The 54,836-nt window shown below is 30.3% G+C and carries 74 protein-coding genes, 1 tRNA gene and 2 pseudogenes (1 of these 77 running past the window's edge); 33 read left to right on the forward strand and 44 right to left on the reverse strand.

Features of this window, described 5'->3' with window-relative positions; all coding sequences use genetic code 11:
• The 3 genes from JJ844_00005 to JJ844_00015 form a co-directional block, all read right to left on the reverse strand.
• A partial coding sequence (locus JJ844_00005; GenBank protein ID MBO6974062.1) for a carbohydrate porin occupies positions 1 to 690 on the reverse strand: 690 nt, incomplete at its 3' end.
• A 216-nt stretch (positions 691 to 906) separates the two neighbouring features.
• Positions 907 to 1,071: a hypothetical protein gene (locus JJ844_00010; GenBank protein MBO6974063.1), complete on the reverse strand. Its 165-nt coding sequence runs from the start codon at positions 1,069 to 1,071 to the stop codon at positions 907 to 909.
• A 387-nt stretch (positions 1,072 to 1,458) separates the two neighbouring features.
• Positions 1,459 to 2,142, reverse strand: a complete 684-nt coding sequence (locus JJ844_00015) for a pectate lyase (protein ID MBO6974064.1) — start codon at positions 2,140 to 2,142, stop codon at positions 1,459 to 1,461.
• A 287-nt stretch (positions 2,143 to 2,429) separates the two neighbouring features.
• Here JJ844_00015 and JJ844_00020 point away from each other — a divergent pair.
• From JJ844_00020 to JJ844_00030, 3 genes are all read left to right on the forward strand, one after another.
• Positions 2,430 to 2,503, forward strand: a tRNA-Pro gene (locus JJ844_00020).
• A 172-nt stretch (positions 2,504 to 2,675) separates the two neighbouring features.
• Complete coding sequence (locus JJ844_00025; protein MBO6974065.1) at positions 2,676 to 2,942, forward strand: hypothetical protein; 267 nt, start codon at positions 2,676 to 2,678, stop codon at positions 2,940 to 2,942.
• Between the two features lie 515 nt (positions 2,943 to 3,457).
• Positions 3,458 to 3,607 carry a hypothetical protein gene (locus JJ844_00030; GenBank protein ID MBO6974066.1) on the forward strand — a complete coding sequence of 50 codons (150 nt, stop codon included), beginning with the start codon at positions 3,458 to 3,460 and terminating at the stop codon, positions 3,605 to 3,607.
• A gap of 120 nt (positions 3,608 to 3,727) precedes the next feature.
• Here the strand turns inward: JJ844_00030 and JJ844_00035 are convergent, their stop codons facing one another.
• Positions 3,728 to 3,910: a hypothetical protein gene (locus tag JJ844_00035; GenBank protein MBO6974067.1), complete on the reverse strand. Its 183-nt coding sequence runs from the start codon at positions 3,908 to 3,910 to the stop codon at positions 3,728 to 3,730.
• Between the two features lie 170 nt (positions 3,911 to 4,080).
• Here JJ844_00035 and JJ844_00040 point away from each other — a divergent pair, with 170 nt between their 5' ends.
• The 3 genes from JJ844_00040 (at position 4,081) to JJ844_00050 (ending at position 6,177) form a co-directional block, all read left to right on the forward strand.
• The gene (locus tag JJ844_00040) at positions 4,081 to 4,458 is read left to right on the forward strand and encodes a DsrE family protein (protein ID MBO6974068.1); all 378 of its coding nucleotides are present in this window, start codon (positions 4,081 to 4,083) and stop codon (positions 4,456 to 4,458) included.
• Positions 4,459 to 4,994: 536 nt separating this feature from the next.
• Positions 4,995 to 5,186, forward strand: coding sequence for a hypothetical protein (locus tag JJ844_00045; GenBank protein ID MBO6974069.1), 192 nt, complete (start codon positions 4,995 to 4,997; stop codon positions 5,184 to 5,186).
• Positions 5,187 to 5,793: 607 nt separating this feature from the next.
• Complete coding sequence (locus JJ844_00050) at positions 5,794 to 6,177, forward strand: hypothetical protein (protein MBO6974070.1); 384 nt, start codon at positions 5,794 to 5,796, stop codon at positions 6,175 to 6,177.
• A 39-nt stretch (positions 6,178 to 6,216) separates the two neighbouring features.
• Here the strand turns inward: JJ844_00050 and JJ844_00055 are convergent, their stop codons facing one another.
• Positions 6,217 to 6,612, reverse strand: a complete 396-nt coding sequence (locus tag JJ844_00055; protein MBO6974071.1) for a hypothetical protein — start codon at positions 6,610 to 6,612, stop codon at positions 6,217 to 6,219.
• Positions 6,613 to 6,935: 323 nt separating this feature from the next.
• Positions 6,936 to 7,340, reverse strand: coding sequence for a hypothetical protein (locus JJ844_00060; protein MBO6974072.1), 405 nt, complete (start codon positions 7,338 to 7,340; stop codon positions 6,936 to 6,938).
• A gap of 301 nt (positions 7,341 to 7,641) precedes the next feature.
• On the opposite strand from JJ844_00060, the gene JJ844_00065 reads away from it, so the two are divergent.
• Positions 7,642 to 8,268 carry a hypothetical protein gene (locus JJ844_00065; GenBank protein MBO6974073.1) on the forward strand — a complete coding sequence of 209 codons (627 nt, stop codon included), beginning with the start codon at positions 7,642 to 7,644 and terminating at the stop codon, positions 8,266 to 8,268.
• 651 nt (positions 8,269 to 8,919) lie between these two features.
• Here JJ844_00065 and JJ844_00070 read toward each other — a convergent pair.
• The 8 genes and pseudogenes from JJ844_00070 to JJ844_00105 all read right to left on the reverse strand — a co-directional run bounded on the left by JJ844_00070 (position 8,920) and on the right by JJ844_00105 (position 14,050).
• Positions 8,920 to 9,573, reverse strand: a complete 654-nt coding sequence (locus JJ844_00070; GenBank protein ID MBO6974074.1) for a hypothetical protein — start codon at positions 9,571 to 9,573, stop codon at positions 8,920 to 8,922.
• A gap of 269 nt (positions 9,574 to 9,842) precedes the next feature.
• Positions 9,843 to 10,166, reverse strand: coding sequence for a thermonuclease family protein (locus JJ844_00075; protein ID MBO6974075.1), 324 nt, complete (start codon positions 10,164 to 10,166; stop codon positions 9,843 to 9,845).
• A 24-nt stretch (positions 10,167 to 10,190) separates the two neighbouring features.
• Positions 10,191 to 10,673: pseudogene (locus tag JJ844_00080) on the reverse strand (excalibur calcium-binding domain-containing protein).
• Positions 10,674 to 10,937: 264 nt separating this feature from the next.
• Positions 10,938 to 11,747 carry an HTTM domain-containing protein gene (locus tag JJ844_00085; protein MBO6974076.1) on the reverse strand — a complete coding sequence of 270 codons (810 nt, stop codon included), beginning with the start codon at positions 11,745 to 11,747 and terminating at the stop codon, positions 10,938 to 10,940.
• Positions 11,748 to 11,755: 8 nt separating this feature from the next.
• Positions 11,756 to 12,139, reverse strand: coding sequence for a hypothetical protein (locus JJ844_00090; protein MBO6974077.1), 384 nt, complete (start codon positions 12,137 to 12,139; stop codon positions 11,756 to 11,758).
• Positions 12,140 to 12,542: 403 nt separating this feature from the next.
• Positions 12,543 to 12,956, reverse strand: a complete 414-nt coding sequence (locus tag JJ844_00095; protein MBO6974078.1) for a hypothetical protein — start codon at positions 12,954 to 12,956, stop codon at positions 12,543 to 12,545.
• Between the two features lie 599 nt (positions 12,957 to 13,555).
• Entirely contained in the window at positions 13,556 to 13,741 is a 186-nt protein-coding gene (locus JJ844_00100) for a hypothetical protein (protein ID MBO6974079.1), read from the reverse strand.
• 12 nt (positions 13,742 to 13,753) lie between these two features.
• Positions 13,754 to 14,050 (reverse strand): cytochrome b559 subunit beta, encoded by a 297-nt coding sequence (locus tag JJ844_00105; GenBank protein ID MBO6974080.1) that lies wholly within the window; start codon positions 14,048 to 14,050, stop codon positions 13,754 to 13,756.
• 222 nt (positions 14,051 to 14,272) lie between these two features.
• On the opposite strand from JJ844_00105, the gene JJ844_00110 reads away from it, so the two are divergent.
• From JJ844_00110 to JJ844_00120, 3 genes are all read left to right on the forward strand, one after another.
• Positions 14,273 to 14,641: a hypothetical protein gene (locus JJ844_00110; GenBank protein ID MBO6974081.1), complete on the forward strand. Its 369-nt coding sequence runs from the start codon at positions 14,273 to 14,275 to the stop codon at positions 14,639 to 14,641.
• 675 nt (positions 14,642 to 15,316) lie between these two features.
• Complete coding sequence (locus JJ844_00115) at positions 15,317 to 15,565, forward strand: DUF1651 domain-containing protein (protein ID MBO6974082.1); 249 nt, start codon at positions 15,317 to 15,319, stop codon at positions 15,563 to 15,565.
• A 78-nt stretch (positions 15,566 to 15,643) separates the two neighbouring features.
• Entirely contained in the window at positions 15,644 to 15,859 is a 216-nt protein-coding gene (locus tag JJ844_00120; GenBank protein ID MBO6974083.1) for a hypothetical protein, read from the forward strand.
• Between the two features lie 339 nt (positions 15,860 to 16,198).
• Here the strand turns inward: JJ844_00120 and JJ844_00125 are convergent, their stop codons facing one another.
• The gene (locus JJ844_00125) at positions 16,199 to 16,804 is read right to left on the reverse strand and encodes a lipid-binding SYLF domain-containing protein (protein MBO6974084.1); all 606 of its coding nucleotides are present in this window, start codon (positions 16,802 to 16,804) and stop codon (positions 16,199 to 16,201) included.
• Between the two features lie 220 nt (positions 16,805 to 17,024).
• Between JJ844_00125 and JJ844_00130 the strand changes: the two genes are divergently transcribed.
• Positions 17,025 to 17,426: a hypothetical protein gene (locus JJ844_00130; GenBank protein MBO6974085.1), complete on the forward strand. Its 402-nt coding sequence runs from the start codon at positions 17,025 to 17,027 to the stop codon at positions 17,424 to 17,426.
• A gap of 17 nt (positions 17,427 to 17,443) precedes the next feature.
• On the opposite strand, the gene JJ844_00135 is transcribed toward JJ844_00130, so the two are convergent.
• Entirely contained in the window at positions 17,444 to 18,106 is a 663-nt protein-coding gene (locus JJ844_00135; GenBank protein MBO6974086.1) for a porin family protein, read from the reverse strand.
• A gap of 111 nt (positions 18,107 to 18,217) precedes the next feature.
• Between JJ844_00135 and JJ844_00140 the strand changes: the two genes are divergently transcribed.
• From JJ844_00140 to JJ844_00160, 5 genes are all read left to right on the forward strand, one after another.
• The gene (locus JJ844_00140) at positions 18,218 to 18,481 is read left to right on the forward strand and encodes a hypothetical protein (GenBank protein ID MBO6974087.1); all 264 of its coding nucleotides are present in this window, start codon (positions 18,218 to 18,220) and stop codon (positions 18,479 to 18,481) included.
• On the forward strand, positions 18,478 to 18,660 hold the full coding sequence (locus JJ844_00145) for a hypothetical protein (protein MBO6974088.1): 183 nt from the start codon (positions 18,478 to 18,480) through the stop codon (positions 18,658 to 18,660). Before JJ844_00140 ends, JJ844_00145 begins: the two co-directional genes overlap by 4 nt.
• A 108-nt stretch (positions 18,661 to 18,768) precedes the next feature.
• Positions 18,769 to 19,023: a high light inducible protein gene (locus JJ844_00150; protein ID MBO6974089.1), complete on the forward strand. Its 255-nt coding sequence runs from the start codon at positions 18,769 to 18,771 to the stop codon at positions 19,021 to 19,023.
• Positions 19,024 to 19,251 carry a hypothetical protein gene (locus JJ844_00155; protein ID MBO6974090.1) on the forward strand — a complete coding sequence of 76 codons (228 nt, stop codon included), beginning with the start codon at positions 19,024 to 19,026 and terminating at the stop codon, positions 19,249 to 19,251.
• A 214-nt stretch (positions 19,252 to 19,465) separates the two neighbouring features.
• Positions 19,466 to 20,053: a porin family protein gene (locus JJ844_00160; protein ID MBO6974091.1), complete on the forward strand. Its 588-nt coding sequence runs from the start codon at positions 19,466 to 19,468 to the stop codon at positions 20,051 to 20,053.
• Between the two features lie 311 nt (positions 20,054 to 20,364).
• Here JJ844_00160 and JJ844_00165 read toward each other — a convergent pair whose 3' ends face one another.
• The 3 genes from JJ844_00165 to rluF form a co-directional block, all read right to left on the reverse strand.
• Positions 20,365 to 20,625, reverse strand: coding sequence for a hypothetical protein (locus JJ844_00165; protein ID MBO6974092.1), 261 nt, complete (start codon positions 20,623 to 20,625; stop codon positions 20,365 to 20,367).
• A gap of 238 nt (positions 20,626 to 20,863) precedes the next feature.
• Positions 20,864 to 21,004, reverse strand: coding sequence for a hypothetical protein (locus tag JJ844_00170; protein ID MBO6974093.1), 141 nt, complete (start codon positions 21,002 to 21,004; stop codon positions 20,864 to 20,866).
• Complete coding sequence (gene rluF / locus JJ844_00175) at positions 20,997 to 21,719, reverse strand: 23S rRNA pseudouridine(2604) synthase RluF (protein MBO6974094.1); 723 nt, start codon at positions 21,717 to 21,719, stop codon at positions 20,997 to 20,999. The genes JJ844_00170 and rluF overlap by 8 nt, the downstream gene beginning before the upstream one ends.
• A gap of 289 nt (positions 21,720 to 22,008) precedes the next feature.
• On the opposite strand from rluF, the gene JJ844_00180 reads away from it, so the two are divergent.
• Entirely contained in the window at positions 22,009 to 22,776 is a 768-nt protein-coding gene (locus JJ844_00180; GenBank protein ID MBO6974095.1) for a prepilin peptidase, read from the forward strand.
• A gap of 7 nt (positions 22,777 to 22,783) precedes the next feature.
• On the opposite strand, the gene JJ844_00185 is transcribed toward JJ844_00180, so the two are convergent.
• The 3 genes from JJ844_00185 to JJ844_00195 are packed head-to-tail and all read right to left on the reverse strand — an operon-like array spanning position 22,784 to position 26,955.
• Positions 22,784 to 24,145 (reverse strand): type II secretion system F family protein, encoded by a 1,362-nt coding sequence (locus tag JJ844_00185; GenBank protein MBO6974096.1) that lies wholly within the window; start codon positions 24,143 to 24,145, stop codon positions 22,784 to 22,786.
• 36 nt (positions 24,146 to 24,181) lie between these two features.
• Entirely contained in the window at positions 24,182 to 25,255 is a 1,074-nt protein-coding gene (locus JJ844_00190) for a type IV pilus twitching motility protein PilT (GenBank protein ID MBO6974097.1), read from the reverse strand.
• Positions 25,255 to 26,955: a type II/IV secretion system protein gene (locus JJ844_00195; protein ID MBO6974098.1), complete on the reverse strand. Its 1,701-nt coding sequence runs from the start codon at positions 26,953 to 26,955 to the stop codon at positions 25,255 to 25,257. Before JJ844_00195 ends, JJ844_00190 begins: the two co-directional genes overlap by 1 nt.
• A gap of 165 nt (positions 26,956 to 27,120) precedes the next feature.
• Here JJ844_00195 and JJ844_00200 point away from each other — a divergent pair, with 165 nt between their 5' ends.
• From JJ844_00200 to JJ844_00220, 5 genes are all read left to right on the forward strand, one after another.
• Positions 27,121 to 27,603, forward strand: a complete 483-nt coding sequence (locus JJ844_00200) for a hypothetical protein (GenBank protein MBO6974099.1) — start codon at positions 27,121 to 27,123, stop codon at positions 27,601 to 27,603.
• Entirely contained in the window at positions 27,593 to 29,095 is a 1,503-nt protein-coding gene (locus tag JJ844_00205; protein MBO6974100.1) for a hypothetical protein, read from the forward strand. The genes JJ844_00200 and JJ844_00205 overlap by 11 nt, the downstream gene beginning before the upstream one ends.
• A complete protein-coding gene (locus JJ844_00210) occupies positions 29,086 to 29,811 on the forward strand; it encodes a hypothetical protein (protein MBO6974101.1) in 726 nt (241 codons plus the stop codon). The genes JJ844_00205 and JJ844_00210 overlap by 10 nt, the downstream gene beginning before the upstream one ends.
• A 5-nt stretch (positions 29,812 to 29,816) precedes the next feature.
• A complete protein-coding gene (locus tag JJ844_00215) occupies positions 29,817 to 30,674 on the forward strand; it encodes a hypothetical protein (protein ID MBO6974102.1) in 858 nt (285 codons plus the stop codon).
• 112 nt (positions 30,675 to 30,786) lie between these two features.
• The gene (locus JJ844_00220; protein MBO6974103.1) at positions 30,787 to 32,490 is read left to right on the forward strand and encodes a type II secretory pathway protein; all 1,704 of its coding nucleotides are present in this window, start codon (positions 30,787 to 30,789) and stop codon (positions 32,488 to 32,490) included.
• A 19-nt stretch (positions 32,491 to 32,509) separates the two neighbouring features.
• Here the strand turns inward: JJ844_00220 and JJ844_00225 are convergent, their stop codons facing one another.
• From JJ844_00225 to JJ844_00245, 5 genes are read right to left on the reverse strand one after another with little or no spacing between them, the layout of a single operon-like run.
• A complete protein-coding gene (locus JJ844_00225; GenBank protein MBO6974104.1) occupies positions 32,510 to 34,000 on the reverse strand; it encodes a hypothetical protein in 1,491 nt (496 codons plus the stop codon).
• A 5-nt stretch (positions 34,001 to 34,005) separates the two neighbouring features.
• Positions 34,006 to 34,614 carry a prepilin-type N-terminal cleavage/methylation domain-containing protein gene (locus JJ844_00230; GenBank protein MBO6974105.1) on the reverse strand — a complete coding sequence of 203 codons (609 nt, stop codon included), beginning with the start codon at positions 34,612 to 34,614 and terminating at the stop codon, positions 34,006 to 34,008.
• Position 34,615: 1 nt separating this feature from the next.
• The gene (locus JJ844_00235) at positions 34,616 to 35,191 is read right to left on the reverse strand and encodes a hypothetical protein (GenBank protein MBO6974106.1); all 576 of its coding nucleotides are present in this window, start codon (positions 35,189 to 35,191) and stop codon (positions 34,616 to 34,618) included.
• Positions 35,188 to 37,323 carry a hypothetical protein gene (locus tag JJ844_00240; GenBank protein ID MBO6974107.1) on the reverse strand — a complete coding sequence of 712 codons (2,136 nt, stop codon included), beginning with the start codon at positions 37,321 to 37,323 and terminating at the stop codon, positions 35,188 to 35,190. Before JJ844_00240 ends, JJ844_00235 begins: the two co-directional genes overlap by 4 nt.
• A gap of 55 nt (positions 37,324 to 37,378) precedes the next feature.
• Positions 37,379 to 38,023 carry a prepilin-type N-terminal cleavage/methylation domain-containing protein gene (locus JJ844_00245; protein ID MBO6974108.1) on the reverse strand — a complete coding sequence of 215 codons (645 nt, stop codon included), beginning with the start codon at positions 38,021 to 38,023 and terminating at the stop codon, positions 37,379 to 37,381.
• A 160-nt stretch (positions 38,024 to 38,183) separates the two neighbouring features.
• Between JJ844_00245 and JJ844_00250 the strand changes: the two genes are divergently transcribed.
• Positions 38,184 to 38,714, forward strand: coding sequence for a type II secretion system protein (locus tag JJ844_00250; protein ID MBO6974109.1), 531 nt, complete (start codon positions 38,184 to 38,186; stop codon positions 38,712 to 38,714).
• Between the two features lie 10 nt (positions 38,715 to 38,724).
• On the opposite strand, the gene JJ844_00255 is transcribed toward JJ844_00250, so the two are convergent.
• The 5 genes from JJ844_00255 to JJ844_00275 all read right to left on the reverse strand — a co-directional run bounded on the left by JJ844_00255 (position 38,725) and on the right by JJ844_00275 (position 42,952).
• Positions 38,725 to 39,972: a hypothetical protein gene (locus JJ844_00255; GenBank protein ID MBO6974110.1), complete on the reverse strand. Its 1,248-nt coding sequence runs from the start codon at positions 39,970 to 39,972 to the stop codon at positions 38,725 to 38,727.
• Positions 39,973 to 39,991: 19 nt separating this feature from the next.
• Positions 39,992 to 41,236, reverse strand: a complete 1,245-nt coding sequence (locus tag JJ844_00260; protein MBO6974111.1) for a hypothetical protein — start codon at positions 41,234 to 41,236, stop codon at positions 39,992 to 39,994.
• Between the two features lie 127 nt (positions 41,237 to 41,363).
• Positions 41,364 to 42,179: a hypothetical protein gene (locus tag JJ844_00265; GenBank protein MBO6974112.1), complete on the reverse strand. Its 816-nt coding sequence runs from the start codon at positions 42,177 to 42,179 to the stop codon at positions 41,364 to 41,366.
• 44 nt (positions 42,180 to 42,223) lie between these two features.
• Complete coding sequence (locus JJ844_00270; GenBank protein MBO6974113.1) at positions 42,224 to 42,673, reverse strand: hypothetical protein; 450 nt, start codon at positions 42,671 to 42,673, stop codon at positions 42,224 to 42,226.
• 45 nt (positions 42,674 to 42,718) lie between these two features.
• The gene (locus tag JJ844_00275) at positions 42,719 to 42,952 is read right to left on the reverse strand and encodes a hypothetical protein (protein ID MBO6974114.1); all 234 of its coding nucleotides are present in this window, start codon (positions 42,950 to 42,952) and stop codon (positions 42,719 to 42,721) included.
• 314 nt (positions 42,953 to 43,266) lie between these two features.
• On the opposite strand from JJ844_00275, the gene JJ844_00280 reads away from it, so the two are divergent.
• On the forward strand, positions 43,267 to 43,452 hold the full coding sequence (locus JJ844_00280) for a hypothetical protein (protein ID MBO6974115.1): 186 nt from the start codon (positions 43,267 to 43,269) through the stop codon (positions 43,450 to 43,452).
• Positions 43,453 to 43,463: 11 nt separating this feature from the next.
• Positions 43,464 to 43,628: a hypothetical protein gene (locus tag JJ844_00285; GenBank protein ID MBO6974116.1), complete on the forward strand. Its 165-nt coding sequence runs from the start codon at positions 43,464 to 43,466 to the stop codon at positions 43,626 to 43,628.
• Positions 43,629 to 43,931: 303 nt separating this feature from the next.
• Here JJ844_00285 and JJ844_00290 read toward each other — a convergent pair whose 3' ends face one another.
• Positions 43,932 to 44,243 (reverse strand): DUF3303 domain-containing protein, encoded by a 312-nt coding sequence (locus JJ844_00290; GenBank protein ID MBO6974117.1) that lies wholly within the window; start codon positions 44,241 to 44,243, stop codon positions 43,932 to 43,934.
• A gap of 302 nt (positions 44,244 to 44,545) precedes the next feature.
• Here JJ844_00290 and JJ844_00295 point away from each other — a divergent pair.
• From JJ844_00295 to JJ844_00315, 5 genes and pseudogenes are all read left to right on the forward strand, one after another.
• A pseudogene (locus JJ844_00295) lies at positions 44,546 to 44,809 on the forward strand (DUF1651 domain-containing protein).
• A gap of 932 nt (positions 44,810 to 45,741) precedes the next feature.
• Complete coding sequence (locus tag JJ844_00300) at positions 45,742 to 45,885, forward strand: hypothetical protein (protein ID MBO6974118.1); 144 nt, start codon at positions 45,742 to 45,744, stop codon at positions 45,883 to 45,885.
• 112 nt (positions 45,886 to 45,997) lie between these two features.
• The gene (locus JJ844_00305; protein ID MBO6974119.1) at positions 45,998 to 46,228 is read left to right on the forward strand and encodes a hypothetical protein; all 231 of its coding nucleotides are present in this window, start codon (positions 45,998 to 46,000) and stop codon (positions 46,226 to 46,228) included.
• Between the two features lie 86 nt (positions 46,229 to 46,314).
• A complete protein-coding gene (locus JJ844_00310; GenBank protein MBO6974120.1) occupies positions 46,315 to 46,452 on the forward strand; it encodes a DUF3721 domain-containing protein in 138 nt (45 codons plus the stop codon).
• Positions 46,453 to 46,713: a hypothetical protein gene (locus JJ844_00315; GenBank protein ID MBO6974121.1), complete on the forward strand. Its 261-nt coding sequence runs from the start codon at positions 46,453 to 46,455 to the stop codon at positions 46,711 to 46,713.
• A 27-nt stretch (positions 46,714 to 46,740) separates the two neighbouring features.
• Here the strand turns inward: JJ844_00315 and JJ844_00320 are convergent, their stop codons facing one another.
• From JJ844_00320 to JJ844_00350, 7 genes are all read right to left on the reverse strand, one after another.
• The gene (locus JJ844_00320) at positions 46,741 to 46,938 is read right to left on the reverse strand and encodes a DUF2839 family protein (GenBank protein MBO6974122.1); all 198 of its coding nucleotides are present in this window, start codon (positions 46,936 to 46,938) and stop codon (positions 46,741 to 46,743) included.
• Positions 46,939 to 47,044: 106 nt separating this feature from the next.
• A complete protein-coding gene (locus JJ844_00325) occupies positions 47,045 to 47,191 on the reverse strand; it encodes a hypothetical protein (GenBank protein ID MBO6974123.1) in 147 nt (48 codons plus the stop codon).
• Positions 47,192 to 47,346: 155 nt separating this feature from the next.
• Complete coding sequence (locus JJ844_00330; GenBank protein MBO6974124.1) at positions 47,347 to 47,637, reverse strand: hypothetical protein; 291 nt, start codon at positions 47,635 to 47,637, stop codon at positions 47,347 to 47,349.
• A gap of 192 nt (positions 47,638 to 47,829) precedes the next feature.
• A complete protein-coding gene (locus JJ844_00335) occupies positions 47,830 to 48,000 on the reverse strand; it encodes a hypothetical protein (GenBank protein MBO6974125.1) in 171 nt (56 codons plus the stop codon).
• 189 nt (positions 48,001 to 48,189) lie between these two features.
• Complete coding sequence (locus tag JJ844_00340; protein ID MBO6974126.1) at positions 48,190 to 48,465, reverse strand: hypothetical protein; 276 nt, start codon at positions 48,463 to 48,465, stop codon at positions 48,190 to 48,192.
• 681 nt (positions 48,466 to 49,146) lie between these two features.
• A complete protein-coding gene (locus JJ844_00345; GenBank protein ID MBO6974127.1) occupies positions 49,147 to 49,362 on the reverse strand; it encodes a DUF2839 family protein in 216 nt (71 codons plus the stop codon).
• A gap of 2 nt (positions 49,363 to 49,364) precedes the next feature.
• Complete coding sequence (locus tag JJ844_00350) at positions 49,365 to 49,595, reverse strand: hypothetical protein (protein MBO6974128.1); 231 nt, start codon at positions 49,593 to 49,595, stop codon at positions 49,365 to 49,367.
• A gap of 82 nt (positions 49,596 to 49,677) precedes the next feature.
• Here JJ844_00350 and JJ844_00355 point away from each other — a divergent pair, with 82 nt between their 5' ends.
• Positions 49,678 to 49,875, forward strand: a complete 198-nt coding sequence (locus JJ844_00355; protein MBO6974129.1) for a hypothetical protein — start codon at positions 49,678 to 49,680, stop codon at positions 49,873 to 49,875.
• A gap of 272 nt (positions 49,876 to 50,147) precedes the next feature.
• Here JJ844_00355 and JJ844_00360 read toward each other — a convergent pair whose 3' ends face one another.
• The 3 genes from JJ844_00360 to JJ844_00370 all read right to left on the reverse strand — a co-directional run bounded on the left by JJ844_00360 (position 50,148) and on the right by JJ844_00370 (position 51,176).
• Positions 50,148 to 50,504, reverse strand: a complete 357-nt coding sequence (locus JJ844_00360; GenBank protein MBO6974130.1) for a hypothetical protein — start codon at positions 50,502 to 50,504, stop codon at positions 50,148 to 50,150.
• Positions 50,505 to 50,580: 76 nt separating this feature from the next.
• Entirely contained in the window at positions 50,581 to 50,880 is a 300-nt protein-coding gene (locus tag JJ844_00365) for a hypothetical protein (GenBank protein ID MBO6974131.1), read from the reverse strand.
• 14 nt (positions 50,881 to 50,894) lie between these two features.
• Complete coding sequence (locus JJ844_00370; protein ID MBO6974132.1) at positions 50,895 to 51,176, reverse strand: DUF3764 family protein; 282 nt, start codon at positions 51,174 to 51,176, stop codon at positions 50,895 to 50,897.
• Positions 51,177 to 51,314: 138 nt separating this feature from the next.
• Between JJ844_00370 and JJ844_00375 the strand changes: the two genes are divergently transcribed.
• Both JJ844_00375 and JJ844_00380 read left to right on the forward strand, forming a co-directional pair.
• Positions 51,315 to 52,658, forward strand: a complete 1,344-nt coding sequence (locus tag JJ844_00375) for a sodium-dependent transporter (GenBank protein ID MBO6974133.1) — start codon at positions 51,315 to 51,317, stop codon at positions 52,656 to 52,658.
• 403 nt (positions 52,659 to 53,061) lie between these two features.
• Positions 53,062 to 54,765 (forward strand): YdiU family protein, encoded by a 1,704-nt coding sequence (locus JJ844_00380; GenBank protein ID MBO6974134.1) that lies wholly within the window; start codon positions 53,062 to 53,064, stop codon positions 54,763 to 54,765.
• 42 nt (positions 54,766 to 54,807) lie between these two features.
• Here JJ844_00380 and JJ844_00385 read toward each other — a convergent pair whose 3' ends face one another.
• A protein-coding gene (locus JJ844_00385; protein MBO6974135.1) for a cupin domain-containing protein crosses the window boundary here: on the reverse strand, positions 54,808 to 54,836 show its final stretch. It continues 394 nt past the right edge of the window; the window shows 29 of its 423 coding nt (coding positions 395-423); the start codon falls outside the window, past its right edge; its stop codon occupies positions 54,808 to 54,810.

Raw genomic sequence — 54,836 nt, forward strand, 5'->3', positions numbered from 1 at the left:
ATAACCAACAGCAAAAGTTGTACCATTGCCGAAGTCATAAGCAGCTCCAGCCATTACACCACCGTTAGTGATATTAGCGTTTACGTTACCGCAATCATCCAAAGTGTTGGAAGGACCGCCATATACACAAGCTGTTGTGAATAGAGCACTACCATCAGTGTTGTCACCAACCATAAAGGTTAAACTATCACCAAGTGGGAAAGTGTATGAAACTCCATCAACTGTTAGTTGATCTCCGCCTGAGTTACCGTCGAATTCAGCTACACCAGCAGAATTAGCATTACCAGCATCTAAAGAAACGTCGAGTGAATCTTCACCTGTAAAACTTGTGTTTAGGTCGATTTGGAAGCTGTAACCCGCAGTAACGATGTCATCAGCATCGTTAAGATCATCAGGTGTTGGAGATGTCTCATCATCAACTGCACCGATGTACATGTCAGCACTGAATGAAGCAGTTGTTGTTTCAGAAAAACTACCAGCTTCAATTTCATTAATTCTTACTTCTAATCCATCAACACGGCTGTTTGTAACAGCTAGTTCTTTTGGATAGAACTCACTAATGTTCTGTACTTCTTCAGAAGAAGAGTAACCAGAAACTTCAGCAAGATTAAGCTCATTTGCTGTTGCAGACATAGGAGCTAAAAGGCCTAATGTCGCAGGAGCAATAAGCAAGCTTTTGAAAAGCTTCATAAATTCCTCACACAAAAATTTAAAAGGACACTTTAAGATAGTGTATTTTTGCCCACAAAATCAAGTAACAACAGCTACATTTTCGAAAATAATGTGACAGTTTTTTGATTGTTACATTAAAAATTTGCTACAAAAAATTTATTAACTATTGAATTGATTAGCGAAAATAAAAATTTAAATATTGATTAAGAGTTTAATTTAAGAATTTTAAGTTGATTAAACTTTTTTTGAAATTTTGAATTTAACCTCTGTGGTTTTATATTTTTTCTTTTTAGTGCTTCCAACTGAATCGACGTACCATCCAGAAGCTAACCTAGTATCGATTTCTTCGTAACTTTCGTTGCGATTCATTTTATTCATAGATTTTTTTTTATAGTCCATTAAATTCTTCAAAGAAAACTTTATAGAAATATAGCACTAAAAAAATTTATTACATTTAATACTCTCTGAATATATTTATTACATCATCTTATTTCGTAGTTTTTATAAGTAACAAGACTTTTGAATTCTATAGAAAAACGAAAAATTTCAAATTTTAAACCTCAACAAAAAAATTTCTTAGTTATATTTTCTAAAACCAAAATACCTGAGGAGCACAAGGTTAAATGACTCAAATTAATTTAATTGTTAATTCTCTACCAAGAGATCTCTTAGAATTTGCATTTTTCTTAGCAGTAGGATTTACTGCTGGTTCAATAGGATTAATATAATTAATCAACTTAATTAATTAATTAAGCCCCTAACACCATCAAATTAATCATTCAGTGTTTACAATTTTTTTAAATTGTATTTTTGAAGAAAATTACCTAAGCAATGTAAAAAAATTCCCGAGGATAATAAAAATTCGAATATTTCTTGATCATTCCTTATTTGCTCTGTTGTAGAAGCCCAAGAAATATCAAAATAAAAATAAAAAAGTGCCACAAATAAAAAATAAAGAGACAATTTTTTATTCGGTAAGGCATTAATATTTTTAAACTTTCTCCAACCAAACCAACCAAGGAAAATACAACTCACTTCGAAAACCGGGTCTAATAAATAATTATGAAAAAAAGGTAAATTATGAAAATTAGTTTCTCCTTGAACATTTAACTCAGAAATAGTAGCGATTCCGATTCCAGTTAATCTCTCCCCCCAGCTTATTTCTTCTCCTGCAATTACAAAAGACAAAAAAGCTATTAAAAGCCAAATAATTGAGTTAACCTCTTTTTTTTTCTTTTGCCTTATAAAAATAAGAAAAGCGAAAAATGAAGCTAATAGGTATTCAAAAAACTGAATCCATTCAAGAGGGCCGTCTTCACTTCTAAGCCAGTCAAACCAACTTATTCCTATCAAATTTTTCCCATAAGGGAATATATAAACGAAGCCGTATATAAATATCAAATAATAAATGGGGAACAAACTTACCTCTGTATTAATTGATCCGAAGGGAGTTTTAATTTCTTTAGACATTTGAAATTAGTAATTATCGATCTTATTCGATATTTAATTTTAGATTAAGCATATTATCTCAACAAGTTTATTAAAAATTGGAAATCTTTTTAATAAAAAAAATTTGAAAAAATAAAATATAAATTTAAAATTTTTAATAAGCGAACGCTTTCAAATAATGATAAAAAAAAACTTTAGTGAAAAATTTTGCGAAAATTAGTAAAGTTTCAATAAAAAATCGTTTTTTATCAAACAATTTTAGAAATTACTCTTTTATAGATGCTTGCAATGAACTAAGATCTTATAAGCGGGGCGTGGCGCAGCTTGGTAGCGCGGGTGCTTTGGGAGCACTAGGTCGCAGGTTCGAATCCTGTCGCCCCGACTCTTAAAAACCAAGTCATACTAGCGAGTTACCCAGACTCGCTTTTTTATTGAAAAATCTGACGGCAGCAAGAGCCGTCAAATTGCCGTCAAATTTAGATTTGCATAAAATATATTTCGTTGATTTTTAAAAAGGAAATTTCTAATATTAGGTAGTCTTTAAAAAATAAAAAATGAATATAAAAAGATCTTTTAAGTTAATTTTATTTATCGTATTTTCGCCCATATATATAGAAACTCCAGTTTTTGCTATGACATGCTTTAACTCTGGACGTCAACAAGTTTGCTACGACAACTATACATATGATTATGATATCCTCGACCCAAACTGGTACATTGCGGGAAGTTGTTCTAGAAATCAGCTTTATAAAGTACTTGATATTTCCCTAAAAGAGGCTCAGAGTTGGCACAAATCACTTTGCAGTGGATGGGGCTTTTAGTAAATTTGATATTTAAACTCTATTCTATTTAAAATCCAAAACTACTTAATCTCTAATTTGCCGTCAAATCGCCGTCAGATTAACAATAGTTTGAAAAGAAAATAAAGAATAATTTAATAGGAACTTGTCATAAGCTGTAGACATAGTGCCCTACTGGAGTTGTTAAGTGCTTTGGGAGCACTAGGTCGCAGGTTCGAATCCTGTCGCCCCGACTCTAATAATCCAAGTCACAGAAAGGTTTCCCAGCCTGTCTTTTTTATTGGTTGAAATATGACATATTAGTATTTATGTCATATTTATGTCATATGCCCGTCTTTGCTTAGTTATTCGTAGATATTCTTAGTTCTTCAATATATTTTTTCAAGGATAAACCTCTTAAAAGATAGGTTGATTATATTCACGGTGCAGTTGGCGAGGGTTTTTGGTGCAGCTTTACCCCTTTTTTTGTTCCTAAAACCGCACTATTAATTTAATAAAAGTAGGAGGACAATAAAGGTGTAGATATAGGGGGTCTTATGAAACTCATTACTCCTTTCACAATCCTCAATCAAAACTTCCACGAAATGGATTTGATTAGAGAAGCAATGAACCAGAGAAGATTAGCAACCGAAAGATTGCATGAAGACTATAGAAAAATGTATATAAACCACCAATTTGCTTATTAACCTTTAATGGAATCTTTTACAGAGCTTTGGAATAATCAACCAAATACAGTTGTTGGGGTAGGTTTAGCAGTATTAGTATTGTTTGGAATATATATAAAATTACTCGATATATATAAATAGTCATTTTATTTGTAGCGCCTCCGCTTCCCTCAATATTTGATTCTTTAAAAAAACAAGCGCATCTAGTTTTTCTTCTTTTTCTTCAAAATTTTTAAATTTCATTTGTGCAATTTCAACAATTGCTTTATCAACATTTTTAAGTCGTTTCTTAATAACTCTTTTTGGGCTTTTGGTTGATTCCATTGGAATTGCCTTTTTTCTTTATATTCTCCTTATATTCTTTAAAAGCAAGTCCCTTACTTTAAAATAAGGTTAAATTTTCAACTTTTTGCAAGTAGTAAGCGTTTCACAAAAAAACAGCTAATGATAATAGATTTTATTTAAGATATAGAAACAAATTTTGGGAGGATTAAATGTCTATCATTACCGATAATACAGTGTTAGTACATATTTACAGCGGTTTAGAATCCAAAAATAAAGTAACTTTAGGTTTATTGGTTGCCCTCACTGCAGAAAAAAACGACCATAAAGTAACTCTTTTTCTAGCAGGAGACGGGGTACAAATATTAAATTGCAAAAAAGCTGGTGAAATAGTTGGTCAAGGTACTGGAGATTTATATGATCATCTTCAAAATTTAAAGAAATCAAAAGTTACCATATATGTTTCAGGTATGTCTGCTAAATCTAGGGGTTACGATGAGAAGCTATTAGATGGATATACAGCAGAGTTTGTGATGCCGGATGTTCTAGTTGAAGAATCAATTAAAGCAGATAGCGTACTTTGCTATTAAAAAGGGAGTTAACTTCTCCCTAATTAGATCGACTGTCAATCAAAAAAATTATGTCATATTTATGTCATATGAGGGTATATTTGTCAGGATAAACTACGCAAGATTACGCAAGAAAATAGATATAGCGTGAAAACGCAGTGCTCGCTTTGGGGCGTCGAGTGCTTTGGGAGCACTAGGTCGCAGGTTCGAATCCTGTCGCCCCGACTCTTAAAAACCAAGTCATACTAGCGAGTTACCCAGACTCGCTTTTTTATTGGATAATTTTGACGGAAAGCGATTCCGTCAAAAATCCGTCAAAGAATTTTTAAATCCAAAAGTAATATAATTTAAATGGAAGTTTCGTTACTTAATATGCGTAAGTTTTCTTCAGTATTATTTTTTCCAATAAGCCTTTTTTAGCTTCTTCTTACTTTATTCCTGAGGCAAAAGCATCATGTGAATACTGGACAGATAAATTTGGCACTAGTCATGAAAAATGTGTTATTGGAATTTTTACTGAATACAAAAGAAGGTTTAGAAACGGCACGAGAACCAAAATGGTTTGCGATAAAATAGGTTACTCTACTAATTGCAAAAATTATACAAATGGAAGATTAATTGGGAGTCAGTCCTGCGATAACTTTGGAGTAACCGCTTCATGTCGTTATAAAGATTCACTAGGGAGGGCTTATAAAGCTTGTGATTATTACCAATTTACTGGCTGGCAATGCAGAGATTCTTTTTATTAATCCTTTTTTTTTAATAAGTTAATTTCATAGTTACTAAAGTTTATTCTATTAAATTCTGTAAAAATTCCGTCATATATATCATTGTTTATCCTGACAAAAAATGCTGAAAGAATGATGAAAGAAACAATAGAATTCCAACTTGAACACTGTAAGTCTAAACTTGATTTTTACCCAACTAGGTAAATATGATTTTTGTATAAATCCATGTTTTAAAAGGAATTCAAAATTAATTTTTTACCAAATGATATTAAAAGGTTTTTTAAAAATAATAAGATTAATTATTACCTTTTTTATTTCAATAATCTCGGTATACATATTAGGGGTAAGTATAAGTTATTTAATAGATTTTATTGATCCTCTTTACTCATTCATATACTCTATTCCGAGATTCATCCTTTATCCCACATGGCTTTGTTTATTAATTTATATATTTTATAGACTTATCAGATTTTATAAACCAATATCTTTTTCCTTCAAAAAGTTTGCTTTTACAATATTAATATGGATAGCATTAATTGCTCCAAAAATTATATATGAATCTTTGTATCCTATTCACTCTCAATATGTGGGATATAGGTTTCATCGAGATGGGTTTTTCCCTGGCAAAGTGATTTTCAAAAAAGACAAAGTAACAATAAATGATTTCAGAGATTTCTATATGCAAGATCATATTCGCAGCTCTTTGGATATTACCTATTCCGATAAAAAATTATTTGATGAAGAGGTGATTCGACTAAAAAAGATATCTAAAGTTCCACCTCTTAATTCTTGTCAATATAAGGTATTAGATCTTTATGAGAAAGATCCGCTTGAAATTAATAAATTTTCTAAGGTTGATATATTAGAAGTGGATAAAAATGAAGTTTTTTTCTTGATGATCCCATTTGGGGAACCAAAATATGGGGTATGTTTCTGGGAAAATCAATATCAAATAGTTGCAATAAATCCAAAAAATAAAAATATTCTATACATAAGGGAACGTTATTCTTAACTTAAACGCTGTAAGTATTAATTAATCCTTTTGTGGTTATCACCATTCTCCATTTCTTTTGGCACTGCAATAATTCAAATCCTCATTGGGCCCGTCATGTGTGCATTTCTTCTCGCGTGTCTCGATGTTGAAAGAGTAAGTGGGATATTTTTTTGTATTTTCCGATTTTGCCTTTATTAAATTATTTTCATCTCCTTTGCAGTTACCATCTAGAGGGAAAAGCCGATAACCAGGAAGCTCAACTTCTGAGAATGTATAAGCCAGGTCATTCTTCGATAATGCCTCTAAGCATTCCTTCGCAATATTCCTAACTGTATTTCGGGCTGCCGATGATTTAGCTTTATTTTGCACATTTATAAACTGAGGAATTGCAATAAAAGGAAGAATTAAAATAATTATTATTGGTAAAAAAAGTTCTACAAAAAATATTGGCATAAAATCAAAGATTCAAAGTCTAATTTCAAACTTAAGTTTAGATCGACTTTCTTGAAAAAAATATCAGATCACCGACCTAGTTAAAACAAGGTACTACGTCGCATGTTCGATTCCTGTCGCCCCTATCAGTTATAGCGGTATGTCTCGAGTAATAGGATATTCACGAAAATTATTGTTTCATGCAAATTTCACGCAAAAGTTATTTCGTTAAGGATAATCCGCATAACTTTAGAAGATAGTCAGGTATTTGGTTCTTCCAGACTTATGACGTAACTTTCAAACGGTTTTATGTCGCCCGTTTTTTAATTCAAGGAGTAAGCGTTTCACCTTGGAAGTATTCTATTTAATTCGGGATATTCAATTTTTAATTCTTCTATAAATGCATCAACAGTCTTTGATATCTCGTCAGTAGTATCCAAAATAGAATTTTTATATTTTAGATATTCGGAAACTTGAAATAATTTCATAGTTGATTTTGTTAAAAGTAATGTTGCAAGAGGAGATTTATCTGCCAATTTAGTTGAAGGAAAATATTTTATTGTTTCAGGATATGTTTCTTCCATATCCTCAATATAGTTTTCTATCTTTTCGATTAATTCATTATATTTTGTTGATAAAAACTTTTTGGTATTTAAATATTCAAACCCTGCGAATAAAAAACCAATAGGAAAACTTAAAAATAATATTGAAAGAGAAAGCCTAAGAAGATTCTGGGAAAATTTTTCCATAAAAAAGTAACTAATTTCCCTTATTTTAGATCGACTGTCAAATTGAATCTCACGCAAAACTCATGCAAATTAATCTAAATTAGTCCGAATTAGACCACAATTATTTTTATAAAAGTATTGATAGCAAAATAAGTCTCAGTTATGGATTCAATCTTGCGGGTGCTTTGGGAGCACTAGGTCGCAGGTTCGAATCCTGTCGCCCCGATCAGTTATAGCAGTAAGTCTCAGCTAATAATATATTTAACCTAAAAAGCAGAGTGCCCAAAAAGTGCCCAAATAATAATGAGTTATAATTTTGATTATGAAAATATTCCTCAAAAAATTTCAATTTAAATGGTGGAGCTGGGAAATTGATGCAATAAAGATTTTAAATTATTTTATTATTATTTTGGCTTTCTTGCCCATTCTTCCTTATGAGAAGAAAGATGGGAAATTAATTTCTGTAATTGGTTTTGAAGCTAGAGAGAATAATTTCTATATTCTTGGTGATTTTTCATTAATAGATACAAATTCTGAGGAAAGGTTAAAATATGAGGTTCAAAAAACAAATAAAGTTCAAGAAAATAATTTAAGTATTTTGGCCGAGATTGGAGAATATCTAGAAAAAAATGGAATTGTAAATAATGAAAAATATAAGAACTATCTGGATTCAAAAAATTACAGCGAAGAATTAAAAACCTGTCTTATTTTAAGAAATATGCTTATGAGTAATACGGTTGTTGATTCTAAGGTAAGAAGAGTACTCCATGATTATGTGCCATCTCCAGTACCTGCTATCTGGGTATTAAGAATATTTATTCATTATATTTTGGATTATTTAAGTACTCCTTACTTCACCTCAGAGATGCTTGAGAGAGGTGCCAAAAAATGTAGTGAATTTGAACATCTTTGGCCATCAGAAAAATATCTTGATTTGACTTTTGAATAAATAAAGATATTGAAATTAATTAAAATTTTTTATTCATGAATAAGTTTTCTAGAAAAATTAAAGAGTTTTTAGCTTTTCTAATTGGTGGTTTCTCTACTTACTACGTTTTAACTTCATTAGGAGATTTAACCTATAAATTTTTCCCGGTAATCCCAGCGATAATATTATCATTTTCATATATCTTTTATCTTTTTCCTTATTCTCTTTTTCAAAAGAAAGCTTTTGATACGAAAGGGTATTTATTAAAAAAATTATTTCCTGCTTATATAATCCTTTTCATATTTATGATTATTGAAAAAGTTAGATAAATTTTTAATGTGCCCAAAATGTGCCCATAAATTATTTTTGAGTCCTATCTAGACACTATTCAAAACACTGAATTAGCTGATGGCAACGTAAGTCTAAGTTGTAGCCTTATTATTGCGGGTGCTTTGGGAGCACTAGGTCGCAGGTTCGAATCCTGTCGCCCCGATCAGTTATAGCAGTAAGTCTCAGCTAATACCTAATTCACGCAAATAATCACTTCACGCAAAACTCACGCAAAGTAGATTTTTATATCCTGAGGACATAAAAGAAAAGGCCGTATGAACGACCCACAGGCAACCTCTCAGGAAGAACCCATTTAGCTCTTCATTATTACTAATTATTCATTTAATATTCGTCATTTGGATTATCTACAAAAAAGGAGCATTTAGAATTAGATGTTTGATCATCACAATAAAAATTCCCCCTTAACTCACGAATCTTTTTAGGTGGGTAATTTCTTTTTCTATTAGGGTTACACAAAATGCAGATTTCAAAAGGGTAATATTGAAGGTCTTTTGTTTCTGCAACATATCCAAATAACTTATATCTGCGATTTTTATTATTTTTAGGTATTGCTTCTACTGCAAAACAGCTATTACTTACATAAGTGTATGTCTCTTTTTTATTGCCAAATCTTTCCCATCGAGTTTTTATTTTGGCAGATGGAATTGGTTTGATTTCGTAGCCATCATATTTTACAGAAAAAAATGGAATATCTTTGAAATGCGTAGATTTATTGTATCTCCATCTGTTATTACAAACCTCAAACCCTCTCTTTAATCCTTTCTGTACAGAAACCTTCTCAGAATATATCCTTCGATAATCAGCCCAATACAGAGTTATTCCAGTTATGAGAATGAAAAAAATATACCAATAAATTGAAATTCCTTTTTTAAAAAAGTTTTTTGAATCTACATTTTTAATCTCATCTTTCTTTTTCGAATTTCGATCTCTATAAACAGGCTTTCTATAATACTTACCATCCTTATCGTATGGCATAAAAAAGGATCTAATTGCTCTTTATTGTAGATCCAATGTCAAATGAAGACTCACGCAAAACTCACGCAAAAATAATAAAATTCTACTTAATCAATAAAATATAAGCATTCGAAACAACTGCTAATACTTAAGTCTCAGTTATAGCCATGTTTCTGCGGGTGCTTTGGGAGCACTAAGTCGCAGGTTCGAATCCTGTCGCCCCGATTCAGTTATTGCAGTAAGTCTCAGCTTATAATAATTTTCCCTCAAATGGATAATATGCAGTTAATTTAAGATGCCCATTTGCAAGGTTTTGAGTATTTTTTATAAATTTCAGCATGACCTTCTTTGACTAATAATTCTTGAAGGTTTTCTCCATTAAAACTTAATTCACCCACAGTTCTTCCATACTTATCTTCAGTTACCCTTCGAATTGAAACTTTCTTACCCTTAATCTTTTCATTTAAAAAATTTTTAGCAGCTATTGCTTGATTTGGCTTTGCTCTTTTTCCTCTTATTTCAGGCGTATCAATACAAGCTAATCTTATTTTCTCTCCTTCAGTGGAAGTACAGGTATCTCCGTCATAACAACCTTTAATTGTAATTTCACCAATCTCAGGTTTATTTGATTTTCTCCCTAGAGCCTCACAAGCTTCCCCATCGTTATCCCTATCAAGATATGAATGTCCTGCTTGAAGAAATTTTTGAGCTTTTGACCAATCGCCAATATCCGCACATCTCTGCTTCTCTCTCTCTAATAAGGGAATTTTTTTACAGTCTGGGAATGCAGTAGCTTCAGACTCTTCATAGATACAAGATATTTCGCCACTATCGAAGTCATAGAGGAATGAGGGTTGATTTTTTAAATCTTTAGGGATTATTGAAACAATCGAAAATTTCTCATTACCAGAACATTTATTACTGCCTTCATTATCTAATTCATAACCTATTAAGTTTGAAGGAGTGAATATTAAATCTCCCCTAAGATAACTTTGACTCTCGCATTCGATTTTTATATTCGAAATAGCATTTGCAGCTATTACTTTTTCTGCTTTTCGAACGACTTCGAGAAATCTCGGGAAAGCGACAATTCCAAGGATAGATAAAACCCCAAAAACCATTATTAACTCAATTAAACTAAAGCCTTTATTTGATCTTTTTAATTTTTTAAATGAATACAATTTAAAAATGTTTTTAGAAATTTTAACTTAATCCAAAACAATTTTTAAACTTGTTTTATTTTAAATTCCCTCATATTTCCCTCAAATAAATATTATAAAGTTTATTTATGTTGTCTAAACGCAAGATTTAGGGTTATTTTTTAAATTTCAGTAATTATTTAAGAGGGGGATTTGAAAGTTTTATTTGCTTTATTAAATAATTAATTAAATTCTTTTTAAAAAATAATGAACGTCATCAGGATCAAGAAATGCAATGTATAAAAGAATCATCGTCAAACTAAATGTCCTAACGGGTATCAACAAATATATAAAGATATGAAAAACAATTCCTATTGGCATTAACCAACTGTGCCAACTTTTTATAAAAAGACCAAATGCTAATAAATATAAAAGTAAAACAGTTAAAAGAGATATTAATAAAATAATAAATCGTAAACCTTCCCAAGGTAAGTAAGATCCGAAATAAGCACTCTGGAATATTTGTTCAAGTCTTTCATTAAAGTCTAAATAACTTTTATCTATGGCTGCAAAAAAATATACTACTGCGACTTGTAATCTTATTAAATTAAGAGCCCATACTTGACCGATCTCTTTAGGGATAATATTTTTTTGATCTTTTATTTTAGATATTGCTATATATCTATCTAAAGAAAAAGAATTACCACTAGGCAAAAAACATAACCATGTCAATGACATAGCAATCAGGGTTGCAGGATAAGTTCTGAAAGTAAAATAATTATCTTTTACTCCGAGATAAAAAACCATAACATTCAAAACTAACGCAAGCCCAACATTGGAAAACTTGGTTCTCCATCCAATACAAAGCATTCCAGAAAATATAAAAAACATTAACCCAAGCAAAAACCAATCAGGAGATTGAAAAGTACGATAAATTATTAGACGATTAGCAAAGCAAGACCACGCCAAAAATACTAAGCCAATTCTTAAAACAGCCGAAGAACGAGTTGAAGCATTTATATTTAAATTTCTTTTAACCAATGATAAAAAAGGCATTCCTATAGTTAAATATTCTCTTTAAAATAAATCTTTTTTTTTGTACAAAAAGGTTTATCATTGTCTATTATTATTTTCCAGCCTTTTCTTCTCTGCCCACATTTGGATTTAACATATAATATTTGACCTTCTGGTATTAATTTGCACATCTGTTTGGCTTTTAGCTTTACCTGTTTGGGGTTTCTAAGATTTCTAATTTTTCTTGGTGCATCCAGCCAATTATCTGATTTTATAAATTCATATGGATCTAAACTTACAAAATCTATATTATTTTCTGTTATGTAATATTTAACGTCACAAATATTTCTGCCCCATCCTGTATACATTCGCCAAGGTCTTAGATATTGATTAGAACTTCCCAGAAATTGGCGTGAAACAGGGCCAATTAACATTCCTGAAAAAGCAGTTATAAAAATAAATAACCTAATTATGAAAATAGAATTAATTTTTTTTATTTTAAAATCTCAACTAATTTAAATTATATGAATTCTTGATGCCTTAGATAATTAAAAATTAATAATTAATATTTTTTATCATCTTATTTTAAGAATTTCCCTCAAATGTCCCTCAAATGACTCAATACTAGTCCGAATTAGTCCACACTTTTTTCTCTAAATGTCCTGATATAGCTATAAGTCTCAATTATAGCCTTGTTTTAGCGGGTTCTTTGGGAGCACTAGGTAACAGGTTCGAATCCTGTCGCCCCAACTCAAATAATCCAAGTCGTAGAAGGGTTTCCATACTTTCTTTTTTATAATTTAAATTATGTCCTCAATGATTGCGGACAAAAGATAATTAATTGAAAGGTGAAGTGTTATTAGTAGGAGCTATTAGTAGGATTTCAAAAACTATCCCCGTCAATGCAATTGGCAAGACCCAAATACCAATAAATCTATGATCAAAGAACCTTAAATGATCTTCACCCCTGAAAACACTTCGTAAAGAAGTAAATAGGGTTTCAGGTTGCTTATAAGATGGCCCATTTTCAGAAGGAGAATATGGCTTAACAAAAGCGGAAGAAGCAGAAAACTTTGCAATTTTTCTTAAAAAATAAATAGGTAAAACCCATATAGCAACGAATCTTCCTCCAAGCCACTGTCTCGCATTAGGCAGAGCATACTCTTTGATAGATTTATTCTCTGGCATTCCAGATTCCAAATTCTTATAAATTTTTTCTAATGTAGATGAATTACTTGATTTATTGATCATTTGATTTTCAAAAAAATTTACTTTAAAAGGTGTAATAAATAAAAATATTCCTAACTACTAAAATAACTAAAACGTAGTTAGGAATATTTTCTTTGGCTAGGTTCATAAATACGGAATTTATACCGTTGCAGATTCGCCAAATATCTACATATTATTTATAAATAAAAAACTCTTTTTTAAAAAGTAAATAATATACATAAGAAGGAATAATATTTAATAATTTAGAGTTTTAATTAAGGATTTAATTTAGTATTCATGAATATTAAAAAATATTTAAACCTCATTTTCTAAGATTGCGAAAAAGAAAATGAGGTCAAAGGGTGGTTCTCATTACGAACCGCTTTATCAAAGCTAGCGGTTAGTAGATTGCCCTAATATCTACTTATATATTTATATAATGAGTTTTAAAATACAGGAAGATTAATTTTATACAACTATATGTTTAATATTTTATGTGATTATTGCTTAGGGAAAGCTAATTAATGAACTGACTATAGTTATTGAAAGATAAAAAAATGCATAAAGAGAAAGTGCAAAAAATAGATACTGTTCTATTGGAATCATGAGAAGGTATTAATTTAAGGGTAAGAAAAATTTGATTAATTTTTTGTTAAAAAGATATTTTCTAAAATATAACTTTGTTCTATTGATTCATTTTTAAGAGAAATATTTTTTGGCAAATTTTTATTCGTAGAATTAAAAGCACCCCATTTTTTTAGCCAAAATAAGGTATAAAAAAATGCGATTAAAAATGGTGCTCCGACAATTAAAAATCTAATATCCATCAGAATTTCCCATTAATAAGATTTAAACTGCATTGCCAATATTGCTCCAAGGAAGAAAACGGTTGGAATCCCTAGAGCATTAACTGCTGCGGTTCTTACAGTAAATACTGGATAACCTTCTTTTGGTCTGCCAGTATCAGGAATTAATGCTGAATCTTCCCATACTTGATAATTTTTAAAAGGAGCTACTCCCTTCTTGGGTAAACCTATTGGCGTTAATCTAAATACATCCCACCTACCTAACCAAAAGACTGTAAAAATCCATGAGAATATTATTGGTGCAATAACAAGTAAAATCCTGAAATCCATTTTTATTAAAGTTATAATAAATTCGATTATTATTTTGTCTTTTTTAGTTAAATAAATTAGTTAATCATTAACTTATATTTAGAAAAAAACCGCTAATAACATTGTTTCTAATCATTAGTAACATCATGAAATGATTAATTGATTTATTTAAAGTATATTTTTTTGGATTACGATATTTAGATATTTTTTTTGATGTAGATTTTAGTTAATTAAAAAACAAATATGGAAACCTTTAGATTCTTACTTTTTGGTTTTGCAGGAGTTAGTGTAGTTTTTTGGGTGGCGATAATAGCTTTATGGCATACATACATGTTTCCAAGATTCTTCAATGAAGATAAAGTTTTAAATTCTGTTATCAATCAAGAAATAAAAGTCCCAACAGATCCAATTTTAGGCAGTTTGGTTAACAGCAATAATTTCAAAAATAGAGATAAATATTCAATGAAAAATTTAGTTATTGCTGACTTTTCATCTGCAAGTAATAATTTCAAACTAAATAAACTCTACACGACAGTAATGATTGGAGTTGCATTTGCAAGTTTTATTTTTCTCACTTATGGATTAAGCAGTTCAATAACAGCTTTAAATTAAATGGAATCTATTTATGTAATTGTTTTTATTACTTGCTTTATTTATTTAATTTTTGACTCATTCAAAAATATAAATATTAAATAGATTACTAATGTTTTTTGCCAGCTAATAAAATTTTTCTTCTTAAATAAAAAAATACTAATGTAGTTATTATCATTACAGGTGGGTGAAATGATATTGAATTTAGATATTCGAAGTAATCAAATGATTCCAAAATTTTTACTGGTAATTTCCTAAAACTATATTTCATCTCTCAAATTCTTATTGATTTAAATAGATCACTATCTTGTATAAAATGCTAGTTAAATTTTTCTTAACTAATATTTTGCGGACAAATTGCGGACAAATATTACTTTATTTGTAATAACAAACCTCGCACAACCAAGCAAAAAATTAGATATAGATTGAAACCTAGTGCCGCACTAGAACTATTTAGTGCTTTGGGATAACTAGGTCGCAGGTTTGAATAATGTAGTCCCGAACAGTTATAGCAGTAAGTCTCAGATAATACCTAATTCACGCAAATAATTGCTTCACGTAAAACTCACGCAAAAGTTATTTTCTTCAGATTAAATGGCACAACTTTAGAAGATAGTCAGTTATTTGGTTCTGCCCAGCTTATGGCGTAATTATCAAAAGTTTTTCTGTCGCCCATTTTTTGTTTATAATTTTTTTATGGAGAAGTTCATTTTAATAAATAAAGATAAGTCAAGAATTAAAGTTTTTGAACCATTTGAAGATATTTCCAAGCCTTCGCCAACCATTGATGCAATGATGATTAGTTATGGCTGTGTATATAAAAGAAGTAGTAAACCAGTCATGACAGGTAGCAAGGTAGAAACTATTCAAGCTGCAAGAAAAGAATATGCAAAATTATTGAAAGAAGGTTGGAAGAAAACCAGTATTTTTAGAAGTTATTTTTAATCTAATTTAAAACGTTTGAAAAAAAAATTTGCATAATTTCTTACAACTGGTAATTTTAGTGGACTTGGATTAGTTAAAATGAAAGATCAAAAAATTGAAAGAATAGCATCTTTTGCAGTAAACATAATTAAAGTGCTAGTAATAATTTATCTAGGCTTCGTAGAAGTACTTAAAATTGGCAAATTACTTAGAGAGAAGTTAGATTCTGAATTTGATATTTCTCGAAAATGGGCTTCACAAGCTTATTCAATTCTAAAAAAACAACAAGCGGAACGAAAAGTAGCGAGGATTTAAAAATTTTTGCTATAAACTAATTGAGGCCAAACCTCGTCAGTACATTCTACGTTTGCTGCAAGACATAGATTGATTCAATATAGTTGCGAGTCGATTTAATAACCCTTCCAGTAGTTGGAATTTCTGGAGGGGTTTCTTGTTACTGATATTTAGTTAGTAAGCGATTATAAATTACCAAAAAAATTATTACTCCAACTATTCCATAAATTGCATGGGCTGGGTCATGATGATTCTGCCAAAGCTCCTGTAAAAATTCTTTTATTTATTTTTATCGTGTATGTTCTTAAGTCTATTTTATTAGGATTGTTTTAATAATTAAATTAAAATGTTTATTAAACTTTAGTATTCTTCATAGCTAAACTTTTGCCCTCCTATGCTTGCTTCATACATAAGGCCTCCTTTTGAATATGTAAGAACTGCAACTCCATCACTGTAATCAGCAGATGCATTAGCTCCCTCTGTAATTAATACTGCACTTGCTGATGCCCCAAATTCAAAATTACCTTCAGTAAATCTCTCCAGGGATTTTTTATCTTTGAAAAAGATAATTTGGCTAAATGCTTGTCCACCCAGTTGAAAGCCGATTGATACTTGAGTTAAGGTTGTTTTTCCTATAACATTCCCTTTCTCAAATACCTCACCACCACCTCTAGCCCCTCCAATTCCAATTCCTCCTTTTCCTACATTTGGGAAAACAGCGTAACCTCTAGCTTTTTTAAAGTAGGGTTTCAAAGAGGATATTTTTTTAAACTTATTTAATGCCTTTATTGTTTTATCATTAGCTTTTTTATCCCTAATTTTTTTATCTGATAATGGTTTCCAACCAGAAATTAATAATTCATATGAATTTTTATTTAATTGAGATTCATTTAAAGCAGACGACTGAACTGAAGTTAAATATTGCGGAAAAAATAATAGTAAAACCAAAAAAAACTTTCTAGTCATTTTCAAATAATTAATTTCTAAATAAGAATTAATATACCCTAATAAAGAAATTTAACATTTCATGGTGCTTTGGGAGCACTAGGTCGCAGGTTCGAATCCTTTCGCCCCAATCAGTTATAGCAGTAAGTTTCAGCTAGTAATATAATTAATTAAAAAAGTAGAGTGCTCAAAAAGTGTCCAAAAGTAGTCAATAAGTATTAAATTAGGTTAAATAACTCAATTGACTGGAATTCAATTGGAGAACGCCTCCAAAAATGGGGCTTCAATAGCTGGAATATTTTTAATAATAATTTGGATACCAGCTATCGCATCTGGTCTCTTTCAAATTTGGTTTACTTTAAATAGAACAGCAGACACTTCTCCAAGAGTAATACTTAAAACTTTTTTCATTATTTTTTTAACTACCGGAAGAGCCTTCTGTATCCCATTGTCAGGAGGAATTTTATTTTTCCAAGGTTGGAGGCTTGATCCCATTCTGCAATTTGAGATGTCTTTATTAGTGGTTGGAATTGCTGTTGAAATGATTCCTTCATTTATAAATGATTACAAAGCTTGGAGATCAAGAGTTGGCAGAGCATCAGCTACTATTTTGGTTGAGAAGCAACCAAGTGATAAAAAATAATAAAAAAGTTTTAAGCTTTACATTCTAAATTTAAGACCTGCGCGAATACTCCAAGCATCTACGCTTCCATATTCAAAGTCATCTACTGTATAACCACCTTGGAGTGAATAGACCCCTTCAATATAGAAATCACTTGTTTCATTCATTTCAACAGCAGTTCCTACTTTTAATTGGCCGGCAAAATTGCTTACCCAACCACCACCTACGTTACTTCCTGCTACGGTTATATTGTCCCATTCAGTTTTGTTAATACCTATCCCTGCTCCAATATATGGTGTAATTTTTGAGTCAAAATTTTCTGTTAGTTCATATAAACCTGTAACAAAAACACCGTCTTGAGTAACTCCACCGGAAACTGCAACAGCAATTCCTGCTTGATCAACACTAATTGCATCTAAATCGCCTGTATTCCTAGCCCATGTAATTTCTAAGCTAGAACGACCATAGTCGTAACCGACTCCTAATTCGGAACTGAAACCGTTGTCATGCTGCAATTCCCCAGAATAAGCCGTGTTCCCCCTCCTGTCATCCCATTCACTATCTTGAACAGCAGCAAGGCCACCTCCAATTGTTAGATACCATCCTTCCTTATCATCAGCTTTTGTCTGAGAAGCGAATAACACAGTGGAAAGTGAGGCACTAATAATTCCTGCAGTTAATATGCGGTTTTTAAAAGGCATTTTTATTAAGAAATTATATTTAACTTATATTCTTAACAACAAATTTGCAGCAAAATATTAATTAACATTGACATTTGATTTAAAATTGGAGGGATGAGTCTCCCATTTTTTATGGAAAATTTATTTATCATTTGCACCTTTAATTGCTCTTTTCAATATTATGCAGAGACTGTTGATCAATGGGTAAAAGAACAAGGAGATGGAACCGTAATTGATTATGACTTAGTAAAAATTAATGATCACAAGTCTCATTCTTTTTATACAGTTTCAAGTTTAGAAGATTTTGCAAAGATGTTAGATACAGAATGGGCTAAAGAATGGGATAAAGCTAATAATTGCAAAGATATAGTTTATAAACTTGAACTAGTTAAATGACTTACAAATGGAATGACAAATCTTGGCAAAAAGATTTCTTGAACATGAAGTCACATTCACCTTCAGATGCAAAACTTTTAATGGGAGGTGTAAAAGGATTGAAAGATGCTTGGCGTTTAGGTGTTCTACACGTTGAATACGAAAGACTAAAGAAGATAGAAGAGCAAAAACAGCAATAGATTCTTTGTTGGCTAGTTCCTCATAAACGGGTTAAAGAAAAAAATATCTTTTTAACCTATTTAGCCTTTTTAGTTTTTAAAATGTAGAAAATTCAAATTTCTAGCAAAATGATCAAAAAAGAAGAGAATATTCGCAGCGAAAGTTATTACCCAGATAGTGATTATTATCTTAATCAGGACAATACTCCTAAAGCGACTCCACTCTCAGAAGATCAAATATACAATATGGGGGCGGATTTTAAATGGCCAAATAGCTATTGGTTTATTGCGGAAAGAACAAATGGAAGGCTTGCAATGATAGGCTTTATGGCTGTCATTATTAACTACACCTTATTTGGATGGATAGCATATCCAATCCTTTAAATGAGTAATTCTAATTTTGGCAAAAATGGAGTTGATAAGTCTGGAACGCATTGGCTCCAATATGCTGCCTTTGTTGTGACTGCATTTGTTATTTATTTTGGTTGGGCATTTTTCAATGATGCTACTTTCCACCATTTCGGAGTAAAAATATTCAAGTTTTGGAATTGCAATGGATATAACCCTTTAAGTTATTGCTTAATGCGTTGGAGAGTAGATTTTTATCCCTAACAAAGGATTTTCTATTTGTATGAAATTTCTACCTTCACGTAAAAAGGTGGATTTGTATAACCTCAAATAACTTTTTGGGGGAGTTCTTGCCATAAATAATATTTATTTCATACTTCTTTCACGCAATAGAAACAGAAACGAATGTTTTAGAAAAGATACATAATAAATATTTTTTATTTTTATGGGTTATCATTCCATACAAATATTTAGGTAAATGAACTCAACAAAAAAATTATTTTTTAATTTATCTATTGGAGCTTCACTGTTAGGAGTTCCCGTTTTGGCTGAAGAAAACTCTGGGTGGTATGCAACTGGTAGTATCGGCTCAGGCGTAATAGGAAATATTGACTATATAAATGCTAATGGTCGTAGAACTGGTCAAATGGTCACGTTTGATTCTGGATTGGGACTAGATCTCGGCTTTGGCTATGACTTTGGAAGTGCAAGAGTTGAAGGTACTTGGAGCAGAACCCAATCACCTGGTGGTACTGATAGAGGAACTGTTTTTGATACAGATACAACAATCGATTCTCTTCTTCTAAGTGGCTACATTGATTTTAGATCTTCAAAACAATGGAGTCCTTTTATAGGTATTTCAGTAGGATCCACCAGAGTGGATCATCTTAATATTGACGATTCTGGTACTAGTTACGGTTTAGGCCTCGGTATAAGTTATAAAACTTCTGACACAACAGAAGTTTACTTTAAAAGCACAGGTATAGTTACTCCTGAACTTGATACACTAGGTATTACGAATGGTACCTATGGCAATGGAACAATAGGTGTTCGATTCTTGTTTTAAATAAAAACTTAAGTAAATTCTTACTTCTACCCAAAATACTTTTATTGACATAAACTATATTTTATAAAATTTGAAATTACCAGAATAAAATAAATAGAAAATAATTAATTTACTTAACTACTCAGTCATATTATGATCAAAACATTAGTAATCAAATCTGATTTATCTTTGTTAGCTAAATTGCCAAAACTTCAAAAATGCATTTACAATTAAATCTTTGCAGAACTGATCCATATTTCTAATTAAGTTATATTTTGCATTAAGAATTTTAGTTATAAGAAAAAATTTAAAAATAATTATAATAATTTTCCTTATTTAATACCTAAATATCTCTCACAGTAATAATTAGCTAACTCGCGGTTATTATAATTTTTTATTTCCTTTAAGTTAAGCTTCTTCATCGCTTCAGCACCTGTAATTTGATAGTTTGAATTAAGTTTCGCACAAGTATCTTTTACCTTTGATTCCATAACAAAAGGGGCTCTAATGTAAAAAGCAAAAAAGGATAGGAACAAACCAAAAATTAGTAATCCTCTATAATTCTTCCACCATTCATAAAATTTATTTTCCATAATTAAAGAGCCAGTTCACTTTTATTTTAGATCGAATGTCAATCTAAAAAATTCTGGTCTTTAATTAATTTAAAAAATTAATAACACCAAATATATCCTTATATGTTTTCATTAGTCCAGACTTAATAGCTGAAAAAAAATCTAATGGTTTAACTATAAATCACGACTTAAATCTTGGAGTGTTTTGAACCACAAAGTCCTAGATTCGAACCTGCAAACATTACTCCAATAATTAAACTCATGGAGAGGTTCTCCAGCCTTCTTTTTTTTTATCAACTAAATTTGTCTGTCGCCATATCCGACAATGCACCACATATATCGAGTCTCTAAGCACATTTATTAATTCTTCATTCATGGCAATGGCCTGAAGATCATTCAATTGTTTTTGAAGAGTTTTTTAGTAATTTATTTAATTCTAAGAGTTCTTTTTTAGTAAATTCACGATACTTTCCTACAGGTACATCTAACTTAATATTCATGATTCTTACACGCTTTAATGATTTTACTTTGTATCCTAAGGTCTCACACATTCTCCTAATCTGGCGGTTAAGTCCTTGAGTGAGTATGATTTTAAATTTTTTTGCCCCTAATTGTTTTACGAAACAAGGCTTAGTTATCGTCTCTAATATTTCAACTCCTTTACTCATGGTTTGAATAAATTCTCTATCAATAGGCTTATTAACGCTTACGATATACTCCTTTTCATGATTATTACTTGCTCTTAGTATTTTATTTACGATTTCTCCATCGTTAGTTAAAAAAATTAATCCCTCACTAGGCTTATCTAATCTCCCAACAGGAAAGATTCTTTTAGGATATTTGATGAAATCTATAATATTGTCAGGTTCTACAACTCTATCAGTTGTGCAAACAATACCTACAGGTTTATTAAAGGCTAAGTATACATTTTTTTGTTTCGTTGATTTTTCTATCCTTTGACCTTCAACTTCTACTTGATCACAATCCTCTACCTTGGCACCTATTTCAGGAACTTTACCATTAATGGTTACTCTTCCTTCTTCGATCAGTCTATCTGCTCTTCTTCTAGAACAGTAACCTACTTCACTTAAATATTTATTTATTCTGGTAGGCATTTTCTAAAAATTATCTTTTATCTATTATTAATGTTAGAAATTAAGTTTGAAAACATTAATTACTTTTGATGATTAATTACTTGCCTAATTTGCTTATGAGAAACGAATGTATATCTAATTGCGAACAAATTTACAAAATAACATCTTAAAATAAGATGGCAGTGTTGATTGAAGTTTTATTTTTGGTCTTCTTGCATTTCTAGTATGATTTTACCTAAAGTACATTTCTTAAAAGAAGGATTATAGAGTTTTGGCAACTGGCATATATTTGTTTATTATTGGCTGTTGTATAGGAAGCTTCGTTAATGTTTTAATTTACAGACTGCCGTTAAATAAATCAATAATTTATCCAAATAGTAGATGTCCACAATGCAACATAAATATTAAATGGTTTGATAATTTACCATTAATAAGCTGGTTTCTATTAAAGGGCAAATGCAGAATTTGTAAGACAAAAATATCTTTTTCTTATCCAGCGATAGAATTATTAGTTGGCATTTTAGTTTGGTTCAACATATATGCTCATCCAACAATTTATAGTCAACAACCAATATCTGTAAGAATATTATTTGGTATTATTTTTTGCACTTTATTAATTGCCCTGGCAATACTAGATTTTAAATACTTTTGGCTTCCTAAATCACTTACTTTAACAGGGCTAATATTAGGAATAACTGGATCATTATTTGTTGATTTTACTAATGATTTTTATCAATTTAATTATTCAATTAATACAATAGTTGCATCTTTTTTAGGTTTTAATTTTTTTATTTTATTAAGTTATATCGGCAAAAAAATTTACAAAAAGCCTGTCATGGGAGGAGGGGACGCAAAATTATGTGCTTTAATAGGTTCTTGGTTAGGAATGCAAGGATTATTTATATCTATATGGTTAGCCTTTTTATTAGCTGGAATTTTTGTAACTTTTGGTTTGATTTTAAAAAAAATAAAACGAGATCAAAAAATTCCTTTTGGCGTTTTTTTAGCTTTGTCTGGGTTACTTGTTTGGTACTTTGGTAATCAGATATTTTTAAAAATACTATTTTTACAGATTTAAATAAAATTTAACCAACAGTGGACATCATACTGAACATTGGAAGGTACATTGCAATTAATATTATTCCCACGAAAACAGCGACAAAAATTATCATTAAAGGTTCCATGATTGAAGTTAAGCTTTTAACACTTGAAGAAACTTCATCTTCATAAAAATCGGCTAGTTTTGTGATCATCTCACTAAGTTCACCTGTTTCTTCTCCAATCCTGAACATCGAGGTAAACATTATCGGTATTACTGACTCTTTATCAAAAGCTTTGTGCATAGGGTTTCCAGCTTGGATGTCTGTGTAAGCGTTTTCTATGATTCGATTAAATATTTTATTTTTGAGAGTTTTTTTTGCTATCGTTAATGCCTCTAAGATCGGAACTCCAGCACTATTTAATGAAGATAATGTTCTTGAAAAATTAGCCAAACAAGATTTTGTGACCAAATCTTTTGTAATTGGTAATTGAAGTAATGTTTTATCATACCACCAAATAAAAGCTGATCTACCTGATAAATATTTGGAAAACAAATAGATTGCTATGCCAGATGGAATTGCTTTATAGTAGAATTGTATTGATCTAATTTGATCAGATAAGTCAATTAAAAATTGAGTAATCCCAGGAAGTGGAGCACCTGATTGATCATAAATATCGACGAAAATTGGAATAACAAAAATCATCATTATAAAAACTATCACTAACGTGAGGATTGCTATTGCAGAAGGATAAGCCAAGGCACTTTTAATTTGGCCTTTAATTTTTGCAAGACTTTCTAATAATTTTGCTTGTCTATCGAGGGTTGTAGGAAGTAGTCCTGCAGTTTCACCTGCGTTTACAAGTGCTCTATACATTTCATTAAATACTTCTGGATATTTATCAAGCATTTCAGACATAGTTGAACCTTTGCTTATGCCTAGAGCTATCTCTTTAAAAGAGTATTGAATCGTTGGGTTTTCTGCGGTGTCTGAAATAATATTGAGAGAGTCTAATAAAGGTAAACCAGTCCTTATCATGGAGGATAATTGCTTTGTGGCGACCGCTAAGTCCTTAATGGGAGGGCTTTTTAATCTTCTTTTACCCATTGATTTAGATCTTATTAACTTCCTTTTTTCTCTTAATGAAGTCATGTCACCCTCTAAGAATTCTTTTCTTTCTTGAATTTTTAATTCGACATAAGTTTTTAAAAAAGATAATTTGCTTTTTTGTTTATTTCTAAGATTCTTTTTCTTCGAAGGTATTGGTATGACGTTTTTATATTTTTGAGTTATTTTTGCATTTTTGTGTTCAGGAACTCTATTAGGATTATCTAGTACTTTTCTCTTATGACGAGCTTTTTGCATAAGCCTTCTTAATCTGGCATTCTCAATAAATTTGTAATCCATTATTTTAGAAATTATATAGTATCAAGCCCATAATAATTAATTAGATTTTTCAGGATTGATTTCATCCAAAATACCTTTCAGAACATTAGGTCTATTACATTTGTAGAAAGCTTCGTCTGTTGTAATAATACTTTGGGTAACAAGTTGAGAAAGAGATTGCTCCAAAGTTTGCATTCCAAACTTACCTCCAATTTGGAGTTGGGAATAAACTTGTGAAGCTTTAGCTTCTCGAATTAAATTAGCGATTGCATTATTATTTACTAATATTTCTGCAGCCAAAGATCTTTTGTTGTCAATTGTTTTACAAAGGGTTTGTGAAATAACACCAATCAATGAGGATGAAAGTTGGACCCTAATTTGCATTTGTTGTGATGTTGGGAAAACATCAATAATCCTGTCAATGGTTTGAGATGCAGACGCTGTGTGTAAAGTTCCCAAGACTAAATGTCCTGTTTCTGCAGCGGTAATAGCTAAACTGATAGTCTCTAAATCTCTCATCTCACCTACCAAAATAATGTCTGGATCTTCTCTTAATGCTGATCTCAAAGCGTTAGAGAATGATTTTGTATCTTCCCCAACTTCTCTTTGTCTTACTAAACAATTTTTGTTGTTGTAGATAAATTCTATTGGATCTTCAATTGTAAGAATATGATGGGCGAAATTTGAATTAATCCAATCAATTCCACTGGCTAAAGTGGTTGTTTTGCCAGAGCCCGTAGGTCCTGTAACAAGCATCAAGCCTCTTGGCCTGCTTAAAAGTTGTTGAACACTATCAGGAAGGCCTATTTGGGAAAAACTTGGAATTTCAGTATTTAAAGCTCTCATAACACAAGAAATTTTTCCTCTATCTAAAAAAATATTCATTCTAAATCTTGCAATGCCTTCTAATCCATAACTGCAATCTAATTCTTTTTCTATTTTAAATGTTTGGAGTTTTGTAGCTCCGAGAAGTTCTTCAAGATCAAGATACAAATCTTTGGATGAGTATTGTTCACTTGATGCTGGTAATATTTGACCTTGAACTCTAAAAAAAGGGACACTATCGCCAGTTAGGTGTAAGTCGGAACCGTTACGCTTTACCAACTCGGTCATAAGATTTTTTAATTTCATTAGCTTTTATTGGGTGAATCATTTAATAAACAAACTCGTTCGACTTCTTCAATAGTGGTTAGCTCATTTTTCACTAAATCCATCCCATATGATAGCAAGCTTCTACCTCTATTTTGGAATGCAATTTCTCTAATTTCTTCAGCATTAGCTTGTTTCATAATTAACTCCCTGATTAAATCATTTACTTGCATGACCTCATAAATGCCAACTCTTCCTTTGTATCCAGTTCCATTGCAAACAGGACATTGAGTATTGTTTTTTATTAAAAATCTTGCCTTTTTGACTCCCATGCTTGCAGCCAATTCGTTCTCTACAGGATTTATTGTCTTAAATTCACTACATGATTTGCAGACTTTTCTTACTAATCTTTGCGCAACCAATCCAATTATTGAAGCTCCAATCAAATATGGAGGGATTTCCATCTCAGCAAGTCTTGTTATTGCAGTCGAAGTGTCATTTGCATGTAGTGTGGTAAAAACCATATGGCCCGTAAGAGCAGCTTCCATGGCGGCTTGAGCTGTTTCTTTATCTCTCGTTTCTCCAACCAAAATAATATCAGGGTCTTGCCTCATCAAAGATCTAAGTGCTCTTGAAAAATCGAGACCTTTTTCTCGTATAACTTGAACTTGGTGTATACCATCTAATGTATATTCTACCGGATCTTCTACTGTACTTATATTGACACCTGGCTTATTAAGTTCACTCAACATTGAGTACAAAGTAGTTGATTTCCCTGATCCAGTAGGGCCAACTATTATGACTATCCCATAAGGAGAATTTGACATATTTTGTATTAAGTTAAGCTCAATTTTTTCAGTTATTAATTTAGAAAGATTTAAAACAGAATTATCACTCTCTAAAGCTCTAAGAACAACTTTTTCTCCCCATCTTCCAGGTAATGTACTCACTCGGAAATCAGATTTTCGTCCCCTTAATAAACATCTAATCCTGCCGTCTTGAGGTAATCTTTTCTCTGAAATATCCAATTTACTCATGATTTTTATTCTGCTTATTATTGGACTTACATGAGACTTAGGGAAAGCAAATGCTTCTACAAGAACACCATCAATTCTGTATCTTATTCGTAATCTGTCTTCCAAAGGCTCAACATGAATATCAGATCCTTTTACTGTAAAACACTTGCTTAATATGGATGCAACCCCAGCTATAACAGGATCTCTTGAAGATGTTAATTCTTCTCCAAAAAGAATATCATTTTCAATTTCGGAATCTTCTCCAATCCTAGCTTGAGCCAATTTTATTAGAGCCTCATCATTTTCATCATCAACTAATTCATCACTTTCATAATCCTGAGAATCATCAAAATCAGAGAGTTGATTATTTTCTGTAAATTTGACATCTTCATATTTTTCTGGAAATTTATTATCTTCATTATCATTTTCAATAAATTCGTTTTTTACTTCATATGTATCTTTAGTAGTTTTTTTTTGAATACTTTCAACAGAAACAGAATGAGTTTTTTCAAACCAAGTTTCCCACTCAAGAGAGGTTATTTGTTTTAAGCTCACTTTAAAATTAAACTCACTTTCAATAGTATTGATTACTTCCTTTACTTTGATGTATGCCAAATTCATGGCCCCTAACAATAATGTACCGTCTACAATTTCAATAACAATTATCCCAGCATCTTCACATAATTCAGGGGTGAGAAAATCACTAATTTCCCTATTATCTAAAATTCCATTTTTGTTTTTGATTTCGCCGGTAGCAGACATTTAAAAAAGGAGAATTTTTAATAAGTAAAGATTTAATAAAGCATATTAATACTTTATTTTAAAATATAGCTATAATTCTAATTAAACTTATGTAAATTGCATTATTTTTCAAAAGTCTTTTCAAGATTCATGAAAAATCAAATTCATTTTCCTATTTTAATTTCTTATTTCTCAATTGCTTTAGCAAGCATTTTTTTTGTGACTAAAATAAATAGTGAAGAACAAAAAAATAATTCTTTATTGATTGATAATAGTTCGAATACAAATAAAATTTTAGAGGATAGCTTAAAGCCAATGCCATTGGGTGATTTCAACTCTGCATTACAAAGAGTAAAAACGAATAGAAATCCTTTCCAAGATCCTGAAAAGTCCGAATTATCAAACATTGATGATATTTATTCTGCTTTGATATTTAAAGGTATAGCTAGATCAGGGAGCAAATTACTTGCAATTATAGAAACAGATAATGTTCAAAAATTTTACGAAGTTGGCGATTTAATGGATAATGGATTTATTATCAATTCGATTTCTTATGAAGAAACCTCTGTTGAAGTTAGTAATGGTTCAAAGAACTATAAGTTAATTTTAGCTGGTTTGGAATATGAAAATTAATCCATTATTTCTAGAAAATTATATTAATACATTAAGAGTAAAATTTTTTGACTATTTTGCTTTAATTTCAAAAGAAAAATTTCAAAGAAATAAATCTGTAGGGAGCAATATGCATCTCCCTTTTATAAAAAATATTTCCAAGACCGAGAAATATCAAAAAATAATTGAAAAAATTAAAAGTCTTAAGATAAATGATGAATTAAAAGACAAACAAAATAAAAGTAAAAATACAGCTTCTTTTTTAAATGAAATTATAAGCTCTAGTAGTTATCAAAATTTAATATCTCAGATTAATCAATTTAAAAAGAAAAAAGTTAAACAAAAAAAATCAAAAAAAAATATTAAAAAAGTTTCTTTAAAAAAGAAAGAGGCTGATAGTGATAATTTTCAAAATATAATTTCTCAGATAAATCAATTTAAATTTTTAAGCTTTTTAAAATTGCAAAAGAGGGACTTTATCAAAAATTTAATTCCTAAGTCCAAAATAAAAAATCAATTATTTGAAGAATTAAAAAAATTCAGATTCTTTAATAAAGATTCTCTAGTAAAGCCAAAAAATAAAAAGTTTGATCAAAAAATTGGGATGATTTTTTATTCTGATCATAATCTTATCTTTATCAGCTTGAATATTAATTTGAACAATAGAATTAAAATAAATGGCTTAACAGAAATACCAATACCTGGAAATGTTATTGGGGATTCTTTAGTAGAAGATAGTAATGAATTAGCTAATATTGCTCTCGACTCAATTAATCTATTAGATTTAAATACCGCCCCTATTTTAGTAGTAATATCAAGTTCCTTTTTTAATATTCATACATTTAAAGCATCTGATTTAAAGCAGATATCATTATCAGATAGAAAAGTTCAGTCTAAAAGCCCTTACTTGCCGGATAATACACTTGTTGATTTTCTCAGAATGTCAGATCCTCAAATATCTAATGGTTTTGTTAGAACGACTTACTCTCAAAAAGACTTTATTAAAGGTTGGACTGATACATTAGAAATGATAGATCTTCCAATAATTGGTCTCGTTCCAACCGCCCCTTTAATTTTTGATGCGATAACAAAAACCATTGTAGAAGAAAAAACTATATTAATTGATATCGAATCAACAGTGACAACATTATTAATTGGTGGTGCATCAGGTGAATTAAATTCTCATAAGCTTCCCTTCGGTTCTAGCTTATACGTCTCATCTAATCTAAAAGATTCAGGGAAAAATTATTTTGATAGGGTTTCAAATTCAATTAAGATTATTATGAATAATAATAATGAAAAGCCACCTTTAAACATATTCGTTATGGGTTCAGGATTAGATAATCTGATCAATTCTGAATTCCATTTACCTAAGGGTTTTAAGAGTATTAACGAGCTAAAATTATCTGAATTTTCTTATTCTCCAAAAACTATGCAGATACATGAACTATTATCAGATTCAATAGATTCAAGAATTTTTTCACTTGCATCAATTTTGACATTATGCGTATAAATTATAATTTTGCTTTTAAAAACTCAAAATTAACCCCTTGGGAGAGGCCAGCTCCTCCTAATCTATTAATTTCAGATGCAAGTCTGAAGAAAAAAATTAGCTATATAATTGATCAGACCAAATTAAATAAAGAAGTAATTTATCCCTCTCTTTTTATTTTATTATCTAGTTTAGGGATAGAAATTTTAACTTCCTTTCCTAACAGAAATATCAAAAACTTAGAAAGTGATCACTTTCAGTACCAAGTTGTTTCCCAGAAATTGTCAGATTTAGAATCTTCAAAGACAAGATTTAGAAATAAAATTAAAAACATCGATAAATACTTCACACAAGCAACAACATCATATTTGTTTGCATTTTATTTACAGAGCACGGTTCCAAAAGGGGTTCAACTTATTAGCTATACATTTAGTGATAATGGTTTTGATATTATTGCAACCGCATTTAATCTTGATGCCCTGAATGAATTTATTACTTTAATAGTTGAGTCACCATTGATACTTAAAGACTCTGTAAATATAAATCAAGTTAATAGAAAAGATTCTCCTAAAACAGGTAATTCTGATCCAATCCCTGATTTTGAGATGGAAATTTACGGAGCAATAAAAAAATTAGACGTAGCAAAAAGAAAGGATTTGTATATAGAATCTAAAGCAAATGGTTTACTTCAAAAATTAAAAAGATTTAACAATCTAAAACTTAAACTAGGATCTTAAGGAAATTGGCACAAAAAAACGATAATAATTTTCTACAAAAACTTAAAGATATTGATCTTAATGAAATTTTTAGTAGTCTTAAAGATTTAAAAATAGAGGATCTGAAAAATATTAATTACAAAAGGTTGTTTTATGATATTCGCAAATCTAAGTACTCCAAACCAATATTAGGGATTACTTTTGCTGGATTATTATCTGCCTTTGTTTTAATACCCAAATTTGAATTATTAATTTCAACGCGTAAAAAGTTAAAGGAGTTTAGAAAAGAATCTCAAAACTTGCCCATTAAGCGTTCTCAATTAAAGAAGGCAGAGAAAGAATTTAAAGAAGTTGAAAAAATAATGACAGACGTAAACAATTCCTTTTTGAGAAATAATCAATTAGTTTTTATTACCCAACTTTTGAATAAAGTAGCTAAAAAATCTAATGTAAAGATCAATTATTTTTCACCAATAATTAATCCTGATTCCTCGAAATTATGTAAAAAGTCAAAAATACAACAGCAATCAAAACAATTCAAATCTAGAAAAAAGAACCAAAATTCATCCAAGAAAGGATCAACTTTAGAAAATTTTTATGAGGTTAGTTTTAGTTCAGATTATTTAGATATCCTAAAATTCCTTAATTTAGTTCAGGAATATAATGTCACTGTTATACCTTATTGTTTAGAAGTTGAATCAGAAATAAGTATCCCAACACAAATTCCCAATCAGGATATTAAAAATGAATCTTTAATTATTCCATTGGATGAATTAGGTAAACCTATTAGTAGCTCTAATGAAATTGATAAAATAGTAGATGACGCTAACTTAGGAAAAGTAATCACAAGGATTATTTTCAAGATACCCTCTTACACGAGATGATATATTTATAAAAATAAATTACATCAATATACAGAAAACAATACTGAGGAATAAATAATTAGTCCTAAGTTAGTACAAATTGCTATTATTATAAGACATATAATGCTGAACATTGTATCCGCAAAGAAAGTCGATTCAAAAATCAATAGCTCTACTAGTTTTCACAAGCCTTTTTGGAGCACCTAACATTGCGCAAGAAATATTTTTTACCGAACGTCATAAAGAAATTTCTCTCAATCATGGTGAATCACTTTTACCTGAATCGAAAATTACTCATAACGATAATGCCTCAAGAAATCAATATCAAAATCAATTAATTTCATCTTATATAGTTAATCCTAATCTTTTAGACATAGAGGGTCCAAAAGTTTCTTTAGTTTTCAAACAAGCTAAAGCAAAAGAAATATTTGAATATATGGCAAAAATAGCGAATTATGGATTTGTTTGGGTTAAAAATAATCCTAATGATGAATCCAAGACAGATAATGAGCGCCTGATATCTATGACATTGAATGATGAGAGTTATAACAAGGCATTTAATGCACTACTACTAGCTAGTGGTTTGCAAGCAAAATTACATGATAATGTCCTTTATGTTGGACCTAATGTAAGGAATACTGTATTTACTAAAAGAGCTACAGATGTTTTTCAATTGAATCAAATAAGTGCTAGTTCAGCTGCTGATTACTTAGCCAATCTTGGTGCAAGTGTTACAAAGACATTTACCATCACAACTTCAGTTACTTCTGGGACGTCTCAGTCTCAAGCTGTGCAAGGAGCTTCTACTTCTTCCACTACCACAGATCAATCAGAAACTTCTGTAAAAGTTTATGGAGCGGGTATTGGTCCATTAGTTGGACTTATTGCAACAACTGATGAAAGACTACAAACTGTTACCATGGTTGGGGAAGAACAATTAATAACATTAGCGAAATCATTTTTGGAAAAATTAGATATTAGACAAAAACAAGTTGCTTTAAGCGTTAAAGTATTGGATGTAAATTTATCTGATAAGAATTCATCAATGAAGGATTATGGAGGTACTTTTGATGATGCATTTATTATTGGGACACAGGGGAAAATTAAATCTGCATTTGGAACTTTTTTACCAACCTTTCCTGATGCAGGAGCTTCCGGAACTGTAAATCCAGGTTCCACCTATCCAAATAAATCTTTTTTTGGATTGCTTGAGGCTAGTATAGAAAATGGATCAACCAAGGTATTAGCAAGCCCAACTTTATTGCTTAGTGAATCTAAATTAACTGAAGCGGGCAATGATTCAGGTATTGGTCGAAAAATTGGTAGTGAAGGCTTTGTGGTTATTGGAGATAAGGTGCCAGTAGATGCTTCTCAAGGAGAAGGCGGAGCATGTACATACAGTTATGACACAGTTGGAGTAAGTTTAGGAGCTAAAATTTTAGGTATTGATGAAAATAATTTTGTTACTTTTACTATGACGCCAATCGTTACTGGCATATCAGGAAGTTTTAACGTTGTTGGATGTGGATCAGTTTCAAAAATAAATAATAGAAGGTTAGATACAGGAGCTATCCGTATTAAAGACGGAGAAACTCTTGTCCTTACAGGCATAATTCAAGAGACAGATGTTGATACAACTTATAAATATCCAATATTAGGGGATTTGCCATTACTAGGTGCCTTATTTAGATCGAAACAAACTAATAATGATCAAAGAGAATTAATTATTTTAGTTACTCCTAAAGTTCTTGAAGACGATACAACTGTTAATAATAAAAAATATGATCTTAAATTCAGTGACGAAAATACTAAAAACTTATATGAAGAATTGAAGTAATAATAATAAAATATGCATTCTATTTAATGTGTACACAATAAGATTCTGCCCCTTCTGATATTGAACCTAACCATTGTTCCCGAAAAATATTTTTTGAACTTTCGCAAAAGTTGTTAAAAAGAGATATGCTATCGATCAACAAAGCTCCAGTTTCACTTTTGCTTCTTGTGAATTGATTATATTCATTAACTATATCTGCATATTCCCCTTCCACTGATCCAGCACATGATTGCTGAATAGATGCACTAACGGTTGTAGGCTTCCAAGCGCTTAAAATAATTAATTGGCCGACATATTCTGATTCTAGAATTCTGCAAATATCATCCCAAGGATCTATTGCTGTTTCTCCTTCTGCCCTCAAATTGTCTAAATAATTTAAGGCAAGAATCTTATTTGAAGAAGAAAGTTCTTGCGGACCATTTTCAAATAAATAATTTGAAATGCTATTGTTGGCAATAATTTGGACATACATCTTATTTTGTTCTGACAAATTATTTGATGCTGGTAATTGATTAATATGTTGCTTTAGGCTTGATATCGTATATTCAAATAAATTTTTACCATTAATTACTGGAGATAATACTTCTGGATTGCTAATTGATTGCCAGTTACCGTTAATTATTTCACCGTTATAGTGTAGATAATCCTCATGCATATAAAATGAATTATCTATTAGATAAGTTACTTTATTAGATCTTAAACAAATCCCAAGCCAGCAGCATTGACCGCCAAAGCATGATGGCGAATTATTGAAATTATTGGCATCAAGTTGTGAAAGATTAATTTGTCTTTCATCTTGTATTGAACTAAAACCTCCAATAGAAGCTATGGATCTTAATTGATTATTTTGAATTCCTTGCTGGGGATCCCATGCTTCAATTTGTATTTCGATGGCTTTTTTAAACTCATCGATGCAAAATGAAATCCCTTTTATTGTGTTTAAAGAATCCCATCCATTGGGGCAATTAATTTTTTTATATTCCGTGGATGACGTTATTCCATCTAATAATATTGTTTCTTGAAATTGTGCATAAGAAGGTGAGATATAATAACCTAGATCATTATATTGAGGACCATATCTTATTAATGTATAAGGTAATTTCTCATTACTTAAGCTCGGTCTTAGAGAGTAAACTATTGGACACTCAACTTGATTTAAATTAAATTGATCGCCTTGAGGTTTATAATCACTTTTTGTAAGTGCTTGATTAGGCAGACTTATTGCGAATAGGAATTCTCCTTCATTAGGCGAGGTACAATTACTATTAAATTGAGTTATGTCTGCTTCATTATCAATAATTCTTTTGCTTGATTTAACTTCATCTAAAATAAAATCAAGAGTATCATTTATTCTTCCATTTATTCCCATTTGAGTTTCATCAATTTTATTTCCTTTTAATGCAATTTGCAATATTGAGAATCCAATACCTATGGCCGTTACTGAAATTGCTCCCGCAATAATTAGTTCAATAATGGTAAAACCATTTTTTTTATCTATCTTATTTTTCATTTGATTTAAGATGATTCACATTTATCTGCACTTATATTATTATTAAGATCAATCTGGCTGACTGGCATTTCAGAGGAAATCCAGTTTCTGTCATTAAATTTTCCTTTAATGATATGACCAGTTGGTGATTGTACAATCAAGCAGTTAAGCATTCTTGCACCGCCACTAAAATATTTTGATCCTATTACGATTACTATGGGTCCATCTGAGCTGACTCTACCATTCGGAGTTATTCTAAAGTCTTTATTGATAATTTGAAAAATAGAATTATTTATAGCTGGTGCTAAAGAATTAATTGTTCCAGAACTTCCACTACAGGAAACATCATAACCATAATAGTTTTTATCATTTGACACTCCGTTATGAGAAATATAGTTTGTACTTATAGTACAAATAGCTCCCCATCTTCTTGCATTTAATCTAACTACCCTTAAATATTCTCTTAATTCTCGCGTATAGGAATTAACTTTCTCAGTTCTTATCCAATTTAGAAAACTAGGTAACATCAAACCAGAAAAAATACTTATCATTCCAACTACAATTATTAATTCCACTAAAGTAAATCCCAGAGATTTTTTATTTAACGTAAAATTTTTTTTAAAAGATTGGTTCATTCTAGATAATTTGCTCGCACCAACTATGTGCTTCTGGATTTAGGTCGATACTTAACCAATGCTTATTATTTGTTCCCCATTGGACACTATAATTGACTGTCGCTATTGAATTATTAAGAGATTCATTATTAACGGGAGCAGAAATATTTAGTTCTCTTGTTATTAAAACTGTACCACCACTAAAAACTTTGCTTCTTTCTTTACCTGGTCGCCATGATTGAATAATTGCGTTTTCTGTACCTGTATCAATGGTCCAACTTGGAATATTAATTATATTTTCAAAAAAATCATTGCATTCGTTTTTAGATAATAAATACTCCCCTTTATTTTGATCATAAAACATAGCCCATAAATCTAATTTTAATCTTTCAATATCTCTCTCAATTTCTTTGTTTACTGAACGAATAAGATTAGAAGAATGTACCGTGCCCAGTCTTAAAGATGAGAAATAAATTCCATACGTAATAACTCCTGCTAAAAGACTAATACTAAGTATGCCATCTACGAGTCCAAAACCATTACTTTTCATTTTCATATCTTGATGTTTTATTTGATTTAATTTCGCAAGGATATTCATTGAAAATCCCTTAATGTATCCCAGAGAATAATGGATTTTCCTCTGTAGTATTTTATTCCCCAATTAAATTCATTGCCATGCCATTCTTTTATTTTATCTATAAAGTTGTTTGAAAACTCCCATGTCTTGTATCCTGTATTGTCAAAACATAAATTTTTAACCCATGCTGCACCAGTAAAATCCCGTCTTGAATCTCTATTAATTGCCTGAACTTGTATATCAAATGCATCCAACCAAACTTTTGCTGAATTGAAATCTTGTAAATCATTTCCCAAATTGATATCGTTGAAATTATTTTCAGGATTTAGTATTGCAAAATTCCCTGGATAGGAATACATCATGTTTTTGTTATTTAAACGATTGATGTTAATTGTTTGAAAACTTCTTAGATGATAATTCCCAGTTGAATTATTAAAAAGGAGAAATACATTATTTGTAGAAGAATTAAATTGTGTTCCTGGAGGTAAATTATCTACTTTTTCCCCTATTCCTATAACTTCAATATTGTTATTTAGATTATTTTCTTGCAGTCCTCCATATGATATAAGTCTTAGGTCAGAGTTTAAAATAAGGTTGGTAATCTGGTCGCCAACAGAATTTCCGAGTGTATTTTTTATATATCCATATGATCCTCTTGAAGTTATTACTAGTCCAGCATTGCTTCCTTCTTCCTCATTGGTAACTTGCACCCAATTATTATTGGGCTCTACTGAAATAAAAGTTGTCTTAGGGCCATAAATAAAAGCACCAAATTTTTTTGCAGACTCGTCACCAGTGTTGTCGATTAAAAAACTATGCCCAGGTAAAAGATTATTATCTATTGGATAACTAATATTTGCGTAACTAAGATTATTTTTTAAAACGACACCACCGTTATAATCTTCTCTATTACAAACCAATTTGTTTGTTTCGGATTGGTTTTTTTGTTTAAAAAGTATTGTAAGGTTTTCTGGTTTTCCTGTTCCGCATTCTTCAGTTCCATTCTTATGGCAGAAAATACCTTCATTACTTATATCAATATCTCCCATTATTTCAAGAATAACTTTTGATTCATCTGTTGTGGAGACTTCGAATACTGAACCAGGGCCTTTTGAATATAGTGAATATATACGAAACGTTTTTTGAGGTAAATCTTCAGCATCTAATTTGCATTTAGTATTTATTTTTTCATAATTTTTTTTAGTACAAATTACTGTTCCAATATCAATGACATTTTTTAATCTAGGTTGTTTTGGGAGACTTAAAGGTTGGATCCATATTCCCCCATTAGCGGTATCAGGTAATAAAGAATCCTCTCCTTTTGCTAATTCTTTTACGTTTTGGCAGTCATTAATATCCTCAAGATTCATCCTCCATATTATTGAGCCTTTTGCATTATCAAATGGAATAATATTTAGATTCCCAAGAAAAAATGAATCTTTTTTGTCAGAATTATTTTCACCAATACCAAAAAAACCAAATCCTGATTCAGAAGTATCACTATTAACTTGAATATTTACTCTTAGTTTATTTGAAGCGGATTCATTAGTGCTATTTATTGGAGAGGACACACCTTCTATCAGAACTGAATTAATCCCAGAATTTTCCGTACCTATATACTTGGTGGAAATCAAATTAAATGTCTGTGAAAATTCTTTTTCTGTATAATTTGTTGTGTTGCCGATCGTATTTGAACCAATGAATAAATTCCTAACTATTTGTTGTTCTTCTGACCATGTGAAATTTTCATTAGGAGGACAGAAAGGGGCCTTTTGTCTGCCAACACAGTTTTCTTCATCATTACACCAAGAATCGTCAGCCCAATATTGATTAGCGGGTATAGGTATATTTGTAGATTCACATTCAGTAGATTTATCAGAGCAATTATTAACAATCCAAAAGTAATTAAATAATCTCCCCTGACTATTGTCATTAAGTAGTGCTCTTAATTTTGATATACCCGAATAAGAAGATGATTTAGCTAGAAGTTCTTGTCTATTTATCCTTGAACCTGTTAAACCTAATATTGATGCAGCCATTAAACCACTTACACCAACAGCAATTCCTATACCTATTATGAGGATTTGTGGTAAAGCAAAACCTTGATTATTTTTTTTATATATGATTTGTGAATATTTTTTAAAGATCAACATTTAAACGATATAAATTAGTAAATCTCTACAATGAAGCAACTAATTATTGATCTGATTATGAATTCCCATCTATACAAGGACGCCAAGTTCTTTGACCTTTACCGTTAGCCTCGGTAGCAGCTTTTGCAGTAAATTCATATACCTCAGTAAGTGCTTGTTGGGGAGCATAACAACCTGTCACAGCACTACCATTACCACTGTATGCAGTCCCATTTGGATTGGCCAGTACTTGAAATTCCTGGGTAGCTCCTGTACCGAAGACTCTAAATGAAACTGCATAATGACCAGATGTAGAAGTAAATTCAAAGTCTCCATTCGCTAGACCTACTGGATTAGCATCTTTGCAAACTGCCGCTCCTTGTGTATCATGACCAGTTGCATCACATTTTTGAAATTTTGCAAATTCTGAAATATCTAGATGGTCTTCAGGTAAACTGCCGTATTCAGTCTGATAGGCAGTAGCTGCTTTTATCAAAGCAGATACAATTCCTGTAGCTTCTTTCTGTTTTGCTTTATCAGCAGCAGTCATGAATTGTGGAATTGCTATTGAAGAAAGAACACCAATCATCATTACTACAACAATTAGTTCTACTAAAGTAAAACCATCTTCTGAGTTAATCTGATTAAGGGATGAGAGACTTTTAATTTTATTGATTCTAAGTTGAGGTCTCAAAAATTTTGAGTTTAGAAATTTTTTCATTTTTTTTTAAAAATGATTAATATTATTATAAATTCTACTATTTCTTGCAAAATGTGACAATAAAAAGGAATTTATTGATAACCAATTATGTGAATTAAATCTTTATTTATATACTTTTTAGTATTAAAGATAAATAATTTAGTAGTTGATCTGGAGAAAAATGTTTCTTAAAAAACAAGAAATATCGAATCATATAAAAACAATAAGAATAATTGAAAACGGCTTCTCAATAATTGATCTTTCTATTGCGATCACCGTTATTGGATTTTTAGCAGTAATGGTTATTCCAAATTTTTCTCCTGCTCTTGAGTTTGTTGAAGTTTTAGTTGCCGAAAAATATTTATTAAAAAGCGTAAGGGAATGTCAATCAGGTTTAATTAAAAATGATTTATCGACTCAATATGATTTACCAGAAAATAATTCTGGATTAGGAATTTTTAAAAATAATAAATATCTTTTTTCTTATACTGGGAATCCAGGTGAATGCATCAACCTAAGCACTTTAGAAGAAAATAGAATTCGTGTAACAAGATCTAATATTAGTCAAAATTTAGAATATTCTTTAATTATAAATTTAATTTCTGGGGAGAAAACTTCTGAAGGCCAACTCCCCGGCTGGCTTGATTGGTGGGAAGGGGTATATTCGCCAATTATTCCCGAAAACGATCCTCTATTAGATGAATTCCTATAAATTCAAAGTATTATTTTAAATCATCTTCAATTCTAAAATGTAAATCTTCTGCAGCAAATTGCCAATAATGTTTAGTCGATAAAATTAATTTATCAATACTCCGCAAATCAACCTCTAACCACTTAGGTCCTAAGTGTGATAAATGAAATACATCTTCAAATACTTTTTCCCCTTTTCTGTAAGCTTCTACTTTTAGTTCCTCTCCATTTGCCTTACTCCAAGAAACTGTAAAGTAACCCCCTATGAAATCAAATTTTTTGCCTTTAAAAGCTTCAATGGTTACAGGGTGCCCTGAACTGCTATAGGCTATTCCATGGCCACTATTCAATATATTCACATATCCTGGACCTCTTGCGCTTTTATTATTTATTGCCAAAAGATAATTCCATTTTAATCCCAAGTGTCCGTCAGGAATTTTCTCAAGATCTGAATATTGAATCCAATCAAAGTTTTCTATTTTCAATTTACCCGAAATTGGCAACTTATTTTCGCCAGCAAAAATATTCATTAACTCGATTGGAGCATGACTGACATTAATGATTTTTTTTTGCACCCAATTTATTGATTTACTTTTGAAAATCAATTGCCATTTTCCTTTATAAACAGGAAATATAAATTCACCATTTTTCCCTAACTTAATATGTTTCTTTTTTTTAGTTGGGCTTATTGCTTTAATAGTTAAATCACTCGGTAATTTCCCGCCGCCACTTTTAATTTGTCCTTTTATGGTTAAATTTGGGGCTAAGCCAACCCAATTTGGAGGCTCATCTGCAATTACCCCCCCAGGAGAGCCAATCTTTCGCAAGAAAACTATTTTTTGAGTTTTGTTGCCAGTTGTTATTCTCCAATTTGGTGGTTCTAAAACTTTAAAAATATATTTTTCATTATCTTTATTTATATGCCTATAGTTTGAACTTCCTAAGGCCATTTTGAAGTTTGAATATCCGTTTGTATTAGATTTTGCAATAACACTCATTCCATCTGGTTTAATTAATTCGGTTTCAACTCCTACCATAGATTTATCACCTAAATCATATATTCCATTTCTATTCCTATCATGGAAAACATAAACAGATATATTTAGATTTCCAGGTTTGAGACGATTAAAATCACTTTTCTGATAAGGCTCGGCATTAACAAAAATATTGATTGAAGATAAAGAAACTATAAAAAACTTGATAAAAAATTTCTTAAAAATTGAATTCTTAATATCTAGAGTTTTAATTCTTTTAAAGTATTTTGATAAATTAATTACCATTTTATAAATCATTAATTTGTTACCTAAACCAAGGAGGAATTAGAGATTCATTTTGATTTATTTCAAGTTTAGGGTTGTCATTTGTTTCTTCTAAGTTTTCTCTCTTATTAGAAGTATTAAATTTTTCAACGGTTTTAGTGATAGTAATTTTTTGTTTGTTTTCACTACTTCCTGGAAGTGATGTTTGTTCATTGATATCAGATATTTGACTATTTCTATTGCCGGAGCCATTCCCTATTCCATTCCCAACTCCATTTCCAACTCCATTTCCAATTCCATTTCCAATTCCATTTCCAATTCCATTTCCAATTCCATTCCCAATTCCATTTCCAATTCCATTTCCAATTCCATTTCCAATTCCATTTCCAATTCCATTACCTCCAATTCCATTACCTCCGATTCCATTACCAACTCCATTTCCAATTCCATTCCCAATTCCATTCCCAATTCCATTTCCAATTCCATTTCCAATTCCATTTCCAATTCCATTTCCAATTCCATTACCTCCAATTCCATTACCTCCAATTCCATTACCTCCGATTCCATTACCTCCGATTCCATTACCTCCGATTCCATTACCTCCAATTCCATTACCAACTCCATTCCCAATTCCATTTCCAATTCCATTTCCAATTCCATTCCCAATTCCATTTCCAATTCCATTTCCAATTCCATTCCCAATTCCATTACCTCCAATTCCATTACCTCCGATTCCATTACCTCCGATTCCATTACCTATGCCATTCCCGTTTCCATTACCTATGCCATTCCCGTTTCCATTGCCAATACCTCTATTTTCTCGAGAACTGCAAGTTATATAATCTTTTTCTCCTTTATCAAATCCTGAAAATTCTTTAACTAAACTCACACCACTTGTGGGACTATAACAACCAATAACTGCACTCCCATCATCCTTATAAGTTAAGCCATTTGGATTAGCCTTAACTAGAAACATTGAACCCTCTTCCTCGCTAAAAGTTGAGGAAATCTCAATTTTGTAATTACCAGATGGCGAGAAAAAATTAATATCATCTCTTTCAACAGGCGTAGCTCTCAAATCCTTACAAGATAATCTTCCATATATGTCAACATCATTCGCATTACATTTTTTTAAACTTGTAAATTTTATTAATTCGCGGATAGATGAAGGTAAATAAGCATATAAGCCATAATTTGATTTTGCAGCTTTGAGCATTGAATTTACAATTAAGGTAGCTTCTTTTTGTCGGGCTTTATTTTGTGAATAATTGAATATAGGGACCACTATCGAACCGGTAATGCCAAGTAGAGTTATTACAAGTATGAACTCTATATACGTAAACCCGTTAATTTTTGAGTTCTTATTTAAAAAGTATTTATTAGTTTTATTTATAATTTTCAAAATTAAATTTTTAGATTTCTGTAAAAAATGCTCTCAATATTAAAGGAGCCACTGAAATTGACTTTATATCTTTCCCATCACCATAGACCTCCAAATTTCTCTGAGATTTTATATTGATAGTACCTTTTGTATCTTTGTTTAAGGTAATTGGAGGAGATAATTCTACATTGTAAAAAAGAAATTTTATTTTTTCTCCATAAGTTTCTATATAATTTTCATTTAAACCAATTGCAGTTAATTTATATCCGTTATAGTTCAAATCACATCTTGAGAAAGTCCCGCCATTATTATCGCAGTATTTATTATCTAAATTGTTTAGACCCCGCCAATTTTTTAGTTTTTCGCTAAACTTTCCCGGAACTTTGAAATTATCTTTTACTTTGAAAACATTTTTAGGGCCTTTTCTTCCAGTGATCCATGAATAATCATTTGAGGTGAATTTTCCTGAAACAGTAAATTTATTTTTAAAAATAATGGAAATATATTTATATTCTCTATTGTCAAGCGTGTTGTCAGGTATTTTTAATTTCAAGTCATTTGTTAAGTTTAATTTGCTGGAATTATTTGTCTTGTCAAACAAACTTAAGCATAATGAGCCTGCATAATCTGGAGTAGTCCTGAAATCTGGAAATGGATTTTTCGAACAAATATCTAATTTTTGAATTTCTACCTTGTAAGATGAGGCTTTTATGAGACAAGGGGGGCCTTTAGGAACTTGACTTTTACAATTTAAAATTGTTGCTGATGAGTATAAAGGGTTTATACGCAAAGAAGTAAAACTTATTAAATAAGCTATTAAAAAATATGATAATTTATTTCTTTTCATGATTTAAAACTTTTCAATTTTAATTTCTTTTCAAATTTATTTGATTATTTTATACCTAATTTTGGATCAATCCAAAAACATTTTGACTTGAATATAAAATAATTTTTGTTTTCTATTATCTCAAATGTCTTTTTAGATAATCTTTTTATATTAATAATGTGTTTAATTTTTCTATCATTTTTTGAAGAATCATGATCATATTCAATTGTAGTGATTATTAATTTGTTATTCATAAGTTTTGAATAAAATTCAGTTGAATCTTCACTAAAATATCCTGATTCGAATCTTTCATTTTTCAGGAAAAATTCGTCTTTTATATGATCATAAAAGTATAAATAACCATTATTTCTATTAAAAATATAATCATTATATTTTTTTTCTTTTATATTTGATTCGCATCTTAATGCTTGAAAACTCCTAAATATTATTGGATTATTTTTTGAACATCCTATTACAAAAAATATAAAGAATAAGCATAATTTATTTCTTACCATAATTTTCAAGAAATACGTTAAATGACTTCTCAAGAAGTTAATCTTTTAAGCTACCTGATCTATTTCATTTATCTTAATCCAACCCTCTTCCTCAAGCATTGTCAGTTTTTTTTGAGCTCTTTTTGTTGTTAGTCTTTTCTTAAAAATTAACTGCTTATTATTCGATTTAACAATTTCCCAATAAGCTACAAAACCTTCATTTAAAGGGTTATTTACATCGCTTTCAAAAACCACTAAGTTGCTCTTATCTTTATTTATTAGAGAAACTTTTGGATACATCAAAACATGAAAATATCTAATTTCAGTTAACAACCTGATTTTGTTGTGTCAAGGAAAAACCTTCCGAAACTTGAAAATATTATTTAAAAATAATAATTTATATAGTAAGAACCTACTTTAAAAAGAAGTATCAAATTTACAGTGCTTTCAGAGAGATTATTCCTTTTTCTTTCTTCTCACTCAAGCATTATATACATTTTAAAATTTAATTGTTGGTCCTCTATCCGTATATATTTGTACCTCAAACCGTACATATTTTATAGACAATTGCTTATCTTACTTAGTTAGAACTAGTGGTAGTTGACATAAGTCAAATGCCTTCAACACCGATCAAATCTTGTAATAAATATGTGTTGAGTTACAAAGATTCATTAAACAATACACATCAAGTCGGCTTCTATGCTCGCGATGCATACGATTGCCTTATGCTTGCGAGAGAATTTAACTCTTATGTGCATGACCATCCAGGGTCTGTAATCAGAATCCAACAAAAATTTTGAGGAAATTAATCATGAATTTGAAAAGATCAACAATTTTAATTCAAAATAAAAACTTAATAAATCTTAAAAATAAAAAAGAATATCCAACTATTGCAGATCTAATGAATGAACAGAAAGTAACAAGTTATGAAGCGAATTCAGTTCACTATAGAAGAGATTTAGATTCTCTTGGTTAGTTTTTAAATTCCTAATCAGTTATGAATTTTTAAAATTACCATTATCAACCCTTAATTAAGAAAGAATACAAATGGATTACACCAAAGGGTTGTAACAGGAGTGCTCAATCCTAAATTGAATCTCATAAAGTTTCCATGGATGAAGACAAGAACGGTACAATTCCAACTCAAGATTTATTACTCCTCTATATAATCTTAATGCAGACCACATTTATTGATTATCAGCCTAGAATTTTATTCATAACAAAGAAAGATCTATCCCTCTTTGTTAGATAGACAGTTAATCAGTTAAAAGATTAAGTTTTAGCGCGAGGCGGCTTCAATTTCTTTATGGACCGAGAGAAATTCTTGATCTGTTAAAACTGGTGTAACTTCAATTTCTACACCAAAATTATCGACCCAAATATTACTCCATTTCCAAATGTTCTGATGGTTTGAAGATTCAACTATTGCCCAACCGTTGGCTCCTTCAGGATTTACTACTCGATTAATAACTTTAAAGCCATCAAATTCATCACCTTCGCATCCTCCTTCCACAAAACCCGCGAAAGCTTCTGCCCCTTGCATATGGCTTTCTTGATCTGGGAATTGCCAGTGAACTATGTATGTTTGCATGAATAAAATAATTTTTTTAATTATCAATTATCGCATTTAAAAAATAAATAAAAAGTCTTTAAACACTAATTAAAAAGGGCTTAAGCCTAAAAGGAAAAATAGCAAAAAAAAAGACTCTTACGAGCCTAGGTGATGGGGACTCCTATAATGACAAATTAAACAGAAACATACAACCCCATCAATAGGTAATTTTAAATGCTTACAAACACCATATGTAGTGCTTGGATTTTACAAAAGGCTGGGGAATGGGGATTATCCCGCTTTTTAAAATTTATTTTTGGGGAAGCTAACAATATTTTTTTCTGGAAAAGTTTACTTTAATCATTAACGACAAATATAGGTTTAAAGTGTTTGAACCTTTTGAAGATAATACAAAGCCCTCTTGCATCTTTAATGCAAATTTTATTTCTTAAGGTTGTATTTATAAGCGATCAAGAAAGCCAGTTATGAAAGGCTCTAGGGTTGAATCTATCGAAGAAGCAAGAAACGAATATAAAAAACTTTTAGAGGAAGGGTGGGAAAAAACTTATAGATTCAAAAGTTTTTTTAGAAAAAATGGTGAATAGGTCCTTTACCTAAAATTTGACATTATTTAAAATTAATTGCTAGATAAGCTTCAGAATGGAAGATTGAACATGAAAAATGACATTTATTCAAATATTAAAGATTCAGATGCTTTGGAAAGTTTTTTTGAATGTATAATTTCTTGTAGCATCAATAGTGAGGGAGTAGATTGCGCAACAGCATGATATGTAAAACATTTAGAACCAAACAATATCGATTACCCTCTAAAATTTTCATAAGCAAAGCTTATTGATAATTGTTATATTTTATTGATGTTATTCCCACCTCCTCAAGTTATTTTTGGTTTATTGCTTTTATCTATAGCAGTAGTTCTTATCTGGGATATTAGATACAATCCTTTTGGAGAAGACGAAGACGGAATTTAATCTTCAACTAGGAAGTTGATTTGTAGGTGGTGCGTGAAATTGCCGTTTCTTTCTTTTGAGTCTTTTGTAAGCGACTAAAAGACCTAATAATAACAATGTAATAGCTATTGAGTTAATCATATAGGTTAGTTTTATATATATATAAACAAATATGTTCAAAATATCAATGACTAAATTTATTTTTTCAGATAGTGATTAATTATGGACTAATTTTTAATATTTAGCTTTTTCATTAGGTACCTAAAACAACCAAAAGAGAGTGCTTATCTGACCAAAAGTAATTGCTATGCAATAAGAATCACTTTTTCTTATTTCTCATTTGATATTGCAGAACAGCTTTAAGATGTTGTACTTCTTTTTCTAAAGTCTCAATTCTTTTTTCTAGTTCTTCATTAGTTGGCATATATGTAAGAGATAAATTCCTTGATATTTATACCATTAAAAAAGCGACTTGTTACCTATGTTAATTTTCTAATAAGTAATAGAACCTATTGATGGGAATAATCTCTCTAGATAAATTATGCAGAGTATAAATTTAGGGGTAATTTATGAGTGGAGATTATGAGACACTAGAAATAAATCAACCTAAAATTACATATTTTCAGAAAAGATCCGAAAATAATACAGAATGGTTAGATGAATTAATCAACCAAATTGAAGATATGAAAAACAATATATCCAAATCTTCTTAATGATCGAAAAAGAGTTGAAGGAATTAGAAGAATTTGCAAAAGAAAATGGATATAATGACGAGCTAAAAGATATATATTTAAAGGAAGTTATTGACAGAAACAAAGAATACTAATGAGATCAAATTTTCGACCAAATATTCGACTAGCTACGAACATTCTTTTAGTTATTGGTACTTTTGCTATTGCTTTAAAAATTGCTCCAATAGCAATGGTATATCAGGAAAAAAATTTATGTATTAATTATTTAAAACATCAAATAGATCGAGACAAACTTATCAAAAGACTAAAATTAGTTAAACAAGCAAATCCATCTAGTATTTGTGACTCTATCCTTAAAAGTTAAAAATGCGTATTATTCTTAGAAATTTTAAATTTTTTATTTTTTTATTTTTCTTATCTCTAAATTTCAATAACTATTTTCTTGCACATATGAGGGGTACATTTCTTTCTGAGGAGGAAGCTGAAAAAAGAGCTTTAGAAATTGGTTGCGAAGGAATACATAAGAATCAAGATAAATGGATGCCATGCAAAAACGAAAAAGAATTACATATCTATTTGAGGAAATAGATGGAAAAATTAAAAAAAGATCAAAGAAAAATTCACAGAAAAATAACCGCAATTTCAGCAATCCCCTTACTAATTACTATTGTATCTGGGACTATTTATAGTATTCTTCAACCATTAGGAGTAGATGCTTTTTGGTTAATAAAATGGCATACGGGTAATTTTGGCATTATTAATTTGCAACCTTTTTATTCGATATTTCTTGGTATAGCTTCAATAATCTCAATAATATCTGGCGTTAAACTATTACAAAAAAAATCTTAGATATATTCTAAGCCAAGCAAAATCTAACTAATTAATACTATTTGCGCCCCCACTTACTAAGAAAATTATCGCTCCTAGTGCCATTGTTGCTACACCCATATAAGGGTATTTCTTAATTCTTGATTTAGTAATTGGAAGCCATGAAAGGTATCTATCAGATTTATTTAATTCATTTTTTTGTCTAGGTGGCAATCCTAATTCTTCTCTTCTTTTAGCTTCGCCCATAATCTTAAATTTGTTTATGTATCAATATTAAAAATTATGTTCTAAACCTGCGAGTTAACTTTATTAAAAACAGAGGTCATTTATAGATAAACAAATTATTTTAAATTTATTTAGCCTTCTTTAAATATAGATTCTTTGTATTTGCCTGATCTGATGTAAATAACAAAATTAAGATAGTTCCAACCAAAAATGAAAAAATCATTGTCAAACCAACAACTTCAACCATTTCACTAGGCAGATAATTTAGAAACATTAATGAATAGATCTCTTATCTTAAACTTAGCAATTGTATTTTTTATGTAAAGTAAGTATTCCTCCTTAAATTTCAAAAAGAACTTTCTGAGACTTTTTAATCTTTATTTATTTTTATTTGCGGGATAAATCTACTTCTAGCCGATCACAATTTTCTTACTTAGCTATTCCTATTTTCTTAAGCAATTTCAGGTAAGGCAAGGCCCAATTACCAAAGGTAAAAGAGATTGTCGTATTTTTCGGAGTTGGTAATAATGTTTTAGAACGTGTAGAGGCTAATTTAGAAAATATCTTAATAGTCTCTGCTTCTAGATTATCCATATACAATTTTTTTTGAACACCTCGATCTTTCTTTTGGGGCAAATAATTTTCTATAAACCATAAAACTTGATCTAAATTTGATTTATTGGGTAAGGTTTTAATTTGTTTATTTTTCTCTTTAAACATATTTGTTTACCTCTTAATTACTGAATTAAATTTGCCATTTATATAATTTAAATCAATAGTAAAAGCATCAAAATTATGTTGTTTTTAATAATCGATAATCGAAAAAATAAATTAATAATTACTTTGTTTTTATAAAAATAAAAAAAGAGAGGGCTAAAACCCCCTCTTAATTAATCAGTTTCAAAAAAGAATTTAATTTTTTGAGTCTTTCAATTTCATTTCTTTTTGTGTTTTCCTGATTCTTTCTTCAAAGACGGATCTTCTGTATGGAGTAACTTCTCCACTTTTAGTAGCCAAAAGTTGGGCTTCATAAAGCCTATTGGCTCTTTTGATTTTTTCTCTTATTTGTAAGAGGTTATTCATGGTCTTTTGCAGTTAATGAGAATCCCGTTCCCTACTCCCATTTCATGCGTCCAGAGATATAAACTTGGATGAACGTTAGTGAATAATAACATCTTTAAAAAAATTCCGCGAGAGTAATTTTTACTAAATTTTTCTCAAAAAAATAAATATTGAGTAGAAAGTATAAATAAGGTTTTAATATTTCCTAAATTAGGATAAGAAAATTGTTTGCGAACCATCATTATTATCCTGAATCACTATTTTTTTATTTGGGAAAATATTTGATAATATTCTTTTCAAATTTGAATTATCTGAAGGAATTATATTACTCATATTTTTTGAATTAATTTTCCAATTTTCATCTACAAATAGCTCTTTATCATCCCCTTTTTCATTCTCCAGTGATGTCTTATTTAGAATCCTAAGTAACATTTCTGAATCATAATCTTTAAATTCTTCAGGGTCCTCTTTAAAATTTTTAATCATTATTTAGAAATCTAATGTTTCTAAATCTTGCATAAGAAATTTGAAGAATACAAGGTATTAATTACCTAAAAATTTCTCTTAGAATAAAAAATTCGGATGAAATTAGAATAATTTTCTTTAGAAAATTTAATTCCAAAATAGCTAAAGAATGATATTTAAAAAAATTAATTAATCATTTACACCATTTATTTACTTGTTAGGTTGCAATCAAGGGATTCAGAAAAGATGCCAAGAGTAATTAACAAAAAAATTAGACTTTTAAGATGGTTAAACTCAAGCATGATACTACCATTTATCATTATGGCTGCATCCTCATCAATTATTCTTTATGGTGTTTTATTTATCCTTATAAAATAGTTTTTAAATTTAAGCAGCTAAGTTTTCCTCAGATTTAGACATAATTATTGCAGCTTTTTTTAATAAACTAACTACTTCTTTTCTTCCAACTGCATTATCCGCTTGACGAATTATTTCATCATATTTTTTATTTATTTTTTTCATAAAAAGTTTTAATTTAATCTAAAATTACAACACCATTTGATGGTGTCAATCGTAAATAATTCTCATATATTATTTCTTTGATTATTTTTTCACAATAAAAATTGCTCATTTATTATCCTTCAAGTTTCTTTATTGATGATGCCAAAAAATCATAAATATCAAAATTAATAATCCTTTGAATTAAGCTATATTGAAGGATTTAAAAACATAAAATAAACCTCCGATTAGGATCAATATTGCAGCTCCATAAAAAAGAAAAGGGATAATTGGATATTTATACAAAGTAGACCTTACTTTTTGTTGTATGGCTTTTTTATCAAGTTGAGGCAATTTTATATCTTCAGTTTTTTTTCTAGGCGGAATACCTAAATTTTTTCTTCTCTTTGCCTCTCCCATAATTAAAAATGAGGTATTCCCATACATTTTAAATAATTGTTATCAGCTAAATCTAAAATTTGATTCCATTCTTCATGAGATGTTTCCAAATTATTTTTAAAATCTTTTTCAAATTTAAGGATACATCTTTTTTCTATATTTTCTGGAGAATTATAATTTCTTAAAAAAGAAACACTCAAATACGTTAATGATGAAAAAACTACAATTATTTTAGCAATCCTAAAATTATTCATATCTTAGATGATATTGCCTTATAAATAAATAAGGTACTTGTTGGTTTTATAATTAATTTAAACTATTAAAAACAATTATCAAATGATTAATTCGGTGAATTTTAACCATTTGCCTATTCAGGATTTGGTTGTTTCAGGGTTAATAATCTTTATAATGTTGACGATTATTGCCAATATTTATGACCCATTATTAGGAATAAGTTATGCATTTGGGAATATACTTACTCTTACTTTTTTGAGCTGGTTATACAAAGAAACTTGGAGTGATCCAAGGAAATAAATCTAATTAAGACAAAAGATAAATTAAAACTACTTCTGTATTTTTAATTTTGAAGAATACTTTAAATTAACAATGTAAGTTGCAACGAGAGAAAGTATCAAAAAAAATAATAAGCTTTCCAAAGTGGATTGGGGCATAACCATGAGTAGTACCAAAAATGATATATCTTTAGAGAAACGAATTCTGAAAAAAAATCAACCCTTTCATTATTTTTTATACTCAAACTTATAAATTTAATTTCTCTTATAAAAACTTAGAGATTTAGGTTGATATTAATTTGAAAAATATTTTTCTGCCCTCCTAAAGGCTTTTATTGCTCCTTTATAATCAAGATTTTTTAATCTTTCCTTACTTTTTTGTTCCAACATTTTTACTATCTCATTTCTCTTTATTTCATCAATTTTCAGCTTATGATCGAATATAAGATCAAATTTTGAAGAATATAAACTAGATAATTCTTCTCTATATTTTTCAATAATTTTTTCATCACAAGATTTGGATTTCAATATTTCATTAGCCTTCATTTTGTCATCTATTGCCCCTTTAAAATTTCCTAGTTTAAATTTCTTTTCACTTGATCTCGTTAGCTTGATAATATCTCCCAATATCAATTCATTAGAATCGTTCATTTATTTATCTGACACTAGGTTAATGCTATCAGAATAAAGAAAAGACAACTTTTTTAATACTCAAATAATTAAACAATTAACCAATAACAAGTCCTTTTTTAAGAAGTAAATCAAAAACCTCCACACTTTTTGTTTTCCCAAATTTGGGGGGCTTGTGTAAATCTAATATTTCAGCAAGGCACATAATCCAATAAGTATCTTTTTTTAAATTTAGACCCTCGCAAATATGGGTTGGGGCCGATTTAAAACAGCCAAAATCTGTTGATATATTAATGTTCATGATTTGAGTTTCAAGTTCCAGACTTAAAAGTTCTATTTCTTGCTCAGAAAGGGATGTCCCAAAAGAATATGATTCAATTAAAAGTTGATAATTCATAAAAGATTTATTTTTCAAGAAATCCATCGAGTTATTTTTGTACCCGCATATATATGCCCTGAAGCTTCAACAATAGGTTTTGTTTCAGGGTTCATAAAAATATCGTATAGAACATTTTTTGGTCCTTGAAAAATTACAGTCGCGCGTTGAGGATCATCTAATGATTTACCAATATAAAAAGTTTTAACTCCCATTTCTTTAAACATCGACTGCTGTTCCTCAGCATTCATATGAGATTCATATTGTTCAAAAGTATTACTTAGTTGAAAATCTAAAATAGTCGTTTCAATAGTCATAGCAATAATGAGATGTTTTTTAGATTTTAAATCTTTTTGCAAAAAAATAATTGAATAAAGATTAGTTTTTATTAAGCAATGTATTAACTAATTTTTATTTATGGGTTATAAATCAACTATAAAAAACAGATTTTAATTTTGGACTCAAAAATTTCTCCAAGAGAACAATGGACTAGTAAGTTGGGATTCATTCTTGCAGCTGCTGGTAGCGCAGTAGGTCTTGGTAACCTCTGGGGTTTCGCCTACAGAGCCTCTCAAGGTGGAGGTGCTGCTTTTGTACTTTTATATATACTAATCGTTATGATTGTCTGCCTTCCGGTATTTGTTGCTGAGATGGCTTTAGGAAGAAACGCCACTGCAAGCACATTGCTCGCACCAGTAAAGTTAGCTGGGAAAAATTGGTATCCATTAGGAATTCTTTTCTTTATAGCTCCCTTGGGAATAGCATCATATTATTCAGTCATAATGGGGTGGACCGCAGATACCTTGTTCCATTCATTATTTTTTGGATTACCAAAAAATTTAAGTGAAGCAGAAGCTTTCTTTGGCTCAATTAGTAGTGGTAGCAGTGTTTTATTGGGGCACCTATTAAGTCTTGTTCTTACAGCCATAATAGTTTCATCAGGGATAAAAAAAGGAATCGAAAAGGTTACACGATTCTTTATGCCTATACTTTTTATCATTCTTCTATCGCTAGCAATATGGGCCACTTCACTTTCAGGCGCATGGGAAGGATACAAAACATTTTTGTTTAAGTTTGACTTTGATGAATTAAGGAACCCTCAAACAATAAGAAATGCTTTTACACAAGCTTTCTTTTCTTTAAGTTTAGGAATTGGAGTTATGGTGACTTATGCTTCCTATTTAAATAAGAAGAGTAATCTTCCAAAACTAAGTGTTGGAGTTGCTTCATTAGATACTTTGGTGGGTCTTATGGCAGGACTTATTACTTTTCCTATTGTTTTAACATTTGGTTTAAGTGATGCTATTTCTGAATCAACAGTTGGTGCATTATTTATATCAATTCCTACGGGCCTTGGTTCATATGGAGCGGTTGGAAGAATTGTAGCTGTTGCATTTTTTGCACTAGCTTATATTGCAGCAATAACTTCCTCAGTTTCATTATTGGAAGTTCCAGTTTCCTCTTTAATGGATAAATTTGGTTTTAAAAGAGAAAAATCTGTTTGGCTGATAACTCTTTTCCTATTTTTAGCAGGCATTCCTTCTGCATTGAACTTAAACATTCTTGGAACTATTGATTCGATTTTTGGAGGAGTATTACTTATCTTTGGTGGATTCTTGGTTACTTTCTTTATGGGATGGGTAGTACCTGGAAAGTTTAATGAAGAACTTAGTGATTCAAAAGTAGGCATCAAAACGACACGTTATTTAAAATTCATGACAAGGTGGGTTGCGCCCCCAATTATTGGTTTTGGACTATTTATTAGTGTGTTTGATTTGCTCAAAGGCTGGGTAAGTTAAAAATATATTAAAAATAATAATGTATAAAATTGAATTAATTTACTGCGATATAGTGCAAAAATAGGGGGTAGGCACAAAGCTTTAAGCTATTAAATTTCTTATATGTTTTTTGAGAATTTTGAGCGAAATAAAAAAATTTAATCAAAAAAACAAGTATTACCAATGACTTCTATTAAAGGCTAAATATTATGAAAATTTCCTTTTGAAATTTTTAAGAGGCAAAAAGTTTTTTCAAGACAATAAATATACTGCAGAACTTTTTTTTAATGAAGTATTAAATTTTAACTTCTATTTAATCTCAAACGTGTCGGCAAAAACCATCCTTAATAGAATCTATATAAAATAAATTTAGATGTTTAATTTTAAGAAATTTGAACGCCTACAAGAATAGATAACAAATTTGATGTCTACAAAATCTGATTCACTAAAGGGAAAGCTTACAGAAAATTTTTCTGAATTTTCTCAACTATCTGACTATTCTTTTATAAATTCTCTTAAAGCAGATCCTCAATCAACAAAAGATGGAAATGATCATAAGCCGCGTTCAGTATATTCAGGTCATTACGTACCAGTTGTTCCAACCGTTATTCCAGAACCAGAATATATTTCCCATAGCAACAAACTTTTTAAAGAACTAAATCTAAGCTCAGCTCTTACTAAAGACGAGAATTTTTGTCGTTTTTTCTCAGGTGATATTTCTGTTGCTAATTATCCAATGAGTCCTGTTGGTTGGGCAACAGGTTATGCATTATCAATTTACGGAACTGAATATAACCAACAATGTCCCTTTGGCACTGGCAATGGTTATGGCGATGGCAGAGCAATTTCTGTTTTTGAAGGTTTATTCAATGGGAAAAGAATGGAAATGCAACTTAAAGGAGGAGGTCCCACTCCCTATTGTCGAGGAGCAGATGGTAGAGCTGTCTTAAGATCTAGCGTTCGAGAATTTCTCGCACAGGAATTAATGGATGCCTTGGGAATCCCTACCTCAAGATCTTTAACACTTTATGTCTCACGTTCAGAAATAGTTAGAAGACCGTGGTATTCCGAAGGGTCCAGATATTTTGAACCTGATATCATGATTGATAATCATGCGGCAATTACTACGAGAGTCGCTCCATCTTTTTTACGTGTAGGCCAGATTGAACTTTTTGCAAGACGAGTTCGTAAAAATGCGCATGATGAGGCCCTCAATGAACTAAAGATGATAGTTCAACATCTAATTGATAGAAATTATAAAGATGAAATTGAATATGAGATTTCAATTGAAAGTAAAGTAATAAAACTGGCTTCTTTATACAGATCAAGACTTATATCACTTATAGCCAACTGGATGAGAGTTGGTTATTGCCAGGGTAATTTCAATAGTGATAATTGTGCTGCTGGAGGTTATACCTTGGATTATGGCCCTTTTGGATTCTGTGAATTATTTGATCCAAGATTTCAACCATGGACAGGTGGAGGTGAACATTTCTCATTTTTTAACCAGCCTTCTGCAGCGGCAATCAACTTTAAAACATTCTGTTCCTCTCTTAGTCCGTTACTTTCACAAAGCAAACAAGATCAAGAAAAGTTAGATCAAATCGAAAAAGACTTTTCTGAATTAATGAATAAGGAATTGATGAAAATGTGGGCAAACAAGCTTGGTTTAGAACATTACAACGAAACTCTAATAAATGAATTTTTTAATCTCATGGTCATTTCAAAAGCAGACTATACAATTTTGTTCCGTAAACTCTCTGAAATACCTGATAACTTAAATTCTTTAAAAGAGAGTTTCTATTTACCAATTAATGATGAGCTCAATAATAGGTGGGAAGTATGGCTTGAAAACTGGCAATCAGTCTTGAAGAAAGAGGGAAATATTAAAGAAAAATCGACATCAATGAAATCCCTTAATCCAGTCTATACTTGGCGCGAATGGATGGTCGTTCCCGCATATGAAGAAGCTGAAAAGGGGAATTACAAAAAGATAAAAGAGTTACAGGATGTCTTTAGTAATCCATATATAGAACAACCCTCAGAAATAGATCAAAAATATAATCAACTAAAACCAAGCCAGTATTTTAACTATGGAGGAGTATCTCACTACAGCTGTTCTTCATAAAAGTTTAATCCTCATACTGATAGAACAACTTTGAGAAAAATCTTATTTATTTATGGCCGTAGGCATTCCAA

The sequence above is a fragment of the Prochlorococcus marinus CUG1435 genome (assembly GCA_017644375.1).
GTDB classification, from domain to species: domain Bacteria; phylum Cyanobacteriota; class Cyanobacteriia; order PCC-6307; family Cyanobiaceae; genus Prochlorococcus_A; species Prochlorococcus_A marinus_AH.

Bases quoted from the DNA above. Each gene is read 5' to 3' on its own strand.
- JJ844_00010 (MBO6974063.1), bottom strand. From the start codon at position 1,071: ATGGACTATAAAAAAAAATCTATGAATAAAATGAATCGCAACGAAAGT.
- JJ844_00015 (MBO6974064.1), bottom strand. From the start codon at position 2,142: ATGTCTAAAGAAATTAAAACTCCCTTCGGATCAATTAATACAGAGGTA.
- JJ844_00025 (MBO6974065.1), top strand. From the start codon at position 2,676: ATGAATATAAAAAGATCTTTTAAGTTAATTTTATTTATCGTATTTTCG.
- JJ844_00030 (MBO6974066.1), top strand. From the start codon at position 3,458: ATGAAACTCATTACTCCTTTCACAATCCTCAATCAAAACTTCCACGAA.
- JJ844_00035 (MBO6974067.1), bottom strand. From the start codon at position 3,910: ATGGAATCAACCAAAAGCCCAAAAAGAGTTATTAAGAAACGACTTAAA.
- JJ844_00040 (MBO6974068.1), top strand. From the start codon at position 4,081: ATGTCTATCATTACCGATAATACAGTGTTAGTACATATTTACAGCGGT.
- JJ844_00045 (MBO6974069.1), top strand. From the start codon at position 4,995: ATGGTTTGCGATAAAATAGGTTACTCTACTAATTGCAAAAATTATACA.
- JJ844_00055 (MBO6974071.1), bottom strand. From the start codon at position 6,612: ATGCCAATATTTTTTGTAGAACTTTTTTTACCAATAATAATTATTTTA.
- JJ844_00060 (MBO6974072.1), bottom strand. From the start codon at position 7,340: ATGGAAAAATTTTCCCAGAATCTTCTTAGGCTTTCTCTTTCAATATTA.
- JJ844_00065 (MBO6974073.1), top strand. From the start codon at position 7,642: ATGAAAATATTCCTCAAAAAATTTCAATTTAAATGGTGGAGCTGGGAA.
- JJ844_00070 (MBO6974074.1), bottom strand. From the start codon at position 9,573: ATGCCATACGATAAGGATGGTAAGTATTATAGAAAGCCTGTTTATAGA.
- JJ844_00085 (MBO6974076.1), bottom strand. From the start codon at position 11,747: ATGCCTTTTTTATCATTGGTTAAAAGAAATTTAAATATAAATGCTTCA.
- JJ844_00090 (MBO6974077.1), bottom strand. From the start codon at position 12,139: ATGTTAATTGGCCCTGTTTCACGCCAATTTCTGGGAAGTTCTAATCAA.
- JJ844_00095 (MBO6974078.1), bottom strand. From the start codon at position 12,956: ATGATCAATAAATCAAGTAATTCATCTACATTAGAAAAAATTTATAAG.
- JJ844_00100 (MBO6974079.1), bottom strand. From the start codon at position 13,741: ATGGATATTAGATTTTTAATTGTCGGAGCACCATTTTTAATCGCATTT.
- JJ844_00105 (MBO6974080.1), bottom strand. From the start codon at position 14,050: ATGGATTTCAGGATTTTACTTGTTATTGCACCAATAATATTCTCATGG.
- JJ844_00110 (MBO6974081.1), top strand. From the start codon at position 14,273: ATGGAAACCTTTAGATTCTTACTTTTTGGTTTTGCAGGAGTTAGTGTA.
- JJ844_00115 (MBO6974082.1), top strand. From the start codon at position 15,317: ATGGAGAAGTTCATTTTAATAAATAAAGATAAGTCAAGAATTAAAGTT.
- JJ844_00120 (MBO6974083.1), top strand. From the start codon at position 15,644: ATGAAAGATCAAAAAATTGAAAGAATAGCATCTTTTGCAGTAAACATA.
- JJ844_00125 (MBO6974084.1), bottom strand. From the start codon at position 16,804: ATGACTAGAAAGTTTTTTTTGGTTTTACTATTATTTTTTCCGCAATAT.
- JJ844_00135 (MBO6974086.1), bottom strand. From the start codon at position 18,106: ATGCCTTTTAAAAACCGCATATTAACTGCAGGAATTATTAGTGCCTCA.
- JJ844_00140 (MBO6974087.1), top strand. From the start codon at position 18,218: ATGGAAAATTTATTTATCATTTGCACCTTTAATTGCTCTTTTCAATAT.
- JJ844_00145 (MBO6974088.1), top strand. From the start codon at position 18,478: ATGACTTACAAATGGAATGACAAATCTTGGCAAAAAGATTTCTTGAAC.
- JJ844_00150 (MBO6974089.1), top strand. From the start codon at position 18,769: ATGATCAAAAAAGAAGAGAATATTCGCAGCGAAAGTTATTACCCAGAT.
- JJ844_00155 (MBO6974090.1), top strand. From the start codon at position 19,024: ATGAGTAATTCTAATTTTGGCAAAAATGGAGTTGATAAGTCTGGAACG.
- JJ844_00160 (MBO6974091.1), top strand. From the start codon at position 19,466: ATGAACTCAACAAAAAAATTATTTTTTAATTTATCTATTGGAGCTTCA.
- JJ844_00165 (MBO6974092.1), bottom strand. From the start codon at position 20,625: ATGGAAAATAAATTTTATGAATGGTGGAAGAATTATAGAGGATTACTA.
- rluF (MBO6974094.1), bottom strand. From the start codon at position 21,719: ATGCCTACCAGAATAAATAAATATTTAAGTGAAGTAGGTTACTGTTCT.
- JJ844_00185 (MBO6974096.1), bottom strand. From the start codon at position 24,145: ATGGATTACAAATTTATTGAGAATGCCAGATTAAGAAGGCTTATGCAA.
- JJ844_00190 (MBO6974097.1), bottom strand. From the start codon at position 25,255: ATGAAATTAAAAAATCTTATGACCGAGTTGGTAAAGCGTAACGGTTCC.
- JJ844_00200 (MBO6974099.1), top strand. From the start codon at position 27,121: ATGAAAAATCAAATTCATTTTCCTATTTTAATTTCTTATTTCTCAATT.
- JJ844_00205 (MBO6974100.1), top strand. From the start codon at position 27,593: ATGAAAATTAATCCATTATTTCTAGAAAATTATATTAATACATTAAGA.
- JJ844_00210 (MBO6974101.1), top strand. From the start codon at position 29,086: ATGCGTATAAATTATAATTTTGCTTTTAAAAACTCAAAATTAACCCCT.
- JJ844_00225 (MBO6974104.1), bottom strand. From the start codon at position 34,000: ATGAAAAATAAGATAGATAAAAAAAATGGTTTTACCATTATTGAACTA.
- JJ844_00230 (MBO6974105.1), bottom strand. From the start codon at position 34,614: ATGAACCAATCTTTTAAAAAAAATTTTACGTTAAATAAAAAATCTCTG.
- JJ844_00235 (MBO6974106.1), bottom strand. From the start codon at position 35,191: ATGAATATCCTTGCGAAATTAAATCAAATAAAACATCAAGATATGAAA.
- JJ844_00240 (MBO6974107.1), bottom strand. From the start codon at position 37,323: ATGTTGATCTTTAAAAAATATTCACAAATCATATATAAAAAAAATAAT.
- JJ844_00245 (MBO6974108.1), bottom strand. From the start codon at position 38,023: ATGAAAAAATTTCTAAACTCAAAATTTTTGAGACCTCAACTTAGAATC.
- JJ844_00250 (MBO6974109.1), top strand. From the start codon at position 38,184: ATGTTTCTTAAAAAACAAGAAATATCGAATCATATAAAAACAATAAGA.
- JJ844_00255 (MBO6974110.1), bottom strand. From the start codon at position 39,972: ATGGTAATTAATTTATCAAAATACTTTAAAAGAATTAAAACTCTAGAT.
- JJ844_00265 (MBO6974112.1), bottom strand. From the start codon at position 42,179: ATGAAAAGAAATAAATTATCATATTTTTTAATAGCTTATTTAATAAGT.
- JJ844_00270 (MBO6974113.1), bottom strand. From the start codon at position 42,673: ATGGTAAGAAATAAATTATGCTTATTCTTTATATTTTTTGTAATAGGA.
- JJ844_00275 (MBO6974114.1), bottom strand. From the start codon at position 42,952: ATGTATCCAAAAGTTTCTCTAATAAATAAAGATAAGAGCAACTTAGTG.
- JJ844_00280 (MBO6974115.1), top strand. From the start codon at position 43,267: ATGCCTTCAACACCGATCAAATCTTGTAATAAATATGTGTTGAGTTAC.
- JJ844_00285 (MBO6974116.1), top strand. From the start codon at position 43,464: ATGAATTTGAAAAGATCAACAATTTTAATTCAAAATAAAAACTTAATA.
- JJ844_00290 (MBO6974117.1), bottom strand. From the start codon at position 44,243: ATGCAAACATACATAGTTCACTGGCAATTCCCAGATCAAGAAAGCCAT.
- JJ844_00300 (MBO6974118.1), top strand. From the start codon at position 45,742: ATGAGTGGAGATTATGAGACACTAGAAATAAATCAACCTAAAATTACA.
- JJ844_00305 (MBO6974119.1), top strand. From the start codon at position 45,998: ATGAGATCAAATTTTCGACCAAATATTCGACTAGCTACGAACATTCTT.
- JJ844_00310 (MBO6974120.1), top strand. From the start codon at position 46,315: ATGAGGGGTACATTTCTTTCTGAGGAGGAAGCTGAAAAAAGAGCTTTA.
- JJ844_00315 (MBO6974121.1), top strand. From the start codon at position 46,453: ATGGAAAAATTAAAAAAAGATCAAAGAAAAATTCACAGAAAAATAACC.
- JJ844_00320 (MBO6974122.1), bottom strand. From the start codon at position 46,938: ATGGGCGAAGCTAAAAGAAGAGAAGAATTAGGATTGCCACCTAGACAA.
- JJ844_00325 (MBO6974123.1), bottom strand. From the start codon at position 47,191: ATGTTTCTAAATTATCTGCCTAGTGAAATGGTTGAAGTTGTTGGTTTG.
- JJ844_00330 (MBO6974124.1), bottom strand. From the start codon at position 47,637: ATGTTTAAAGAGAAAAATAAACAAATTAAAACCTTACCCAATAAATCA.
- JJ844_00335 (MBO6974125.1), bottom strand. From the start codon at position 48,000: ATGAATAACCTCTTACAAATAAGAGAAAAAATCAAAAGAGCCAATAGG.
- JJ844_00340 (MBO6974126.1), bottom strand. From the start codon at position 48,465: ATGATTAAAAATTTTAAAGAGGACCCTGAAGAATTTAAAGATTATGAT.
- JJ844_00345 (MBO6974127.1), bottom strand. From the start codon at position 49,362: ATGGGAGAGGCAAAGAGAAGAAAAAATTTAGGTATTCCGCCTAGAAAA.
- JJ844_00350 (MBO6974128.1), bottom strand. From the start codon at position 49,595: ATGAATAATTTTAGGATTGCTAAAATAATTGTAGTTTTTTCATCATTA.
- JJ844_00355 (MBO6974129.1), top strand. From the start codon at position 49,678: ATGATTAATTCGGTGAATTTTAACCATTTGCCTATTCAGGATTTGGTT.
- JJ844_00360 (MBO6974130.1), bottom strand. From the start codon at position 50,504: ATGAACGATTCTAATGAATTGATATTGGGAGATATTATCAAGCTAACG.
- JJ844_00365 (MBO6974131.1), bottom strand. From the start codon at position 50,880: ATGAATTATCAACTTTTAATTGAATCATATTCTTTTGGGACATCCCTT.
- JJ844_00370 (MBO6974132.1), bottom strand. From the start codon at position 51,176: ATGACTATTGAAACGACTATTTTAGATTTTCAACTAAGTAATACTTTT.
- JJ844_00380 (MBO6974134.1), top strand. From the start codon at position 53,062: ATGTCTACAAAATCTGATTCACTAAAGGGAAAGCTTACAGAAAATTTT.